General features: G+C 67.7%; 58 protein-coding genes and 1 riboswitch (2 of these 59 running past the window's edge). Of the genes, 27 read left to right on the top strand and 31 right to left on the bottom strand.

What is annotated here, in order from left to right; translation table 11 throughout:
* The 6 genes from cobN to EJO71_RS17440 form a co-directional block, all read right to left on the bottom strand.
* Positions 1-365: the 5' end (the start) of a cobaltochelatase subunit CobN gene (gene cobN / locus EJO71_RS17465; protein WP_125949818.1), read on the bottom strand. It extends 3,436 nt beyond the left edge of the window; the window shows 365 of its 3,801 coding nt (coding positions 1-365); it begins with the start codon at positions 363-365; the stop codon falls past the left edge of the window.
* 15 nt (positions 366-380) lie between these two features.
* Positions 381-1,445 (bottom strand): cobalamin biosynthesis protein CobW, encoded by a 1,065-nt coding sequence (gene cobW / locus EJO71_RS17460; protein ID WP_125949819.1) that lies wholly within the window; start codon positions 1,443-1,445, stop codon positions 381-383.
* A 135-nt stretch (positions 1,446-1,580) separates the two neighbouring features.
* Positions 1,581-2,258, bottom strand: coding sequence for an energy-coupling factor ABC transporter permease (locus EJO71_RS17455; protein WP_125949820.1), 678 nt, complete (start codon positions 2,256-2,258; stop codon positions 1,581-1,583).
* A gap of 73 nt (positions 2,259-2,331) precedes the next feature.
* Complete coding sequence (locus EJO71_RS17450; RefSeq protein ID WP_125949821.1) at positions 2,332-3,870, bottom strand: PepSY domain-containing protein; 1,539 nt, start codon at positions 3,868-3,870, stop codon at positions 2,332-2,334.
* A gap of 16 nt (positions 3,871-3,886) precedes the next feature.
* Positions 3,887-5,953, bottom strand: a complete 2,067-nt coding sequence (locus EJO71_RS17445; RefSeq protein ID WP_240651424.1) for a TonB-dependent siderophore receptor — start codon at positions 5,951-5,953, stop codon at positions 3,887-3,889.
* Positions 5,954-6,203: 250 nt separating this feature from the next.
* A riboswitch (cobalamin riboswitch) is annotated at positions 6,204-6,509 on the bottom strand.
* 78 nt (positions 6,510-6,587) lie between these two features.
* Positions 6,588-6,809 (bottom strand): hypothetical protein, encoded by a 222-nt coding sequence (locus EJO71_RS17440; RefSeq protein WP_125949823.1) that lies wholly within the window; start codon positions 6,807-6,809, stop codon positions 6,588-6,590.
* A 151-nt stretch (positions 6,810-6,960) separates the two neighbouring features.
* Here EJO71_RS17440 and EJO71_RS17435 point away from each other — a divergent pair, with 151 nt between their 5' ends.
* A complete protein-coding gene (locus EJO71_RS17435; protein WP_125949824.1) occupies positions 6,961-7,365 on the top strand; it encodes a hypothetical protein in 405 nt (134 codons plus the stop codon).
* A 35-nt stretch (positions 7,366-7,400) separates the two neighbouring features.
* Here the strand turns inward: EJO71_RS17435 and ybaL are convergent, their stop codons facing one another.
* The 3 genes from ybaL to phbB form a co-directional block, all read right to left on the bottom strand.
* On the bottom strand, positions 7,401-9,110 hold the full coding sequence (gene ybaL, locus EJO71_RS17430) for a YbaL family putative K(+) efflux transporter (RefSeq protein ID WP_125949825.1): 1,710 nt from the start codon (positions 9,108-9,110) through the stop codon (positions 7,401-7,403).
* Positions 9,111-9,173: 63 nt separating this feature from the next.
* Positions 9,174-10,517 (bottom strand): dicarboxylate/amino acid:cation symporter, encoded by a 1,344-nt coding sequence (locus tag EJO71_RS17425; protein WP_125949826.1) that lies wholly within the window; start codon positions 10,515-10,517, stop codon positions 9,174-9,176.
* 126 nt (positions 10,518-10,643) lie between these two features.
* Positions 10,644-11,381 carry an acetoacetyl-CoA reductase gene (phbB, locus tag EJO71_RS17420; protein WP_125949827.1) on the bottom strand — a complete coding sequence of 246 codons (738 nt, stop codon included), beginning with the start codon at positions 11,379-11,381 and terminating at the stop codon, positions 10,644-10,646.
* 205 nt (positions 11,382-11,586) lie between these two features.
* Here phbB and EJO71_RS17415 point away from each other — a divergent pair, with 205 nt between their 5' ends.
* The 4 genes from EJO71_RS17415 (at position 11,587) to EJO71_RS17400 (ending at position 14,045) form a co-directional block, all read left to right on the top strand.
* Positions 11,587-12,234, top strand: a complete 648-nt coding sequence (locus EJO71_RS17415) for a DJ-1/PfpI family protein (RefSeq protein WP_125949828.1) — start codon at positions 11,587-11,589, stop codon at positions 12,232-12,234.
* Entirely contained in the window at positions 12,231-12,743 is a 513-nt protein-coding gene (locus EJO71_RS17410) for a CinA family protein (RefSeq protein WP_125949829.1), read from the top strand. Before EJO71_RS17415 ends, EJO71_RS17410 begins: the two co-directional genes overlap by 4 nt.
* Before the next feature lie 276 nt (positions 12,744-13,019).
* Positions 13,020-13,619, top strand: a complete 600-nt coding sequence (locus EJO71_RS17405; protein ID WP_240651425.1) for a helix-turn-helix domain-containing protein — start codon at positions 13,020-13,022, stop codon at positions 13,617-13,619.
* Between the two features lie 72 nt (positions 13,620-13,691).
* A complete protein-coding gene (locus EJO71_RS17400) occupies positions 13,692-14,045 on the top strand; it encodes a VOC family protein (RefSeq protein ID WP_125949830.1) in 354 nt (117 codons plus the stop codon).
* A gap of 39 nt (positions 14,046-14,084) precedes the next feature.
* Here the strand turns inward: EJO71_RS17400 and EJO71_RS17395 are convergent, their stop codons facing one another.
* From EJO71_RS17395 to EJO71_RS17375, 5 genes are all read right to left on the bottom strand, one after another.
* Entirely contained in the window at positions 14,085-15,020 is a 936-nt protein-coding gene (locus tag EJO71_RS17395) for a tripartite tricarboxylate transporter substrate-binding protein (protein ID WP_240651445.1), read from the bottom strand.
* Between the two features lie 114 nt (positions 15,021-15,134).
* Positions 15,135-15,995, bottom strand: a complete 861-nt coding sequence (locus tag EJO71_RS17390; RefSeq protein WP_125949832.1) for a CoA ester lyase — start codon at positions 15,993-15,995, stop codon at positions 15,135-15,137.
* Entirely contained in the window at positions 15,992-17,173 is a 1,182-nt protein-coding gene (locus tag EJO71_RS17385) for a CaiB/BaiF CoA-transferase family protein (RefSeq protein ID WP_125949833.1), read from the bottom strand. The genes EJO71_RS17390 and EJO71_RS17385 overlap by 4 nt, the downstream gene beginning before the upstream one ends.
* Positions 17,174-17,190: 17 nt before the next feature.
* A complete protein-coding gene (locus tag EJO71_RS17380; RefSeq protein WP_125949834.1) occupies positions 17,191-18,078 on the bottom strand; it encodes a MaoC family dehydratase N-terminal domain-containing protein in 888 nt (295 codons plus the stop codon).
* An 18-nt stretch (positions 18,079-18,096) separates the two neighbouring features.
* On the bottom strand, positions 18,097-19,077 hold the full coding sequence (locus EJO71_RS17375) for a tripartite tricarboxylate transporter substrate binding protein (protein ID WP_125949835.1): 981 nt from the start codon (positions 19,075-19,077) through the stop codon (positions 18,097-18,099).
* A 120-nt stretch (positions 19,078-19,197) separates the two neighbouring features.
* On the opposite strand from EJO71_RS17375, the gene EJO71_RS17370 reads away from it, so the two are divergent.
* Positions 19,198-20,109, top strand: coding sequence for a LysR family transcriptional regulator (locus tag EJO71_RS17370; protein WP_125949836.1), 912 nt, complete (start codon positions 19,198-19,200; stop codon positions 20,107-20,109).
* A 458-nt stretch (positions 20,110-20,567) separates the two neighbouring features.
* Here EJO71_RS17370 and EJO71_RS17365 read toward each other — a convergent pair whose 3' ends face one another.
* Positions 20,568-21,158 (bottom strand): NAD(P)H-dependent oxidoreductase, encoded by a 591-nt coding sequence (locus tag EJO71_RS17365; RefSeq protein WP_125949837.1) that lies wholly within the window; start codon positions 21,156-21,158, stop codon positions 20,568-20,570.
* A gap of 6 nt (positions 21,159-21,164) precedes the next feature.
* Positions 21,165-22,040 carry a glutathione-dependent disulfide-bond oxidoreductase gene (yghU, locus tag EJO71_RS17360; protein WP_125949838.1) on the bottom strand — a complete coding sequence of 292 codons (876 nt, stop codon included), beginning with the start codon at positions 22,038-22,040 and terminating at the stop codon, positions 21,165-21,167.
* 28 nt (positions 22,041-22,068) lie between these two features.
* Here yghU and EJO71_RS17355 point away from each other — a divergent pair, with 28 nt between their 5' ends.
* Entirely contained in the window at positions 22,069-22,713 is a 645-nt protein-coding gene (locus EJO71_RS17355; RefSeq protein ID WP_125949839.1) for a glutathione S-transferase, read from the top strand.
* A 51-nt stretch (positions 22,714-22,764) separates the two neighbouring features.
* Here EJO71_RS17355 and EJO71_RS17350 read toward each other — a convergent pair whose 3' ends face one another.
* Together EJO71_RS17350 and phaC are read right to left on the bottom strand one after the other, a co-directional pair.
* Positions 22,765-23,943 carry an acetyl-CoA C-acetyltransferase gene (locus EJO71_RS17350; protein ID WP_093201945.1) on the bottom strand — a complete coding sequence of 393 codons (1,179 nt, stop codon included), beginning with the start codon at positions 23,941-23,943 and terminating at the stop codon, positions 22,765-22,767.
* 181 nt (positions 23,944-24,124) lie between these two features.
* Complete coding sequence (phaC, locus tag EJO71_RS17345; RefSeq protein WP_125950113.1) at positions 24,125-25,876, bottom strand: class I poly(R)-hydroxyalkanoic acid synthase; 1,752 nt, start codon at positions 25,874-25,876, stop codon at positions 24,125-24,127.
* A gap of 113 nt (positions 25,877-25,989) precedes the next feature.
* Here phaC and EJO71_RS17340 point away from each other — a divergent pair, with 113 nt between their 5' ends.
* Positions 25,990-26,298, top strand: coding sequence for a hypothetical protein (locus EJO71_RS17340; protein WP_125949840.1), 309 nt, complete (start codon positions 25,990-25,992; stop codon positions 26,296-26,298).
* On the opposite strand, the gene pgeF is transcribed toward EJO71_RS17340, so the two are convergent.
* The 3 genes from pgeF to EJO71_RS17325 are packed head-to-tail and all read right to left on the bottom strand — an operon-like array spanning position 26,230 to position 28,596.
* A complete protein-coding gene (gene pgeF / locus EJO71_RS17335; protein ID WP_125949841.1) occupies positions 26,230-26,988 on the bottom strand; it encodes a peptidoglycan editing factor PgeF in 759 nt (252 codons plus the stop codon). The two genes, EJO71_RS17340 and pgeF, sit on opposite strands and share 69 nt — an antisense overlap.
* A gap of 5 nt (positions 26,989-26,993) precedes the next feature.
* Complete coding sequence (gene maiA, locus EJO71_RS17330) at positions 26,994-27,632, bottom strand: maleylacetoacetate isomerase (protein ID WP_125949842.1); 639 nt, start codon at positions 27,630-27,632, stop codon at positions 26,994-26,996.
* A gap of 37 nt (positions 27,633-27,669) precedes the next feature.
* Positions 27,670-28,596: a tetratricopeptide repeat protein gene (locus EJO71_RS17325; protein WP_125949843.1), complete on the bottom strand. Its 927-nt coding sequence runs from the start codon at positions 28,594-28,596 to the stop codon at positions 27,670-27,672.
* A 119-nt stretch (positions 28,597-28,715) separates the two neighbouring features.
* On the opposite strand from EJO71_RS17325, the gene EJO71_RS17320 reads away from it, so the two are divergent.
* The 4 genes from EJO71_RS17320 (at position 28,716) to EJO71_RS17305 (ending at position 31,157) form a co-directional block, all read left to right on the top strand.
* Positions 28,716-29,417 (top strand): fumarylacetoacetate hydrolase family protein, encoded by a 702-nt coding sequence (locus tag EJO71_RS17320; protein ID WP_125949844.1) that lies wholly within the window; start codon positions 28,716-28,718, stop codon positions 29,415-29,417.
* Between the two features lie 21 nt (positions 29,418-29,438).
* Entirely contained in the window at positions 29,439-29,990 is a 552-nt protein-coding gene (locus EJO71_RS17315) for an NUDIX hydrolase (protein ID WP_125949845.1), read from the top strand.
* A gap of 8 nt (positions 29,991-29,998) precedes the next feature.
* On the top strand, positions 29,999-30,487 hold the full coding sequence (locus EJO71_RS17310) for a CreA family protein (RefSeq protein ID WP_125949846.1): 489 nt from the start codon (positions 29,999-30,001) through the stop codon (positions 30,485-30,487).
* Between the two features lie 160 nt (positions 30,488-30,647).
* Positions 30,648-31,157, top strand: coding sequence for a peptidoglycan DD-metalloendopeptidase family protein (locus tag EJO71_RS17305; RefSeq protein WP_125949847.1), 510 nt, complete (start codon positions 30,648-30,650; stop codon positions 31,155-31,157).
* A 113-nt stretch (positions 31,158-31,270) separates the two neighbouring features.
* Here EJO71_RS17305 and EJO71_RS17300 read toward each other — a convergent pair whose 3' ends face one another.
* The 3 genes from EJO71_RS17300 to EJO71_RS17290 form a co-directional block, all read right to left on the bottom strand.
* Positions 31,271-33,202 (bottom strand): hypothetical protein, encoded by a 1,932-nt coding sequence (locus EJO71_RS17300; protein ID WP_125949848.1) that lies wholly within the window; start codon positions 33,200-33,202, stop codon positions 31,271-31,273.
* Between the two features lie 120 nt (positions 33,203-33,322).
* Positions 33,323-34,951 carry a phospholipase D family protein gene (locus EJO71_RS17295; protein WP_125949849.1) on the bottom strand — a complete coding sequence of 543 codons (1,629 nt, stop codon included), beginning with the start codon at positions 34,949-34,951 and terminating at the stop codon, positions 33,323-33,325.
* A gap of 129 nt (positions 34,952-35,080) precedes the next feature.
* Positions 35,081-35,251, bottom strand: a complete 171-nt coding sequence (locus tag EJO71_RS17290) for a hypothetical protein (protein ID WP_240651426.1) — start codon at positions 35,249-35,251, stop codon at positions 35,081-35,083.
* A gap of 275 nt (positions 35,252-35,526) precedes the next feature.
* Between EJO71_RS17290 and alkB the strand changes: the two genes are divergently transcribed.
* The gene (alkB, locus tag EJO71_RS17285; RefSeq protein ID WP_125949851.1) at positions 35,527-36,216 is read left to right on the top strand and encodes a DNA oxidative demethylase AlkB; all 690 of its coding nucleotides are present in this window, start codon (positions 35,527-35,529) and stop codon (positions 36,214-36,216) included.
* Positions 36,217-36,373: 157 nt separating this feature from the next.
* Positions 36,374-36,580 (top strand): hypothetical protein, encoded by a 207-nt coding sequence (locus EJO71_RS17280; protein WP_125949852.1) that lies wholly within the window; start codon positions 36,374-36,376, stop codon positions 36,578-36,580.
* 37 nt (positions 36,581-36,617) lie between these two features.
* On the opposite strand, the gene EJO71_RS17275 is transcribed toward EJO71_RS17280, so the two are convergent.
* On the bottom strand, positions 36,618-36,884 hold the full coding sequence (locus EJO71_RS17275; protein WP_125949853.1) for a hypothetical protein: 267 nt from the start codon (positions 36,882-36,884) through the stop codon (positions 36,618-36,620).
* 221 nt (positions 36,885-37,105) lie between these two features.
* Here EJO71_RS17275 and EJO71_RS17270 point away from each other — a divergent pair, with 221 nt between their 5' ends.
* Positions 37,106-38,788 carry a hypothetical protein gene (locus EJO71_RS17270; protein WP_171022484.1) on the top strand — a complete coding sequence of 561 codons (1,683 nt, stop codon included), beginning with the start codon at positions 37,106-37,108 and terminating at the stop codon, positions 38,786-38,788.
* A gap of 4 nt (positions 38,789-38,792) precedes the next feature.
* On the opposite strand, the gene EJO71_RS17265 is transcribed toward EJO71_RS17270, so the two are convergent.
* A complete protein-coding gene (locus EJO71_RS17265; RefSeq protein WP_125949854.1) occupies positions 38,793-38,981 on the bottom strand; it encodes a hypothetical protein in 189 nt (62 codons plus the stop codon).
* Positions 38,982-39,161: 180 nt separating this feature from the next.
* Here EJO71_RS17265 and EJO71_RS17260 point away from each other — a divergent pair, with 180 nt between their 5' ends.
* The 4 genes from EJO71_RS17260 (at position 39,162) to EJO71_RS17245 (ending at position 43,688) form a co-directional block, all read left to right on the top strand.
* A complete protein-coding gene (locus tag EJO71_RS17260) occupies positions 39,162-40,121 on the top strand; it encodes a trypsin-like peptidase domain-containing protein (RefSeq protein ID WP_125949855.1) in 960 nt (319 codons plus the stop codon).
* Between the two features lie 59 nt (positions 40,122-40,180).
* Positions 40,181-41,026: a 3-deoxy-8-phosphooctulonate synthase gene (gene kdsA, locus EJO71_RS17255; RefSeq protein ID WP_125949856.1), complete on the top strand. Its 846-nt coding sequence runs from the start codon at positions 40,181-40,183 to the stop codon at positions 41,024-41,026.
* A gap of 127 nt (positions 41,027-41,153) precedes the next feature.
* Complete coding sequence (locus EJO71_RS17250; protein WP_125949857.1) at positions 41,154-42,770, top strand: methyl-accepting chemotaxis protein; 1,617 nt, start codon at positions 41,154-41,156, stop codon at positions 42,768-42,770.
* A gap of 81 nt (positions 42,771-42,851) precedes the next feature.
* Positions 42,852-43,688, top strand: a complete 837-nt coding sequence (locus EJO71_RS17245) for an alpha/beta hydrolase (RefSeq protein ID WP_125949858.1) — start codon at positions 42,852-42,854, stop codon at positions 43,686-43,688.
* Between the two features lie 18 nt (positions 43,689-43,706).
* Here EJO71_RS17245 and EJO71_RS17240 read toward each other — a convergent pair whose 3' ends face one another.
* The 3 genes from EJO71_RS17240 to EJO71_RS17230 all read right to left on the bottom strand — a co-directional run bounded on the left by EJO71_RS17240 (position 43,707) and on the right by EJO71_RS17230 (position 46,097).
* Positions 43,707-44,594, bottom strand: a complete 888-nt coding sequence (locus tag EJO71_RS17240; protein ID WP_125949859.1) for a LysR family transcriptional regulator — start codon at positions 44,592-44,594, stop codon at positions 43,707-43,709.
* 39 nt (positions 44,595-44,633) lie between these two features.
* Positions 44,634-45,317, bottom strand: a complete 684-nt coding sequence (locus EJO71_RS17235; protein ID WP_125950115.1) for an isochorismatase family protein — start codon at positions 45,315-45,317, stop codon at positions 44,634-44,636.
* Between the two features lie 159 nt (positions 45,318-45,476).
* Positions 45,477-46,097 (bottom strand): TetR/AcrR family transcriptional regulator, encoded by a 621-nt coding sequence (locus EJO71_RS17230; RefSeq protein ID WP_125949860.1) that lies wholly within the window; start codon positions 46,095-46,097, stop codon positions 45,477-45,479.
* Between the two features lie 75 nt (positions 46,098-46,172).
* Between EJO71_RS17230 and EJO71_RS17225 the strand changes: the two genes are divergently transcribed.
* The gene (locus tag EJO71_RS17225) at positions 46,173-46,721 is read left to right on the top strand and encodes a hypothetical protein (RefSeq protein WP_125949861.1); all 549 of its coding nucleotides are present in this window, start codon (positions 46,173-46,175) and stop codon (positions 46,719-46,721) included.
* On the opposite strand, the gene EJO71_RS17220 is transcribed toward EJO71_RS17225, so the two are convergent.
* Positions 46,615-47,583: a LysR family transcriptional regulator gene (locus tag EJO71_RS17220; RefSeq protein WP_125949862.1), complete on the bottom strand. Its 969-nt coding sequence runs from the start codon at positions 47,581-47,583 to the stop codon at positions 46,615-46,617. The genes EJO71_RS17225 and EJO71_RS17220 overlap by 107 nt on opposite strands.
* 146 nt (positions 47,584-47,729) lie before the next feature.
* Between EJO71_RS17220 and EJO71_RS17215 the strand changes: the two genes are divergently transcribed.
* From EJO71_RS17215 to EJO71_RS17190, 6 genes are read left to right on the top strand one after another with little or no spacing between them, the layout of a single operon-like run.
* Positions 47,730-48,137, top strand: coding sequence for a RidA family protein (locus EJO71_RS17215; RefSeq protein WP_125949863.1), 408 nt, complete (start codon positions 47,730-47,732; stop codon positions 48,135-48,137).
* A gap of 54 nt (positions 48,138-48,191) precedes the next feature.
* Positions 48,192-49,412 carry a helix-turn-helix domain-containing protein gene (locus EJO71_RS17210; protein ID WP_125949864.1) on the top strand — a complete coding sequence of 407 codons (1,221 nt, stop codon included), beginning with the start codon at positions 48,192-48,194 and terminating at the stop codon, positions 49,410-49,412.
* A 46-nt stretch (positions 49,413-49,458) separates the two neighbouring features.
* Positions 49,459-50,139: a hypothetical protein gene (locus tag EJO71_RS17205; RefSeq protein ID WP_125949865.1), complete on the top strand. Its 681-nt coding sequence runs from the start codon at positions 49,459-49,461 to the stop codon at positions 50,137-50,139.
* A gap of 1 nt (position 50,140) precedes the next feature.
* Complete coding sequence (locus EJO71_RS17200) at positions 50,141-50,599, top strand: SRPBCC domain-containing protein (RefSeq protein ID WP_125949866.1); 459 nt, start codon at positions 50,141-50,143, stop codon at positions 50,597-50,599.
* 9 nt (positions 50,600-50,608) lie between these two features.
* The gene (locus EJO71_RS17195; RefSeq protein ID WP_125949867.1) at positions 50,609-51,391 is read left to right on the top strand and encodes a thioredoxin family protein; all 783 of its coding nucleotides are present in this window, start codon (positions 50,609-50,611) and stop codon (positions 51,389-51,391) included.
* Between the two features lie 41 nt (positions 51,392-51,432).
* On the top strand, positions 51,433-51,993 hold the full coding sequence (locus tag EJO71_RS17190; protein WP_125949868.1) for a hypothetical protein: 561 nt from the start codon (positions 51,433-51,435) through the stop codon (positions 51,991-51,993).
* Here the strand turns inward: EJO71_RS17190 and EJO71_RS17185 are convergent.
* Complete coding sequence (locus EJO71_RS17185) at positions 51,972-53,264, bottom strand: LysR family transcriptional regulator (protein WP_125949869.1); 1,293 nt, start codon at positions 53,262-53,264, stop codon at positions 51,972-51,974. The two genes, EJO71_RS17190 and EJO71_RS17185, sit on opposite strands and share 22 nt — an antisense overlap.
* Positions 53,265-53,431: 167 nt before the next feature.
* On the opposite strand from EJO71_RS17185, the gene EJO71_RS17180 reads away from it, so the two are divergent.
* Positions 53,432-54,225: the 5' portion of an amidohydrolase family protein gene (locus EJO71_RS17180; RefSeq protein WP_125949870.1), read on the top strand. The gene runs 235 nt beyond the window's last position; the window shows 794 of its 1,029 coding nt (coding positions 1-794); it begins with the start codon at positions 53,432-53,434; its stop codon lies beyond the right edge, outside the window.

Below are 54,225 nucleotides of genomic sequence, written 5' to 3'. Positions count from 1 at the left end.
AGGTCGCCGGAGAACATCGCGAGCTGCTGGCCCTTGCGCTTCGCCAGCTTCTCGAGCTGCTGCAGCCCGTAGGCCCAGGCCGATTCGGCCCCCAGGTGGTCGACCACCACCACGCGCGCATGCTGCAGCACCTCGTCGACATACAGGTCGAGCGAGGCCGGCTGGCGCAGATGCATCAGGTTGGCCAGCCTGAGCGACGGATAGCCCGGGTCGGTGGCCGCCAGCGCGGTGCGCGCCGCCGCGAGCAGCGCGAGCGTGGTGTCGGCCGAGCTGAGCACCACGATGTCGCCCGGCGTCTGGTCGAGACGGGTGACGACGCTGTCGTCCTCGACGAAGCGTCCGGGCTGGGTGCTCAGCAGGTGCATGCGACCGGAGCAGCGTCAGGCGGCGACCGCGCTCGCCTCTTCGAGCGCCTTGCGCAGCGCCGCCTCGTCGAGGTCTTCGCCGATGAACACGAGCCGCGTGCGCTGCGCCTCGTCGTCGCGCCAGCGGCGGTCGAAGTGATGGTCGAAGCGGCGTCCCACGCCCTGCACCAGCAGGCGCATCGGCTTGCCCGGAACAGCGACGAAGCCCTTCACGCGGTAGATGGTGTGCTGCTCGACCAGCTTGCCGAGCACGGCGAGCAGGCCGTCGCGGTCCACTGGCGGCAGCTCGATCACGAGCGAGTCGAACTCGTCGTGGTCGTGGTCTTCCTCGTGGTCGTGGTGGCTCTCGCGCAGGTGGATGGTCGCCTCGGCCGCGCGACCCTGGCCCAGCAGCAGCGCGAGCGGCAGCTTGCCCTCGGTGGCGGAGACGATCTTCACTTCGGGCGGCAGCTCCTCGCGCACCAGCGCCTCGACCTTGGCGCGCGCGGCGTCGTCCATGAGGTCGGTCTTGTTGAGCACCACGAGGTCGGCGGCCGAGAGCTGGTCTTCGAACAGCTCGTGCAGCGGCGATTCGTGGTCGAGGTTGGGGTCGGCGCGGCGCGCCTCGTCGACGGCCTCGGGGTTCTCGGCGAACTGGCCCGAGGCGGCGGCGGGGCCGTCGACCACGGTGACGACCGAATCGACGGTGAAGATGTTGGCGATGTCCGGCCACTGGAAGGCCTGCACCAGCGGCTTGGGCAGTGCGAGGCCCGAGGTCTCGATGAGCACCGCATCGAGCTCGCCGCGCCGCTCGGCCAGCTGCAGCATCACCGGCAGGAACTCTTCCTGCACCGTGCAGCAGACACAGCCGTTGGCCAGTTCGTAGAGCGCGCCTTCGCGCTCGTTGCCCTCGTCGTCGCAGCCGATGCCGCAGCCGCGAAGGATCTCGCCGTCGATGCCCAGCTCGCCGAACTCGTTGACGATCACCGCGATGCGGCGGCCTTCGGCGTTGCCGAGGATGTGGCGCAGCAGCGTGGTCTTGCCGCTGCCTAGGAAGCCCGTGACGATGGTGACGGGGATCTTGGCGTTGCTTGGGGTCATGGGGTGGATTCTTTCAGGCGCCCGCGGCTGCCGCGCAGCCGGCAAGGCGAAAGTGGCGCCGAACGATTCCGGCGCCACCGATGGAAATGGACTAACTCCCCGAGGCGCGCCCGGGGAAGCGACGACAGGAAGCGATCAGACGCCGCCGTACAGGCGACGCTCGACGAACACCGTGCCCTGCAGCCGGCGCCAAGCCTTGGCTGCCGCCAGCACACCCAGGTCGACCAGTGGCTCCACAAGCACGACGGTCATGTAGGCGGCGCCGAAGCTGGCGATCTGGCTCATGTTCTCGACGCCGGTGCCGCGCCCGTAGAGCGCCCAGAAGCCGACCCACACCACGATGCCGCCCTGGTAGGCCACCGACAGCTTGAATGCCTGCTGGTAGCCGATGTCCACGTAGGCCAGCTTCTCGGGAATGATCCGGCGGGCCAGCGCGGCGGTCGCGAACAGCGGCACCAGCAGGGTGGTGACGTTCATGCCGTACTGCGGAATGTCCTGCGGCTCGAAGAACAGGCCCTGGATCAGCAGCCCGCCCGCCAGGCCGATGGCCGCGGGCGCCAGCCCGAACACCAGCAGCAGCGTGGTGCCGAGGATCAGGTGCACCTCGGACACGCCCACCGGGTGATGCGGGAACACCTCGAAGAAGCAGAACACCAGCGCCACGGCGATGGCCGAGCGCAGCGCCAGGGCAACGGGGCCGTCCTTCATGAAGGACTGGAACGCGACCTTGCCCGTATAGGCAAGAGCTGCTGCCGCCGTCGCGTAGCTGAGGAAAATCTTGGATCCGTCGACTAGACCTGGTTCGATGTGCATCGAGCACCTCCTGAAATGCACCGCAGTGCGAAAGTTGATTGTTGGTGGATGAGCCGGCTGGTGCAAGCCCCTGTCATGAGCGCTGGAGCGCGCTCTTCGCTCCCGGTACGGCCGGGGACCGCGGCTTGCGCCGCAACCGGCGCCAGCCGATCACGACGCCGCTGGCCGAGGCCACGGCGCCGACGATGGACAGCAGCCACACCACGAGATCCCAGGCCGGCCGGTACTGGATGAGCCAGGGAAAATCGAGGCTGTGCGCCGCGTTGAAGAGCCAGCGGCGCAGGCGCGAGTTGCTGTCGTTGCTGCCCACGACCTGGCCGCTGGCCGGGTCGATGTAGATCCAGCTGCGCGCCGGGTCGTCGAACTCCAGGCGCCACACGGGCACGATGCGCTCGCGGTGGTGGCCGTACCAGTGGAAGTCTTCGCGGGTCTGGAGCGTGGCCTGCATGACTTTCGCTCCGGGCCGCAGGCGCGGGGCGGCGCGCAGGATGTCTTCGCGGCTGATCGATGCGGTCGCACCGGTGGCGGCGTCGATCACCCGGACACGGGCTCTCGCATCGCGCAGCTGCAGCAGCGGCTTGCCGTCGAACCACAGCAGCACGGCCTCGCGCGGGGCGGCGTCGCCCTCCCCGGCCGGCAGCGCTGCCGGCGCCCACGGGAACGGCGAAGTACCGGCCCCCGTGTAACTCGCCATCGCCGCCGCATCGCCGGGCCCGCGCTGGAACCAGCCGTTGGGGTTCATCGACAGCCAGCCGCTGACGATCCACGTCAGTACGAAGAAGCCACCGATCAGCCCGGCGATGTGATGCCAGGCCATCCAGCCGGTGTACGGCGTGACCGAGCCGTTGCGGAACCTGCGCCGCAGGCGCAAGCGCAGGATGCCGATGACGATGCCCGTCACGGCCGAGACGATGCATGCCGCCGACAGCCACACCACCACGTCGTGCCACAGCGGCGGATCGGCGCGCAGCGGCGTGAAGTAGATCCAGTGCGGCACCGAGCCCAGCCAGTTCCAGAAGCGCTCGGAGCGTGTGGTGTCGCGCACCACCTCGCCGTTGACCTGCGACACGTAGAGCTCGGTGCCCGCCTCGTCGCGGACCTCGATGCGATGCAGCGGGCGCAGCGGGTTCAGGCCCTGCGGCACGGTCCACTGGTCGCGCTCCAGCGTCTCGGCCCAGCGGGCGCCCGCATGGCCCGAAAAGGCCCGCGCAATGGCCTCGGCTTGCGCGGCATCGACCGGGCCGGGCACGCGGCCGTCGCGCGCCGAGACCGTGTGCCGGCCGCCGCGCGCATCGGTGATGCGCCACACGGGGACCGGATCGGTGCCGCCCTGCATCTCCAGAACCATGCGCCGTGGCGGCTGCGCCCGGGCGGCCTGCGGCAGCGTGTCGAGCGCGGCCGCGGGCGACACTGCTGCCTGCCCGAAGCGCAGCGGTGCGAGCCCCGCCAGCCGCTCCTCGTCCGTGAGGTTGGGATACCCCACGTACATCATCACCACGCCCGAGACGAACCACATGACGAACAGCAGGCAGCCGCCGATGCCCAGCCACCGGTGCGTCCAGTAGAGCCAGTGCCGGATGCGCGGCCAGGCGCGGCGCCATGCGGAGGTCATTTGCCCGTTCCGCCGCTCAGAAGGTGACCAACGCCGACAGCTCGAAGGAGCGCGGGCGCCCCAGCAGCCACTGGTTGCCGCCGTTCGAGAAGGACACCGCGTACCGGCGGTCCGCCAGGTTGTAGGCACGCAGCGCGAGCTTGAGCGACGGATTCGCCTGCCAGCTCACGCCCGCATCGGCCACGGTGTACGAGCCGATCCTGCGCGAGTTGGCCGCATCGACCTGGCGCGGGCCGACGTAGCGAACGCCGAAGTCGGCCTCCCACTGCGGCAGGAAACGCCAGTTGAGCCAGAGGTTCGCGGCCTCTTCAGGCACGCCGGTGGGCGTGTTGCCCGCGCGCGAGACAAGCTTTCCGCCGACCACTTCGTTGAAGTCGTCATAGCGCGCGCGCAGCTTGGCCACGTTGGCCTCCAGCCGCAGCGTGGAGGTGAGCGCCAGGTCGAGAGTGGCCTCGATGCCTTCCGACGACTGCTTGCCGACCTGCTGCGTGACGGTCGGGTCGATGGCGTCGCGCGACAGCAGCTTGTTCTTGTCGATCCGGTAGGCGGCAACGGTCCAGGCGCCGCGGTTGTCCGCGAGTTGGCGCTTGTAGCCGACCTCGACCTGCCTGCCGGTGCTGAGGTCGAAGGCCGCCTGCGAGGCCGAGGTGGTCACCAGGGAACCCAGCGGATCGGCAGCGCGCGCCACCTGCGCATAGAAAGACTGCGAGGCGTCGGGCGCATACACCACGCCGAGACGGCCGGTGGCGTACTCGAAGGTCTTGCCGAAGCTGCTGGCCGCGTTCTGAAGATCGGTGCGCGCGATCTTCGCGTGATCCCAGCGCAGGCTGCCCACCACCGACCATTGCTCGTTGAAGGCCAGCTTGTCCTCGGTGAAGAAGGCATAGGTGCTGGTCTTCGTCTTGTAGCGCGGCGTGTAGGCCACGGGCGAGGCGTAGTAGCCCGGGTTGAAGACGAAGGGGTCGACCACCGAGCGGCCGCCGTAGGGCGAGTCGTTGGTGTGCGTGAAGTCGATGCGGTTCGCGTCGAAGCCCACCAACACCTGGTTGGCCAGCCCGAACAGGCTGTGCCTGAAGGTGGCGTCGGTGCGGTTGCCGATCTGCTCCTGGTCGTGGCCGATTTCCAGGTAGTCGCCGCGCGTCACGCGCCGGGTGGTGGCGTTGTAGGTGTAGGTCTCGCTGTTGCGCCAGTGGCGCTTGCTCTCCAGCCGGTAGAGCTGGTTGCGCACGGTGATGGCGTCGTTGGGCGTCCACTGGGCGTCGAGACGGGTCCACTTGTCGCGGTACTTGATCTCGGCGTCGTCCACGTTGTAGTTCTGGCGCAGCGTCTGGCTGCTCAGGCGGCCGTCGATCAGCGGCACGCCGTAGTAGCGCTGCGGCGACTGCCGGCCTTCGTCGTGCGACAGCGTGAACTGCAGCTGCGGCGACACGTCCAGCCGCACGGCCGCGCCCACGGCCAGGCTCTCGGCCTCGCCGCGCTGCATGAAGCCGTCGGTGTTGCGCTGGCTGATGTCGAAGCGGTAGGAGAGTGTGTCGTTGATCGCCCCGCCGCTGCCGAAGGCCACCTGCCGGGTGGCGTCGGAGCCCAGCGTGACCAGCGCCTCGTTGCGGATCGGGCCGCGTGTGGGCTTCTTGGGCACTACATTGATCGCGCCGCCGATGGCACCTTCGCCGTACATCACCGAGGCCGCGCCGCGCAGCACCTCGATGCGGTCGGCCGACCAGGTGTCGAAGGGGAAAGTGACGGTGCCCGCGCCCGCATAAAGGCGTGTACCGTCGAAGAGTTGCATCACCGAGCCATGGCCCAGGAAGCCGCGCGCCACCAGCGCGGTGCCGCCATTGCCGGGGCCGGGCGAGCCGGTGATGCCGGTGGCGCGGGTGACGGCATCGACCACCGAGACGTCGCCGCGCGCGCGGATGGTGTCGCCCGTCAGCACTTCGATGCTGGCCGGCGTTTCCAGCGGCGTGAGGCCGAGCCGGCTGCCGGTTTGCGTGGGCTCGTCGATGGCCAGCGGCGTGTGGCGGTCGGCCTCCACCTGGATCGGCTTGAGGCTCTGCCCGCCGCCGACGACTGCCTCGCCCATTGACTGCGCAAGGACCACGGAAGGCCCTAAAACCAGCCCCAACCCCAGTGAAAGACCCGAAAGACGTGTCCTGCGCAATGGCGGCACGCCCGTGCGATCGCGCTGCGGCGATGCATGACCCATTTGGTTTCTCCTCCGGCCTGCGTCCCCGCAGGCTCCTGACCGATGAAGGACGCGGCGGAAGAGGCGAAAGGGCTGCGGCGGCCCGCAGGGCGGGAAGCGGCTGGCCCGGACACGCACTCCCGCAGCGTCCGAAGGCGGTTGCGAGGGCCGGTATCCGGGCTTGCGGAGCGCCGCGGTGTGCTGTCGTGGATGCACACCGCGGCCGAAACCCTCGCCTTCCCACGCCGAAACGCAGTGGCTGCCCGTGCCGCCGAGGAGGCACGGGCGTGAGGTTTTCCAGATCCGCTGACCGTTGCGGGGGCAGCGCAGGAGTTGACGCGTCAGCCGGTCGATCGATTCATCGATCGACCGGGGATGAAGCGGCGCACCTGCTTCCCGTTTAACCCCGTGGCCATGAGATGGCGTTCGGGGCACCTTCGAACCGTGTTGCCCGGCGCAGTTAATGAAAATTACCGCACCGGAACGGCGGGATTATAGGTAGCGCCCCCATGCGAGGGCCCCGCCACGGGCTTCAGCCGGGCCGGCCGTCGGGCCCGAACAGCCGCCGCATCATGGCCACGCCGGCCACCAGCGCGTTCGAATAGGTGGCATACGGCTCGTGGGCGGCCTCCAGCGGCACGTAGACGTGGGAGGTCTCGCCGGGCGTGTCGTCCACGGCCTCCATCAGCACCCAATAGAACTCGCCGGCCTCGAGTTCATGGACGGTAAGTGCGATGTTTCTTGGAGGGGGCATGGGTGCAAGGATGAATGTGCTGCCTGACTACTGAATGAACTGGGCGCGGACACCCCCGGTTGACAGAGCTTTCGGGGTTCTCCTACAGAGCAAGCCCCCGGTGCGGCCTAATGTTGTATCCAGGGAGCAGCAACAAGAACCAGGAGGCAGCATGAAGCACTTCATTCTTGAACCCGGCATGCGATCGAGCATCGGCGGCGCCTTCTACCCGACCGGCTACTCGATGGTGATGTTCCCGAGCGCGACTGACGCCAACCGCATCGGCCACCGCCTGATCGAAAAAGGCGTGAGCGGCGACGAGATCTACCTGCTTCCGGCCGAGACGGTGCTGGCCGAGATCGCTTCGACCGTGAGGACGGAAGACAGCCCCCTGCCCTCCGCCGGCACCGACGCGGCCACGGTTCGCGCCTATGCAAAGCTGGCCCGCGAGGGCCATACGGGCCTGCTGGTCAGGACGAAGGACGGCGCGGCGGCCGAGTTGCTGATGGAGCTGGTGCGCACCGTGCCCTACTCCATTGCGCAGCGCTACCGCACGCTGGTGATCGAAGACCTCTGAGAAGAAGAAGCAAAAGAAGAAGGCCGGCGTCGTCTTCAAGCCGGCACGGCCATCGACACCGCGCGCTGGACCACGTCGCGGGCCATGGCCTGGGCCAGTTCGTGCTCGCCGAGGAACACGGTGGCGGAGGTTTCCTGCGTGAGCAGCCTGGCCTCCTGCTCGTTGTGGCTGCGGATCACGGTCTGGATGGTGGGGTTGAGCGTGCGCGCGGTTTCCATCATCTGGCGCACATTCATGGCGTCGGGCGTGGCCACCACAAGCACCCGGGCACGGGCGATGTGCGCCTGGATCAGCACGGCGGGGTCGGCCGCATCGCCCCACACTGCCGGCGTGCCCGCCTCGCGCAGCTTCTCGACCAGTTCGCGGTTCTGCTCGGCCACCACGTAGGGAATGTCGTTGGCGTCGAGCTCGGCCGCGATGCGGCGTCCGACCCGGCCATAGCCCACCAGCACAACCTGCCGCGAGAGGTATTTCGCCTCGGTGGTCGTGGGCAGCTCGGCCAGCGGGTCGTCGCGCATCTCGAGCCCGCGCGCGAAGGACGAATGGGCATGCAGCCATTTCTGCATCGGCGCGATCAGGCTGAACCACAGCGGGTTGGTGGCGATGGAAATGAGCGCCCCGGCCAGCACCAGGCTCTGCCCCTCCACCGGCAGCAGGCCCAGCGAAACGCCCAGCCCGGCCAGGATGAACGAGAACTCGCCGATCTGCGCCAGGCTGGCGCTGACCGTGAGCGCCGTACCCAGCGGGTAGCGGAACACCAGCACCAGCACACAGGCCGCGAGCGACTTGCCCAGCACGATGACCAGCACCACCGCCAGCACCTGCAGCGGCCGCTCGATCAGCACCGACGGGTCGAACAGCATGCCGACCGACACGAAGAAAAGCACCGCGAAGGCGTCGCGCAGCGGCAGCGACTCCTGGGCTGCCCGGTGGGCGAACTGCGACTCGCGCATCACCATGCCGGCGAAGAAGGCACCCAGCGCGAAGGAAACGCCGAAGAGCGCCGCCGACGCATAGGCGATGCTCACGGCCGCCGCCACCACGCACAGCGTGAACAGCTCGCGCGAGCCGGTGCGCGTGACCTGCCAGAGGATCCACGGGAACACGCGCCGCCCCACCACCAGCATCAGCGCGACGAAGCCGCCCACCTGCAGCAGCGTGAGTCCCAGCGTCTGCCACAGCGGATCGGCATTGCCGCCGGCCTGCGCGCCCTGCCCGCCGAGCGTGCCCGCCAGGGGCGGCATGAGCACCAGCACGAGCACCATCGCCAGGTCTTCGACCACGAGCCAGCCGACGGCAATGCGGCCGGTGAACGAATCGAGGATGCCCAGGCTCTCGAGCGCGCGCAGCAGCACCACCGTGCTGGCCACCGACAGCGCCAGCCCGAACACCAGCGCCGCGCCCGGGCTCCAGCCCCACCACATGGCCAGCCCGCCGCCGAGCAGCGTGGCCACCGCGATCTGCGCGAGCGCGCCGGGCAGCGCGATCTTGCGCACGGCCAGCAGGTCGTCGAGGGAAAAATGAAGGCCCACACCGAACATCAGCAGCATCACGCCGATTTCGGCGAGCTGGGCGGCAATGCCCGCATCGGCCACGAAGCCCGGCGTGAAGGGGCCGATGATCACGCCCGCCAGCAAATAGCCGACCAGCGCCGGCAATCGCAGCCTGGCCGCCAGGAAGCCAAGGATGAGCGCCAGCCCCAGGCCGGCGGCGATCGTGTTGATGAGGGAGACGCTGTGGGGCATCGCTCCATTCTGCAGGAACGATGCCCGGCCTTTTATTTCAAACGGCCTTCCGGGCCGGCCATTTCAGCCGGCCATCTTGCCGGCGCGGGCGGCGTCGAGCGCCTCGGGCTCCTGCGCTTCCACCCAGCTCTCGTTGTTGAGGCCGGCCTGCAGCCGGGTCTCGTCGAGCTCGTTGGTCCACTTGGCAACCACGATGGTGGCCACGCCGTTGCCGATCAGGTTGGTCAGCGCGCGGGCTTCAGACATGAAGCGGTCGATGCCCAGAATCAGCGCCAGCCCCGCAACCGGCACGTGCCCCACGGCCGACAGCGTGGCCGCCAGCACGATGAAGCCGCTGCCCGTGACGCCCGCCGCGCCCTTCGAGGTCAGCAGCAGCACCGCCAGCAGCGTGATCTCCTGCGTGAGCGTCATCGGCGTGTTGGTCGCCTGCGCGATGAACACGGCCGCCATCGTCAGGTAGATCGAAGTGCCGTCGAGGTTGAACGAGTAGCCCGTCGGGATCACGAGGCCCACGCAGGTCTTGTTCGCGCCCAGGTTCTCCATCTTCTCCATCATGCGCGGCAGCACCGATTCGCTCGACGAGGTGCCCAGCACGATCAGCAGCTCTTCCTTGATGTACTTGATGAACTTCCAGATGCTGAACCCGTGGAACCTCGCAATGAGCCCCAGCACCACGAAGATGAACAGCAGGCAGGTCAGGTAGAAGGTGCCCATCAGCTTGCCGAGCGAGAACAGGCTGCCCAGCCCGTACTTGCCGATGGTGAAGGCCATCGCGCCGAAGGCACCGATGGGCGCCAGCTTCATGATGTAGTTGACGATGCCGAAGAGCACGTGCGAGCCCTTCTCGATCACGTCGAACACCAGCGTGCCGCGGCCGCCGAAACGGTGCAGCGCGAAGCCGAACAGCACCGCGATCAGCAGCACCTGCAGGATCTCGCCCTTGGCGAAGGCATCGACCACCGTGTTGGGAATGATGTTCAGCAGGAAGTCGACCGTGCCGGTCATCTTGCCCGGGCCGGTGTACGAGGCGATCGACTTGGTGTCGAGCGTGCTCGGGTCGACGTTCATGCCCGCGCCGGGCTTGAGCACGTTGACCAGCACGAGGCCCACGATCAGCGCGATGCTGCTGACGATCTCGAAATACAGCAGAGCCAGGCCACCGGTCTTGCCGACCTTCTTCATGTCTTCCATGCCGGCGATGCCCACCACCACCGTGCAGAAGATGATCGGCGCGATGATCATCTTGATCAGCTTGATGAAGCCGTCGCCCAGCGGCTTCATCGCCTCGCCGGCCGCGGGATAGAAGTAGCCGAGCAGCACGCCGATGATCACCGCGGTGATCACCTGCACGTAGAGCGAGCGGTAGAGCGGGAGCTTTCTGGCGGATGTGCTTGTTGTGTTTTCCATGTTTGCCTCCGGAGGGTTGGAAACTGTAGGACGCGTGTTTTCTGCTTTCTATCCGTGGAACCCGCATCGATGAAATGAAAAAACCCGCCGAGGCGGGTTTTGTCGATCAGGTGTAAGTCAGCATGCTTAATGCATGTGGAGACCGCCGTTGACGGAGAAGTCGGCCCCGGTGCTGTAGCCGCCCTCGTCGGTGGCCAGCCACGAGATGATCGAGGCGATTTCGCTCGGCTCGCCGAGGCGCTTGACCGGGATGGTGGCCACGATCTTGTCGAGCACTTCCTGGCGGATGGCCTTGACCATGTCGGTGCCGATGTAGCCCGGGCTCACGGTGTTGACCGTCACGCCCTTGTTGGCCAGCTCCTGCGCCAGCGCCATGGTGAAGCCGTGCATGCCGGCCTTGGCCGCCGAATAGTTGGTCTGGCCCGCCTGGCCCTTGGCGCCGTTGACCGAGCTGATGTTGATGATGCGGCCCCAGCCCTTTTCGACCATGTCGCCCACCACCTGCTTGGTGACGTTGAACATGCTGTTGAGGTTGGTCTCGATCACCGCGCTCCAGTCCTCGGGGGTCATCTTGAGGAACATGCGGTCCCGCGTGATGCCGGCGTTGTTCACCAGCACGTCGATGGGACCGTGCGCCGCCTTGGCGGCGGAGAAGGCCTCGACGGTGGATTGCCAATCGCCGACATTGCCGACGGAGGCATGGAACTCGAAGCCTGCGGCTTTCTGTTCGGCCAGCCACTTGGCGTAGTCGCGCGTAGGGCCGCAACCTGCGACCACGGTGAACCCGTCCTTGTGCAGACGTTGGCAGATGGCTGTTCCGATGCCACCCATGCCCCCGGTGACATATGCAACTTTCTTGCTCATGAGATTTCCTTTGTGTACATAGCAAAAGCCTGAACGGCCGCCTTCACTCTAGCGAGTTTCAAGCCACGGTCCTCTGAGGAAAACACTGAGCCAGGCTTGCAACCAGCTGTCACGAAGAACTGTCACGAAGCGACCTTCGTGCCCAGCCTCTATCCTCGCACCTGTGCGCGCCCGCACAAGCCATAAACCCAAGGAGTTCCAAAGTATGAATTTCGGGATCATCGTCTTCCCCGACGTCGAGGAACTCGACTTCGTCGGCCCTTGGGAAATGCTCACCATGTGGAGCAAGCTGGCCGGTGGTCCCGAGCATTGCCTGATCGTGGCCGAGAAGCGCGAGCCGGTGGTCTGCGCCAAGGGGCTCTCGATCAATCCACATGTGTCCTTCGCCGACTGCCCGCAACTCGACTGCCTGCTCGTGCCCGGCGGCATGGGCACGCGCCGCGAAGTCGACAACCCCGCGATGACGCGCTTCCTCGCCGACCAGGCACCCGGCTGCACCACGCTGATGTCGGTATGCACCGGCGCCTTCGTGCTGCACGCGGCCGGGCTGCTCTCGGGCAGGACCGCCACCACGCACTGGGGATCGCTCGACCGCCTGCGCGCACTGGGCGACGTGAAGGTGGTCGAGCAGCGCTTCGTGCAGGACGGCAACGTCTGGACCTCGGCCGGGGTATCGGCCGGTACCGACCTGATGCTGGCCTTCATCGCCCACACCGCCGGCGAGGAAGCCGCGGCCAAGGTGCAGCTGCAGGCCGAGTATTACCCGGCGGACACCATCTACGGAGACACGGCAAGCCACGAGCGCGCGCCGGCCTACGTGAAGCGGCCCGGCGCCCGCTTCCACGCACCATGACCGATCACACGACGCTCTCCGAATCCCTGCCGGTGCTCGCGGCGCGCGTGGGCGAGATGCTGCGTGCACGGGGCCAGACGGTTTCAGTCGTCGAATCTTCGGCGGGCGGTCTTGTCTCGGCCGCGCTGCTTGCCATTCCAGGGGCATCGGCCTACTTCCGAGGTGGCGCCGTCGTCTATTCGCGGCGCGCGGGCCGGGCGCTGCTGGGCCTGACAGCCGACGACATGGCCGGCATGCGCGGAGAGACCGAGCCCTACGCCCTGCTCATCGCCGGCCGGATGCGCGACACCCACCACACGACCTGGGGCATCGCCGAAAGCGGCGCGGCCGGCCCTTCGCCCAGCCCGTATGGCGATGTGCCGGGGCGCGTGTGCCTCGCCATCGTCGGCGCGACCACGCTGAGCCGAACCATCGAGACCGGCGACGCCGACCGGCCGGCGAACATGGACCTGTTCGCGCGGCACCTTCTCACTCTGTTCGAACAGACCCTGCGCACCGGGAGCAGCTAGGAAGATGCCCAAGATCTCGAACACAGACGACACGGCATGTGCCGAAAAGACAAGAGTCCCTCATGTCTGCTCGTAGTGCTGCGCTCGACGCATCAGGCATTGGGGGCATCACAGGACAGTACCGGGAGAGTGTTCCCCAGCCCGGGTTGCAGGCCCATTTCCAATGCATCTGGACAAGCGTTCTGCCGGCTTCGCATGCCGGGGAGGTCGCCATCGTGCCGGACGGGTGCGTCGACCTGGTCTGGCGCGCCGGTCGACTGTGGGTCGCCGGACCCGATGTCGTCGCCGCCCGGCCCCGTCCTGCAACCCGGTGCGAGCGTGCTCGGCGCACGGTTCCAGCCCGGCGCGGCGCGCCATTGGCTGGGTCTGCCGCTATCGGAGATCGTTGGTCAGGCCGTCGAATTGGCTGACCTGTGGGGAATCCGGGCCAGAGACTTCGCCAGCCGAATGGAGGAGACGGAATCCATTGCTCGACAGGCACAGGTGTTTCAGGACCAGTTGATGGCAATGCCGCAGCCATTCAACGGGCCGGACAGGAATGCCTCGGCGATCTTCCATCTTGCGGCATCGCCGTCGCGAGACGAGGGCTCGGTCACAGCCAGCATGCGCGAGCGACTGGGCATCAGCGAACGCACGCTACTGCGTCACTGCCGCGATCACTTCGGCTACGGGCCGAAGACATTGGAGCGCATCCTGCGCTTCCAGCACTTTCTGTCCCTGGCCCGCGAGGTTCGAGACACCGGTCTGGCCATGCTGGCGATCGATGCAGGCTACGCGGACCAGTCCCATCTCGCCCGTGAAGTCAAAGCACTCTGCGGCATGACCGCTTCAGCCTTGTTGAACCACGTCCGTTGTCCAGCGGGCGCCACCGACTGACCGTTTTATTCAAGACCCCGGATTGCAGCCAGACAATCATGGTGGCCTTTCATCCAGCATCAGGACACACACATGGCAATCACGAGCCGCGATCGGCAAATCGACAACATCGAGTTCAACGTCGCCGACATCGCGCGCAGCAAGGCGTTCTACGGTTCGGCATTCGACTGGACTTTCACCGACTATGGACCGACGTACAGTGAGTTCACCGACGGCCGACTGACCGGTGGATTCACTACGGGTGAAGCCGTGCGCCCGGGCGGTCCATTGGTCATCCTTTATGCGGATGATCTCGCCAAGACACAGTTGCGCGTCGAAGCGGCGGGCGCCACGATCATTCGACCGGTCTTTGCCTTCCCGGGCGGGCGCCGCTTCCATTTTCTGGATCTGGACGGGTACGAGCTGGCAGTCTGGTCGGCGCAATAGAACACAACGGCGCAGACCGCCCCTCGCCCAGGGAGAGCCTCAATCCGCCTGCACGCCCGCCGCGCGGATCACCTTGCCCCACTTGCCGACCTCCGCCGCGAGGTGCGTGCGCAGGCTCTCCGGGGTCTGCTTCTCCAGCGGCACGATCTCGGAGCTGAGTTCGGCCAGGCGATGCTTGACCATGTCGTCCTGCAGCGCGGCGCGCAGGGCGACGTTCAGCTTCTCGATTACCGCGGGCGGCGTGCCCTTGGGCGCATAGATGCCGTGCCACACCCTCACGTCGAAGCCTTTCAGGCCCTGCTCGTCCAGCGTCGGGATGTTGGGCATGCTCGACAACCGCTGCGGCGTGGTCACGCCGAACACCTTCACCCGGTTACCGTCCTTGATGACCGGCGCGGTCTGCGTGGTCTGGTCGCACAGCAGGTCGACCTGCCCGCCCATCAGGTCGTTGAGCGCCGGGCCCGCGCCCTTGTACGGCACCGTGGTGAGCTGCACGCCGATCTGGTTCATGAACAGCAGGCCGCACAGCTGCGACACCGCCCCCACGCCCGCGTTGGCCAGCGAGACCTTGTCCTTGTTCGCCTTCACATAGGCCAGCAGCTCCTGGTAGTTGTTGGCCGGAAAGTCCTTGCGCGACAGCAGCGTCATCGGCACGTCCAGCACCTGGCCGACGTATTCGAAGTCCTTCAGCGGGTCGTAGTTGAGCTTCTTGTAGAGCGCGGGCGCGGTGGCCATGCCCATGTGGTGGATCAGGATGGTGTAGCCGTTGGGCGCCGCCTTGGCCACCCGCGTGGGCGCAATGGTGCCGCCCGCGCCGACGGTGTTCTCGACGATCACGGGCTGGCCCAGCGATTTGCCCATGGGAATCGCCAGCATGCGCGCCACCACGTCGGTCGGGCCGCCGGCGGAGTACGGCACCACCATGGTGACGGGCTTGTCGGGCCACGCGGCCTGCGCGGCTGCGGGCGATTGCATGGCGAACAGGCAGGCGCCGGCCGAGGCCGCCAGCAGGGTCTTGAATTTCCAGGTCTTCGTTTTCGTCGTCTTGGTTGCTGTCACTTCTTTGTCTCCTATGGTTATGGGTGTTCGTCAGGGTGCCGGCTGCGTCTCGAGCGCCAGCAGGCGCTCGGCCAGCCGCACCACGGGTGCATCGACCATCCGCCCGTCGAGGCTGACCACGCCGCCGCCCGATGCGCGGATGGCATCGACCACGCGGCGCGCCCAGGCCAGTTCGTCGGCGCTGGGGCCGAGCGCGGCATGCACCGGCACGACCTGGTCGGGGTGGATGCACAGCTTGGCGCCGAAGCCGCCGCGCCGGGCGCGCGCGGTGTCTGCAGCCAGCCGGGCCGCGTCGCGCCAGTCGGGCGTCACGCCGTCGATGGGCGCACTCAGGCCGGCGCGGCGCGAGGCCAGCACCAATGCGAGGCGCACCGGCACCAGCTCAGCTTCGTCGGCATCGCAGGCCATGCCGAGGTCGGCCTGGAAATCGAGATTGCCGAAGGCAAGTCGCAGCACCTGCGAAGCGGCAGCAAGTTCGTCGACCGCAGCCAGGCCCGCGGCTGATTCGATCAACGGCACCAGCACGCCCTGGGGACCGATGGCCTGCGCCAGCCGCGACAGATCGGCCGCACGCTCCGCCTTGGGCAGCACTACACCGGCGATCAGGCCCCGAGCGACCAGCGCAGCAGCCTGCGCGCAGTCGTCGTCGTGCCACGGCGTGCCAGCGGCATTGACTCGCACCAGCAGCCGTTGCCGGTCCATGTCCGGCAGCGCGGCGAACGATGCGGCGAGCGCCTCGCGCGCCGCCATCTTGCGCTCGGGCGCCACCGCATCCTCGAGATCGACGATCACGCCGCCCGCCCCCGTGGCCAGCGCACGCGCATGGCGTTCAGGCCGGTCGGCGGGCACGAACAGGAAGGCGCGCGCCAGGGCGAGCGGCAACGCGCTCACACCGCCCCCGCCTCGCGCAGTGCCGCGATGTCCGCTTCGCCGCGCCCGAGGCTGCGCAGGATCGCGTCGGTGTGTTCCCCAACCGCCGGAATCGGGTCCATGCGGTAGTCGAACGCGCTCTGCCGCCCTGCCGGCAGCAATGCCGGTATGTCGCCCGCCGGCGAACCCACCTGCCGCCAGCGCTCCCGCGCCTGAAGCTGCGGGTGGGCCCAGAGCCCGGCCATGTCGTTCATGCGGGCGTTGGCGATCTGCGCCGTGTCGAGCCGCTCCAGCACCTGCGCCGTGCTCAGTGCGCCGAAGGTTTCCAGAATGATGGCGCGCAGGGCCTCGCGGTTCTCGTTGCGCCGTGCGTTGCTGTCGAAGCGCGGGTCGGTGGCCAGCCCCGCCTGCAGCAGCACCTTCTCGCAGAAGGTGCGCCACTCGCGCTTGTTCTGCAGGCCCAGCATCACGGTGCCGCCGTCGCCCGCGGGAAACGGGCCGTACGGATAAATGGTCGCGTGCGACGCGGCGCTGCGCGGCGGCGGGGGCGCGCCGTCGTAGGCGTAGTACATCGGGTAGCCCATCCACTCGGCGAGCGATTCGAGCATCGACACGTCGATGTGCGAGCCCTTGCCCGTCTTGCCGCGCTGGAGCAGCGCCGCGAGGATGCCTGTGTACGCATACATGCCTGCCGCGATGTCGGCGATGGAGTTGCCCGACTTGCACGGCTCGTCGGGCGTGCCGGTCACCGAGAGAAAGCCCGCCTCGCTCTGGATCAGCAGGTCGTAGGCCTTCTTGTCGCGGTACGGGCCGTCCTCGCCGTAGCCCGAGATGTCGCAGACGATGAGCCTCGGGTGCTTCGCCTGCAGCACCTGCGCACCGAGCCCCATGCGCGCGGCGGCACCGGGCGCGAGGTTCTGCACCAGCACGTCGGCATCGGCCAGCAGTTCCTGCAGCACGGCGAGCGCGGCGGGCTGCTTCAGGTCGAGCGTGAGGCTTTCCTTCGAGCGGTTCACCCACACGAAATGCGAGGCCTCGCCGCCGACGCGGGCGTCGTAGGCGCGCGCGAAGTCGCCCACCTCGGGGCGCTCCACCTTGATGACGCGCGCGCCGAGATCGGCGAGCTGGCGGGTGCAGAACGGCGCGGCGATCGCGTGTTCGAGAGAGATGACGGTGATGCCGTCCAGGGGTCTTGTCATGTGTCTGTTCTCCCCGCTCAGGCCAGCACGGCCGTGGCCTGCATCGTGAGCCAGCCGTCGGCGTCCTCGCCCCAGAGCGCAAAGGTCTTTCCGTCGCCGAGCGGCTTGCCGTGCACGCGGAACGGCGCGATGTCGAAGGTCGGCCGCACCGCGCGGAACTCGAAGCGCGCGAGCTGCGCGCCCGGTACGTTGCGGCGCAGCAGGTCGACCAGCAGCGTTGCGATCAGCGGGCCGTGCACGATCAGGCCCGGGTAGCCCTCGACCTGCGTGACGTAGCGGCGGTCGTAGTGGATGCGGTGGCCGTTGAAGGTGAGCGCCGAGTAGCGGAAGAGCAGCACGTCGTCGGGGGCGATGTCGCGGCTGAAGGCTGCGTCCTTCGGCGCGGGCGTGGGCGGCGGACCCGCTTCGCCCGGTTGCGCCGCGGCGCGGTAGACGATGTCGTGCTCCTCGGTCAGCGCGAGGCCGCGCCCGTTGCGCACCTCGTGGCGCACCAGCACGAACACCAGCTCGCCGGTACGGCCCGCCTTGTGGGTGACCGATGCGATGGTCGAAGTGCGCTCGACCTTGTCGCCGACCTTCAGCGGATTGCCCTGCTCCCAGTTGAGCCGCCCGCCGGCCCACATGCGGCGCGGCAGCGGCACGGGCGGCAGAAAGCCGCCGCGCTTCGCGTGGCCGTCCTCGCCGATCTCGGACTGGCGGTGGTGCGGCAGGAAGTAGAGCCAGTGCCATAGCTCGGGCAGGCGCGTGCCACTTTCGGGCTGCGGATCTTCGCGGTCGAGCGTGGCGGAGAGCGCGCGCACGGGCGCGGCGGTGATGTCGTCGGCCAGCGTTTCGCTGCGGCCCTGCCAGGCTTGCAGCTTCGCCAGCGCGTCGCTGTCGATCATGGGAGGTGTGTCGTTGCTCATGGATTTCTTCGTCGTCGTTCAATCGACCGCGGCACCGGAGGCCTTGACGATCCGCGCCCACTTGGCGAGGTCGTCCTGCAGCAGCGCCGAGAACTGTTCGGGCGTGGTCGGCGGGGCAATCTCCACGCCTTGCTGGTCGAGCTTGTCGCGCAGATCCTTCGAAGCCAGCGCCTTGCGCGTGGCGTCCTGCAATGTCGCCAGCACGTCAGCCGGAACGCCTGCGGGCGCGAACAGGCCTATCCACAGCGTGCCGTTGTAGCCGGGCACGGCCTCGGCGATGGTGGGTACGTCGGGCAGCACGGGCGAGCGCTTCTCGCCGCTCACCGCCAGCGCGCGCAGCTTGCCGGCCTTGATGTGCGGCAGCGCCGAAGGCAGGCTCGCGAACACGATCGGCAACTGGCCGCCCAGCACGTCGTTGAGCGCGGGCGCCACGCCCTTGTACGGCACGTGCTGCATCGAGATGCCGGCCATGCTGTTGAGCATTTCACCGAGCAGGTGGTTGAGCGTGCCGTTGCCGGCCGAGGCGTACTGGTAGTTGGCGCCCTTCGCCCGCGCGAGCTTCAGGAATTCGGCGAAGTTCTTCGCCGGGAAGCTCGGGTTGACCAGCAGCACGTTGGGCACCGCACCGACGAGACCGACGGGCTTGAAGTCTTTCACTGGGTCGAAGCCCGGGTTCCTGTAGAGCGCCGGGTTGATGGCCTGGCTGCTGCTGATGGTCATGAGCAGCGTGTAGCCGTCCTTCGGGCCCTTGGCCACCAGCTGGGTGCCGATGTTGCCGCCGGCGCCGGGGCGGTTGTCGACCACCACGCTGGCGTTGTTCATCACCTCGCCGAGCTTCTGGCCCACGAGGCGGCCGACGATGTCGTTGGTGCCGCCCGCGGCCTGGGGCACCACGAGGGTGACGGGGCGCGAGGGATATGAATCGGCGCGGGCCGGGCCGGCCTGCATCAGGGTGGTTGCGGCGGCGAGGGCCAGCAGCGCGAATGCGCGGAATCTCATGCGTTGTGTCTCCATGGCCGCATGGTCGTGCGCCCCACCCTTGCGCGCAATCTGCGATTTCGGAACCCAGCCTTCCGCGTTTCCGAAGGCTCGGGGTCAGGGAAGGTCTAGCATCGCCCGATGCTCTTCGACCTCACCGACCTGCGCCTCTTCGTGGCCACGGCCGAACTCGGCAGCCTCACGCGGGCGGCCGAGCGCCAGCACATGTCGCTGGCCGCCGCCAGCGCGCGCATCAAGGCGCTGGAAACGCAAGCCGGCCTGCAACTGCTGCAGCGCGAGGCCCGCGGCGTGCGGCTGCTGCCGCCGGGCGAAGCCTTCCTGCATCACGCACGCCTCGTGCTGCACCAGACGGAGCAGCTGCGCGCCGACCTGCTCGAATACGGCGGCGGCCTGCGCGGCCACCTGCGCGTGTTCGCCAACACCACGGCGGTGACCGATTTCCTGCCCGAGATCCTGCCGGGCTTTCTCTCGCGCAACCCGCGCATCAACGTCGACCTTCAGGAAAAACCGAATGCTCAGATCCCGCGCGGCGTGCTCGACGGCCGCGCCGACATCGGCATCGTCGCCGGCCGCGTCGACACGCTGGGGCTGGAAGCCATTCACTTCAGCACCGACCGGCTGGTGCTCGCCACCTCGCGCAGGCACCGCTTCGCAAGGCGCAAGAAGATCTCTTTCGCCGAGACGCTGGACGAGGACGCCATCGGCATGCAGCAAGGCAGCACGCTGCAGACCTTCCTGGCGCAGATCACCGACAACCTCGGCAAGCGGCAGAAGCTGCGCATCCAGCTCGGCAGCTTCGACGCGATGTGCCGGATGATCGGCAACGGCGTGGGCATCGGCGTGGTGCCCGAGTCGGCGGCACGGCGCAACCAGGAAAGCATGCAGCTCGCGCTGATCGACCTCAGCGATGCGTGGTGCGTGCGGGAGCGGTATCTGCTGGTGCGGGACCGGGCCGCATTGCCGGTCTACGCACAGGCGCTGGTCGAAACCCTGTGCCGGCACTATGCCGGGCAGCAGGCTGAAGGAAGCTGAGCGCAGCGGCCAAAAACAGGGACTTGCGCGCGATTGCTGAACAACTCGCTCCCGTCCCCATTTTCCGTGGACAACTTTGGGGGTAACTCATGAGGAGCCTTGTAAAACGAATGCAAGTCGTTGTTTTACAAGGGTATTCCTTAGTTTGCTCAAAATTTGGGCGGTGAACAACTTTGGCCGCCAAAACCGCTTCGCAGAGCCTTCAAACAGCCTCAGGACCCAGTTTTTCACGGTTTTCCGTGAGCGAAAAACGCTATCGGATCAGCCACTTGCGGCTGGAATGTGGAAAAGCCGGCTTCTTCCCCATTTTCAGTGCACAACTTTGGGGATAACTCATGAGGAGCCTTGTAAAAGGAATGCAAGTCGTTGTTTTATAAGGGCATTCCACACTTTGCCCAAAATTTGAGCGGTGAACAAGCTGGCCCGCGACGCCTTGCCGCGAGCCCCCGGGCCATCCATCAGTAAGGCGGCGCCTTGTGCGCCCGCTGCGCTCGCGCCGCCTCGGTCCACCAGGCCAGATCGTCCGCAAACCGACCGAACGAACGCTGCAGCGATTCGCCCGCAGGCCCCGTCGGCTTGCCTGCCGCATCCAGCGTCTGCGAGATCGGCCCGACGGCGAGCGTGCTCGACACGACGACCATGCCCATCTCCGACAGGATCGAATGCCACACCGTGCCCGAGCGCACGCCCGAGAAGCGTCCCGCCGAATAGCTCGCGATGGCCGCGGGGCGCCAGAACCACTCCTCGAGGAAGTGGTCAGTGAGGTTCTTCAGGCCCGGCTGCGGGCCCCAGTTGTATTCGCCGGTGACGAAGACGAAGGCGTCGGCCGTGCGGATCTTCTCGGCCAGGGCCTCCATCGCCGCCGGCGCCGTGCCTTTCGGATATTCCTTGTACATGCGGTCGAGCATGGGCAGGTCGACCGCCTTCGCGTCGATCAACTCGGCGTCGTCGCCGCGTGCCCGAAGCCCCGAGACGATGAAATCCGCCAGGCGCACACCCATGCGGTCGGAACGATAGGAGCCGTAGAAGACCAGGATCTTGTCGCTCATGGTTGTCTATTTCGCTTCGAGCTTGTCCAGGGTCCGGGTGTCGAAGTCGCCGGCATCGTGCCGCTCGTGCAGCTGGCTCGACGGCTGCCCCCAGGTGCGGTTGACCATGCGGCCGCGCTGCACCGCCGGGCGCCTGGCGATCTCGTCGGTCCAGCGCAGCACGTTGCTGTATTCGCTCACCGAGAGGAACTCGCCCGACTCGTACAGCTGGCCCTTGGCGAGGGTGCCGTACCAGGGCCAGACGGCCATGTCGGCGACGGTGTATTCATCGCCCGCCAGGTAGCGGCTCTCGGCCAGGCGGCGGTCGAGCACGTCGAGCTGGCGCTTGGTTTCCATGGCGAAGCGGTCGATCGCGTATTCGATCTTCGTCGGCGCGTAGGCATAGAAGTGCCCGAAGCCACCGCCCAGGTAAGGCGCGCTGCCCATCTGCCAGAACAGCCACGACAGGCATTCGGCGCGCGCCGGCTGGTGCGTCGGCAGGAAGGCGTTGCCGAACTTCTCGGCCAGGTACTGCAGGATCGCGGCCGACTCGAACACGCGGATGGGCGTGTCGCCGCTGCGGTCCATCAGCGCGGGGATCTTGGAGTTCGGGTTCACCGCCACGAAGCCGCTGCCGAACTGGTCGCCTTCATTGATGCGGATCAGCCAGGCGTCGTACTCGGCGCCCGCGTGGCCCAGCGCCAGCAGTTCCTCTAGCATCACCGTCACCTTCACGCCGTTGGGCGTTGCCAGCGAATAGAGTTGCAGCGGATGCTTGCCTACCGGCAGGTCCTTCTCGTGCGTCGCCCCAGCGATCGGGCGATTGATGTTCGCGAAGCGCCCGCCGTTTTCCTTGTTCCATGACCAGACGGTGGGCGGCGTGTAGGCTGTCGTGCCATTCATGCGATGAGTTCCAGGAGTTGAACGGACGATGATCATTCTCTACGACTGCGCCACCGCACCCAGCCCGCGGCGCGCGCGCATCCTGCTTGCCGAGAAGGGCATTTCGCACGAGACCGTGCAGGTCGACCTCGCTCGTGGTGAGCAGATGGGCGATGCCTACCGCGCGATCAATCCGCAATGCACCGTGCCGGCACTGCGCACGGACGAAGAAGACGGCCTGCTGCTGACCGACAACGCCGCCATCGCGGCATGGGTGGAGGCCCGATGCCCGCAGCCGCCGCTGATGGGCGTCACGCCGCGCGAAAAGGCCGAGATCGCCAGCTGGAACTGGCGCATCGAGTTCGAAGGCCTGCTGGCCATCGCCGAGACGCTGCGCAACAGTTCACCTGCCATGGCAAACCGGGCGCTGCCCGGTCCGGTGAACTACGCGCAGATCCCCGAGCTGGCCCAGCGCGGGCTGGCGCGAATCCAGCATTTCTTCGAGACGCTGAACGAACGGCTGGCCGGCCGCGATTTCATCGCCACCGACCAGTTCAGCATTGCCGACATCACTGCCGTGGTGGCGGTGGACTTCGCCCGCGTGGTGCGGGTCAAGCCCGGGGAGCAACACCCCGAGCTGCTGCGCTGGCGCGCGGCGATGGCGCAGCGGCCGTCGATGGCGATGGCGCGCTGAGCCGGCGGTGACGGCGCGCCGGGCGCCGTCATCGGAACGACGGGACGACGATCAGCGCTCGATCGTCAGCGCAACGCCCATGCCCCCGCCGATGCACAGCGAGGCGATGCCCTTCTTGGCGTTCTGGCGCTGCATTTCGTGCAGCAGCGTTACCAGGATGCGGCAGCCCGACGCGCCGATGGGGTGGCCGATGGCGATGGCGCCGCCGTTGACGTTCACCTTGTTGATGTCCCAGCCCATTTCCTTGTTCACGGCGCAGGCCTGCGCGGCGAAGGCTTCGTTGATCTCGAGCAGGTCGAGGTCGGCGGCCTTCCAGCCGGCGCGCTGCAGCGCCTTGGTCGAGGCGGGCACGGGGCCCATGCCCATGATGGCGGGGTCGAGGCCGGCGGTGGCGTAGCTGGCGATGCGGCCCAGCGGCTTCAGGCCGAGGGCTGCGGCCTTCTTGGCGGTCATCACCATCACGGCGGCGGCGCCGTCGTTCAGGCCCGAGGCATTGCCTGCCGTCACGCCGCCGGCCTTGTCGAAGGCGGGGCGCAGGCCGGCCAGGCCTTCGGCGCTGGTCTTGCGGTTGATGAATTCGTCGGTGTTGAAGACGACCGGGTCGCCCTTCTTCTGCGGAATGCTCACGCCGACGATCTCGTCCTTGAACTTGCCGGCGTCCTGCGCGGCGGCGGCCTTGGTCTGGCTGCCCAGCGCCAGCTCGTCCTGCGCGGAGCGGTCGATGCCGTACTTCTTTGCCACGTTCTCGGCGGTGATGCCCATGTGGTACTGGTTGTAGACGTCCCACAGGCCGTCGACGATCATGGTGTCGACCAGCTTCCAGTCGCCCATGCGCTGGCCGTTGCGCGAATTGGGCAGCACGTGCGGCGCTGCGCTCATGTTTTCCTGGCCGCCGGCAATGACGATCTCGCTGTCGCCCGTGGCCACGGCCTGCGCCGCCAGCATCACGGCCTTCAGGCCCGAGCCGCACACGGCGTTGATGGTGAGCGCCGGGGTTTCCTTGGTGCCGCCGCTCTTGAGCCACGCCTGGCGCGCGGGGTTCTGGCCCGCGCCGGCTGCCAGCACCTGGCCCATGATGGCCTCGCCGACCTGCTCGGCCGTGAGGTTGGCGCGTGCAATCACTTCCTTGATCACGATCGCACCCAGCTCCGTGGCCGGGATGCCGGCGAGCGAGCCGCCGAACTTGCCGACCGCCGTGCGTGCTGCCGAAACGATGACGATGTCTTCCATGAGGTTCTCCGTTGAAGTGATTAAAGAATCTGCGTATCAAAACTGCAGGCGCGACTTGCGCCAAGCCACGGCCCACCCCAGGAACACCGCGGAACCGGCTTTGCCGGGCCGCTGGTGTTGCCCCCTGCAAGGGGGTTGGCGGCCACACGCAGTGGGCAAGCCTGGGGGTGTGCCATGTTCTTCAAGCCTTGGCCTTGACGTAGCGTCCGGGCGCCGGCTCGATGGCCTTGTAAGCCTTGCCGTTGCCGTACGCCTTGGGCGCGGGAACCTGTTTGCCCGCGTGCCCCTTGAGCCATTGTGCCCAGTCGGTCCACCAGCTGCCGGGATGCTCCTGCGCACCGGTCAGCCATTCGGCCTGCGTCTTCGGGAACTTGCCGTCGTCGCGAATCCAGTGGCTGCGCTTTTTCTTGGCGGGCGGGTTGATCACGCCTGCGATGTGGCCCGAGGCACCCATCACGAAGCGCTTCCTGCCGGGCAGCAGCTGCGTGGAGGCATACGCGCCGCCGATCGGCACGATGTGGTCTTCGCGCGAGCCGTAGATGTAGGCCGGGATGTCGATGCTGCCCAGGTCGATCTTCTCGCCGCAGACGGTGAGCGCGTTCGGCTTGGCCAGCTTGTTCTCGTGGTACGTGTTGCGCAGGTACCAGGCGTAGAACGGGCCCGGCAGGTTGGTGGCGTCGCTGTTCCAGTACAGCAGGTCGAAGGGCGGCGGGGTCTCGCCCTTCAGGTAGTTGCCGACCACGTAGTTCCACACCAGGTCGTTGGGCCGCAGGAAGCTGAAGGTCGAGGCCAGGTCGCCGCCGGGCAGCAGGCCGCCCTTGCCGAGCTGCATTTCGCGGTACGCCACCATGGTCTCGTCCACGAAGATGTCGAGGATGCCGGTGTCGCTGAAGTCGAGGAAGGTGGTCAGCAGCGTGACCGAGGCGGCAGGCTTCTCGCCGCGCGCCGCGAGCACGGCGAGCGCGGTGCTCAGGATGGTGCCGCCCACGCAGAAGCCGAGCGTGTTGATCTGCTTGCTGCCGCTGATCTCCTGCACCGTGTGGATCGCCTTGATGGCGGCGTTCTCGATGTAGTCGTCCCAGGTGGCCTTGGCCATCGACTCGTCGGGATTGCGCCAGCTCACCACGAACACCCGGTGGCCCTGCTCGTTCGCATAGCGGATCAGCGAGTTCTCGGGCTGCAGGTCGAGGATGTAGAACTTGTTGATGCAGGGCGGCACCAGCAGGAAGGGTCGCTCGTGCACCTTGGCCGTGAGCGGCTTGTATTCGAGCAGCTGGAAGAACTCGTTCTCGAACACCACGGCGCCCTCGGTGGTGGCCACGTTGCGCCCCACTTCGAAGGCGCTCTCGTCGGTCATGCTGAGGTGGCCCTGCCTGACGTCGTGCAGCAGGTTCTGGATGCCCCTGGCGATGCTCTCGCCCTGCGTGTCGATGGCCTTCTTCTGCGCTTCGGCGTTGAAGGCCAGCGAGTTGCTGGGCGCCGAGGCTGCCATCCATTGCTCGACCGCGAAACGCAGGCGCGCCTTGGTCTTTTCATCGGCATCGATGGCCTCGGCCATGCCGAGCATGGTGCGGCCGTTGAGCAGGTACACGGCCGCCGAGAAAGCCGACAGCGGGTTGCTGCCCCAGGCATCGCCGGCGAAGCGCTTGTCGCCTTCCGGCTTCGCGCCGAAGCCCTGGCGCCAGAGTTCGGTCGCTTCGGCAACGTATTGCTGCTGGATGGACTGGAGTTTTTCGGGATCGATGGAGAACCTGGGCAGCTCGGGCATCTTCACGCCCGGCGGCAGTTCCCATAGCGGCGTGCCGCCGACGTTGAAGGCCGAAGCCCCTTGCGCGGCGGACTGCTGGAACGATTCCAGCGCCTTGCTCCATCCCTCTGAAAGTGCCTGCTGGAAGGGCGCGAACGCATCGGCCCCCGTGGCTTGTTGCTTCATCATGTCTCCTGGTCCTCGCCTGAAACGGTACGGATGGCTTGCGTGTTTTGAGTATGCTGCATTCACAGGGCCCTCACAACGCCGCCCCCCTTGCTTACCAACTGAAACTTCCCGTGTTTATCCATCTGATCGTCATCGGTTGGTTGTATGTCGCCCTGATGATGGCCGTGGCCGAGGCCACCAACACCACAGGCACCGTGCTGGGCGCCATCTTCACATTTCTTTTGTACGGTTTGGCGCCGGTGGCACTGGTGGTTTACCTGATGGGCACTCCCGCACGACGCCGAGCGATCAAGCAGCGCGAACTCGAGGCACAGGAAGCCGCGAGGCGCGCGGCGGCCGAAGCTGCAAGCTCAGACCTTCCAGACCAGGGCGGCGAAACGGCCGCTGACGCCGTCGCGCCGGTGCGAAAAGAACCTTGAAGCGTCGGTGACGGTGCACCACAGGTCGCTGCCGTCGTTGCCGTACACCGCCCCGATGCCCGCCGCTTGCAGCCGCTGGCGCGCCAGCGCGGGCAGGTCGGCCAGCCATTTGCCCGGTGCCGGCGCGGGCCTGAAGCACGATGCGGCTTCGGGCGCATGCGCCTCGAAGGCGGCCTTGACCTCCGGCCCCACCTCGAAGGCCTTGGGGCCGATGCACGGCCCAAGCCAGGCGATGACACGCGAAGCGCCCTCAGCCTCGAAAGCCTTTACGGTCTGCTCGAGCACTCCGCCCGCCAGCCCCCGCCAGCCGGCATGCGCCGCGGCCACGCGGTGACCGGATTCATCGGTGAAGAGCACAGGCAGGCAGTCGGCCACCATGATGGTGCAGGCCAGGCCGGTGGCGGTGGCCGTGCAGGCATCGGCGGCGGTCCCGTCGCGTACCGCGTCCTGCGGGGCGTCGAGCGCAACCACGCCCGTGCCGTGAACCTGTTGCAGGAAGACCGGTCGCGCGCCGACGGCTGCGCGCAGGCGGCTCCTGTTTTCTGCCACATGCGCGGGCTCGTCGCCCACGTGGTCGCCGAGATTCAGGCTTTCATAACGTCCGGCAGAAACCCCACCCTCGCGCGTGGTGCACACGGCCCTCACGTTCGACGGCGCGGGCCACTCGGGCACGAGCCAGCGTGCATCCATCGGCTTCAGGCTTCCGCGTCGGGTGCCTGCGAGGGCTGGGCGCGCTGGAAGGCGTCGAGCTCCATGCAGGCCTCGAAGGCCGCCATGGTGCGCGGCAGGCCGCTGAAGTCGCAGTCGAAGCGGCGGCCGTTGAAGATCTGCGGCACCAGGCAGCAATCGGCCATGGTGGGCGTGTTGCCCCAGCAGTAGATGCCGGCGGGGTACTGCGCGAGCTGGCGTTCGAAGGCCTGCAGGCCGTCGCGCACCCAGTGGCGGTACCAGGCGTTCTTGGCGTCTTCGTCGAGCTTCAGGTCCTGCACGAGGTACTTGAGCACGCGCAGGTTGTTGAGCGGGTGGATCTCGCAGGCGATCGACTGCGCCAGCGCGCGCACATGGGCGCGGCCCACCGGGTCGTGCGGCAGCAGCGCCGGCTCGGGATGCACTTCGTCGAGGTACTCGATGATGGCCATCGATTGCGAGAAGCGCTCGCCCTCGTCCTCGAGCAGCGGCACCAGCCGGTCGGCTGAGATGGAGGCGAAGGGGCCGGTGCGGTGGTCGCCGCGCGCGATGTGCACGGGAACATAGTCGAAATCAAGGCCCTTCAGGTTGAGGGCGATGCGAACGCGGAACGAGGCGGAGGAACGGAAGTAGTTGTGCAGCTTCATGATTTCGCAAGCATAGCGCTCACCCGTGAGCGGAGTGTCAGGAGCGGGCCATAGCCACCAGCACGCAGCGGAAGTCCACCAGCGCGACCTTCGGCGATGTGGTGGCGATGGCATCCCGCCACTCGCCGAGGATGCGGCGCGCGGCTTCTTCCTGGCGGGCGGCGATACCGATGCGCCACGGCCCCAGCGCGCCGGGCTCCTCGCCTTCGCCATGGTTGTGCTGGCCTTCGCCGTAAGGGCGGCCCTCGGAGCAGGCGCGGCACAGTATCTGCATGCTGGTGGTCCAGTTCTCGGCGCTGGCGTCGGCGGCCTCGAAGCGCCGGACCAGCGCGTCGATGTCTTCCTTCGTCGCATCCTCGATGCCGACCTCGTAGGTCGAGTAGTCCGAGGGCGCGATCAGCTCGAGCGCGTCGAACACCGGCACCTCGCGCTCGCCGCGCAGGCGGTAGCCGTTGGCCGCGCCGTCGTGCAGCACGAGGTCGCCGTAGCGATGGCCGCTGTCCGGCGTGGGCACGTTGCGCAGGATGGCGCGCGCCGGATCGATGCGGTCGGCCCACACCACTTCGCTGGCCTCGTCGCCATGCACGCGGATGGGCGTGAGCCCGATGAAGAGATCGACCGGCCCATCGCCGTCCGGCACCTTGATGCCGTACTGCCGCCAGGCATTGCGGGCCGCGTCCCAATCGCCCAGCGCCGTGGCGGCGATGCCGAGGTTCCAGATGGCGCCCTGGTTGCCCGGGTCGCATTGCACGGCCCTGGCATTGGCCTGCAGCGAGGCGGCCCAGTCGCCGCGGTACTTGTGGATGAGGCCGATGTTGTACCAGGGGGCCGACCAGTTCGGCAGCACCGCGCCGGCCTGCGCGTAGGCTTGCAGTGCGCCGTCCTGGTCGCCCTCCTCGTCGAGCCGGCGGCCTAGTTCGTTGAGCGCGTTGGCCTTGCCGGCCTTGCCGATTCGGATGGGCATGGTGGGAAATGAGGGGAATGGAGAAGGAATACGCCGGGCGGGCTGTCTATTGTGAGCCCCCTGCCTCTGGCACACTGCCGGTTTCCCGCCCAGGTTTCGTTGAAAAAGGACACGTCTCAATGGCTTCCGAGTTCGTCTTCGCCCCGCCCGCCGCCGTCTCGGTGCCCGTGGCCGGCCAGCCCGCCCGCTTTCCGGTGCACCGCATCTACTGCGTGGGCCGCAACTACGAAGATCACGCCAAGGAAATGGGCTTCACCGGCCGCGAGCCGCCCTTCTTCTTCATGAAGCCCGCCGACGCGCTGGTGGTGGTCGATGCGGGCCAGACCGGCACCATGGCCTACCCCTCGCTCACGAAGAACCTGCACCACGAGATCGAACTCGTGGTCGCCATCGGCACCGGCGGCAAGAACATTGCCGCCGCCGACGCCCACAAGCACATCTACGGCTACGCGGTCGGCCTCGACATGACGCGCCGCGACCTGCAGAACGACATGAAGAAGCAGGGCCGCCCCTGGGACATCGGCAAGGGCTTCGAGCAGAGCGCGCCCATCGGCCCGATCGTGCCGGTGGCGCAGGCCGGCGACGCCGAAAAGGCAGAAATCTCGCTGCAGGTGAACGGCACCGACCGCCAGCGCAGCAACGTGGGCAAGCTGATCTGGAACGTGGCCGAGACCATCGAGCACCTGTCGGCAGCCTGGGAGCTGCAGCCCGGCGACCTGATCTACACCGGCACACCAGAAGGCGTGGCCGCCGTGGTGGCCGGCGACACGCTCGTGGGCGAGGTCGCAGGCCTGCCGAAGCTGACCGTCAAGATCGTCTGAAGACGGCGGCCGGATTCATTCATGCTCCTGCGCGTACCCATCAAGCATTGCAAGAACTGTGGCACCGCGGTGGTCTACCGCGTGCCGGACGACGGCGACACCAAGCAGCGCGCCGTCTGCCCGGCCTGCCACACCATCCACTACGAGAACCCGCTGAACGTGGTCGGCACCATTCCGGTCCTGGGCGACAAGGTGTTGCTGTGCAAGCGCAACATCGAGCCGCGCTGGGGCAAGTGGACGCTGCCGGCCGGCTTCATGGAACTCGAGGAAACCACCGCGCAGGGCGCGGCCCGCGAGACCGACGAGGAGGCCGGTGCCAACTTCGAGCTCGAAGGTCTTTTCTCGGTGATCAGCGTGGTGCGCGTGGGCCAGGTGCACCTGTTCTACCGCGCCCGGCTGCTCGACGACAAGTTCGACCCGGGCCACGAGACCATCGAGGCGAAGCTCTTCGCCGAAGAGGAAATTCCCTGGGACGAGATCGCCTTCCGCACCGTGCGCGAAACGCTCGAGCACTACTTCGCCGACCGGCGGCGCGGCAGTTTCGACCGCGTGCACGAACTCAGCATCGTTTGACGAAATCCATGAACAAGACACTGCGCGCCACCCTCCTCTACGGCGCCAGCCTCGGCTTTGCGCTGGCGGCAGCGGCGGCCAAGGCGGAAACCGTGGGCGACGTCGACACCGCCTTCAAGCTCATCGGTCCTGACCACAAGATCGTGATCGAGGCCTACGACGACCCCAAGGTCAACGGCGTGACCTGCTACGTCTCGCGCGCCAAGACCGGCGGGCTGGCCGGCGCCTTCGGCGTGGCCGAGGACAAGTCCGAAGCCTCCATCGCCTGCCGCCAGGTCGGCCCGGTGAGCATCACGCAACCGCTGCCCAAGCGCGAGGAGGTCTACAGCGAGCGGCTGTCGGTGCTCTTCAAGCGCCTGCGCGTGGTGCGCATGGTGGATGCCAAGCGCAACACGCTGGTCTACCTGACCTACTCCGACCTGCTGATCGACGGCTCGCCCAAGAACAGCGTGACGGCGGTGCCCATCGACCGCGGCACGCCCATTCCACTCAAGTAACGCCGCCCCCGGGGCAGCCGATGCCCCGAATGCCCTCCTCACAGCCGGTTGCTCTTTCGCACGGCGCCGGCGCGGCGGTTTGCTAGCATCGCCCGCGTGGCGCGCACGGCGTGCCGGATTGCAGGAACCCTCCGCAACGAATCCGTTCGAACAGAGCCCCATGCACCTTCAGACTTTTGTTTTACGTACCGGCGCCGCGGCGCTGCTTGCCGCAGGCCTCGCCGGCTGCGCCTCGGTCGACCTCAACACCCCGTGGCCGGCCCCGGCGGTCAAGCCACCGGTGCAGCAGCGCCCGGCGGCGCTGTTCATCCGGCCCGCCAACGGCGCGACCATCGCCCGCTTCGACGGCGACCGCGTCAAGGGCATCGACATCGCCGGCAACCTCGGCGACCCGGTCGTCGCCTCGGCCGATGGCCGCGTGGTGTACGTAGGCGGCGAACTGCCGGCCTACGGCAACATGGTCATCGTCAAGCACAACGAGACCTTCCTCACGGCCTACGCGCACGTGCAGACCATCCTCGTGAAAGAGAACGCGGTGGTCCGCCAGGGCGACAAGATCGCCGAAATGGGCCGCAGCAATGCCGACCGCGTGAAGCTGCGCTTCGAGATCCGCAAGAACGGCAACCCGGTCGATCCGGAGCCGTATCTCAACGGCCGCCTGCAGCAGTAGCGGCAGCGACGACGGCAGCGCCCGCCGCCCAAGAAGAAAGCCCCCTTTCGGGGGCTTTCGGCTTTCAGGGCGCCTGAAGAAAAACGGGCGCCAATCCTCCCTGCCTCAGTCGGTCATTCGGCCGTCGTGTTGTCGCGAAGCACGATCTCGCGCCAGCTGCTGTCGTAGGTGCTGACGAACATGTTCCGGTAGGCCACCGAGCCCTGCGCCGGCAGGTTGAAGGTCTTCGATGCCGTGCCCGTGGCCGACGACGCCACGTCGGCCAGATCCTGCGCGCCGCCCGAGGGGCCCGCCATCAGGTTCAGGAAGAACTGCGCGGCGAAGCCCGGGTTCAGGCCGGTGGCGCTGATCGAGAAGTCGCTGCCGCCCGAGTAGGACGACAGGGCCGGCGTGGTCGAGAAGCCCGGGTAGCTCGTGGCGACGGCTTCCGCCAGCGTCATCGGCCGACCGTGGAAGCGGTGCTTGTAGATGATGTCGAAGCCGTTGAACTTGGCCACCGTCGTGCCGTCGCTCTCGTAGGCCGTGAAGGTGTACTCGGGCGTGGCGGGAAGCGCCGCGATCGCGCTGTCGCTCAGGCCGGCGTTCGGCAGGCCGGGGCAGTTCGACGTCAGGTAGTAATAGTTGTAGGTCGAGCCGCCATCGATCGGCCACGGGCCGCCGCTCGAGGGACGCGAGTGGCGCAGGCCGCCGGCGGGCAGCCCCGGGCCGGTGACGACCACCGACGCGACGTTGCCGCTGTTGGAGGTGTTCGTGTCCTGGATCTCGAACTGCAGCGAGCTGCTCACGCAACCAGACGCCTTTTCCTTGGTGGCGTGGACGTGCGGATTGATGTCCAGCACGCGCCCGTCGCCGCGCAGGCGCCACGCGCCGTCCGTGCCCTTGACGATCTGCATGCCCTGGTTGTTGCTGAAGGCAACGCCGTTCTTGTCCTTGTGCGTGAACTCGACATACGCGCGCGGGCTCGTGTTGTTCGCGTCGATGGTGTAGTTGATGCGCTTGATGACCACGTCGGTGAAGCTGGCGCCCACGAGATTGGTGTCGGTCGCCGTTTCGTTCGCGAACTGCGCGGCGTTGAGGTCGGAGGACCTGAAGCCGTAGGTGCCGGTGACCGGGTTGGTACCGTCGGTCATCAGCGACAGCAGCTCCGACGGCGCGGGCAGCCCGGTCGCGAACTTGCCCACGAAGTCGGACAGCACCTTGCGGATCAGCACGATGTCGTTGGCCGCCGTGTCCATGCCGGAGCCGCTCATCGGCGTGGTCGAAGTCTCGGCCGCCGCCTTCACGGCCAGGTCGTCCGAGATCTGCTGCTGCGTGACGACGTTGGTGATGGTCGCCACGTTGGTGGCCGGGTCGACGCTCACGCGCAGCACGTCGAGCGCCTTGTCCAGCGCGCTCGACAGCGGCGTGAAGGCCGTGCGCAGCAGGTCGATGCTGGCGTCGACGCCCATGGCCTGCAGCACCGGCAGCAGCTTGGCCTTCAGGCCGTCGGACTCCGCCTTGAGCTGCTCGGGGGTGAGCGAGGCGAACTCGCCACCGTCGAAATACTGCGAGGCCAGCCGGCCGGCGATGTTGGCCACCACCAGGTCGGTCAGCGGCGTGATGTTGATGGTGCCGTTGACGTCGGCGGCTGTCGCAGCCGAATGGATCACCACGCGCTCGCCGGCCACCGTGCCCTCGGCACGGAAGACGAAGGGCGCGGTCATGCCGCTCACGTCGATCTTGTAGTTGCCGTTGACCAGCGGTTCGGTCTTGGTCGCGCCCTTGGCGTCCTTGACGGTGACGGTACCCACCAGCGGCAGACCGGAGGCTGCCGTGCCCGAAAACGTAACCGGCGCCGATGCGGCCGGCGGATCGCTGGCTGGCGGATTGCTGGCCGGCGGGTTGCCGCTGCCCGAGGCCGGGAAGCCGGCGAACCCGCCGCCACCGCCGCCCCCACCTCCGCCACAGGCACCGAGCGAGATCAGGAGCGCCACTGCGCATGCGCAGCGCGTCGTCTTGAAGAAGGACCGGCCGGAGGCCGCGGAGATCGCAAAGTTTGTTTTCATGGATGGTCTGGTGAGTGAAGGAGCAAACAAAAGAATCAACTCGTAACACGAGCGTTGCGATTCTTCTGGAGCCCCCTCCTCCCGACCATCCTCTGTTTTGAGGATGCGGACCGACCCCGCCTAAAGCAGGCTCTCGGGTACCAGCGGCGCGAGCAGTTCGAGCTTCCAGCGCGACCAGAAGTCCGTCTCGGGCTCCCGGTGCAGGATGGTGTCGGCCGCGTCGCCCGAGGCCGGGCTCACCCACTCGATGGCGCCCGTCGGGCCCAGCTGGAGCTGGTAGGCGCCGTCCAGCCGGATGAAGCCGATCAGGCTGGTGAGCTGCTGAGCGATCTGCGGGCTGAAGATGAAGATGCCGACCTCGGTGTTGTGCAGCATCGAGCGCGGGTCGAAGTTCATCGAGCCGATGAAGACGATCTTGCGGTCGATCACCGCCGACTTGCCGTGCAGCCTGCCGCTTGCAGAGCCGTACATGCCGAAGCGCTTCGTCTGCTCCACCCGCTTGGGACTCAGCTCGTACAGCTCCACGCCCAGGCGCAGCATCTGGGAGCGATAGCGGCGGTAGCCGATGTGCACCAGCGACTCGTCGGTGGCCGCCAGCGAATTGGTGACGATGGTGTAGCCCACGCCGTTGCCGCGCACGATGCGGATCGTCTCCATGCCGCCGCGCCCCGGAATCAGGTAGGGCGTGGTCTGCATGATCTCGTTCTCGGCGCCGCGCAGGTAGCGCTGCACGTTGTAGAGCACGCTGTCCTTCGACTCGTCGGCGGGCAGGCCGCGCGCCTCGTCGGTCGGGCCGAGCGCCTTGGCGGGCGGGTCGGCGTACGCCTCGGCACGGGCCCAGACCAGCTTCAGCGCGCCGGCGTCCAGGTCCTTGGCCAGGGGGTTGTTGCCCAGCAGGTCGGTGGACCCGGGCTCCTCGGGGTGCAGCTGCTCCGGGCCGGTGGTGAGGCGGTCGAATCGCTCGCGCAGTTGCTGCGGCGTTTCGCCGGTGGGCGGCACCAGCGACTCGATGGGATAGACGTACGGACTGTTCCAGTACATGTCGAACAGCGAGGACAGCCTGGGCACCACGGCGCCGGCCACCAGCGTGTCGATGTCGATGAAGTTCGAGCCCCCGTCGCGCAGGAAGTACTCGTTGGCCATGTTGCGCCCGCCCATCACGCCGATGGTGTTGTCCACCACGTACAGCTTGTTGTGCATGCGGCGGTGCACGCGGTCGAAGTCGAGGATCGACCAGGCCCACCGGGTGCCGAAGCGGTCGCGCCCCGCGGGAAACGGATTGAAGAACCGCACCTCCACGTTCGGGTGCGAGGCGAAGCTCGCGAAGAGCGGATCGGCGCCGGCGGTGTAGAGGTCGTCCGCCAGCAGCCGCACGCGCACGCCCCGGTCGGCCGCGTCGCGCAGGGCACGCAGCAGGTAGCGGCCGGTCTCGTCGTTCTGTACAAGGTAGTACTGCACGTCGATGGAGCGTTGGGCCCGGCGCGCAAGCTCGATGCGCGCATGCAGCGAGAACTGCGGCATCGGCAGCAGCCGGAAACCGCTCAGCGGCTCGCCGGGCGGCGCGGCCGCCTTCACGAGTCGGCCCAGGTTGGTGTCGGCGCCGTCCGCGATGGCGACCGAAGGCTTGCGCTGAACCTCCGACGGCAGGCCGGCGCAGCCCGCCAGGCACAAGGCCGCGATGCCCAGCAACAGCCAGGCCAGCCATCGGACATGCGGGTTGTCGGCAGTCCGGCGGGGGAAGTGAGGCATGGAGGGGCGGTGCGAGGATTGGAGCGTGGGTCGGGCGTGGCCCGGGTATGGCCCAGAAAAGGCTCGCGGTTTCTACCACGAGCCCGCGCCATCTGCTGCGTGCGCCGCCGCAGGAAGTTCAAGCCCCTCTCAGGAGCGCCCCGCCGGCCCCCATTGCCTGACGAAATGATCGGCCCGCAGCGTGGCCCGTTCGACCGCCGCGTCCCACGACAGCTGCTGCGTGATGACGAGCGCGCAGCGCGGAATGCCGCTGAAGCTCAGCTCGGCGATACCGGCGTAGGTACCGCTCGGCGTACGCATGAGCTCGACCCAACCCGTCCAGCCTTCTGGAACGCTTAGAGCGAGTCGAGCGCCGTCCATGGTGGATTCACCGTCATCCATTGAATACGTATTTTTTGGAATTTAAACCCTAAGCACTACTTATGGCCAGAGGGGTGACGAGGGTACGGGCTGCGCCGCCAAACGGCATCGCGCGAACATGGGAGGTGCGGGCGCATTCGCCGGACCGCCCGTCATCGAACAGGGCCCACGGGACGGATCCGGCTTTTCGGCAAAGATCGGGGGCAATGAACAAGATGACGACGAACTCCAGGAACATCGGCAACGGGCCAGCGGCAGCCACCCTCGCCCTGTTCGACGACCCGCCCCGCGAAGCGCGCGAACCGCTGGGCATCGGTGCCTTCGTGCTGCCCGGCTTCGCCCTTCCCTTCGTCGACGAGCTTCTGCCCGCGATCCGCGCCGTGGAAGCGCAGGCGCCGTTCCGCCATCTCGTCACGCCGGGCGGCTTCACCATGTCCGTCGCGCTGACCAACTGTGGCGCACTGGGCTGGACCAGCGACCGGCGCGGCTACCGCTACAGCGCCACCGATCCCGACAGCGGCAAGCCCTGGCCCGCCATGCCCGAACCCTTGACCCGACTGGCGCGCGAAGCGGCCACGACGGCTGGCTTCGACGGCTTCGCGCCCGATGCCTGCCTGGTGAACCGCTATGCGCCCGGCGCACGGCTCTCGCTGCACCAGGACAAGGACGAACGCGACTACGGCGCGCCCATCGTCTCGGTGTCGCTCGGCATGCCTGCCGTGTTCCTGTTCGGCGGACATGCGCGCGGCGACAAGGCTGCGCGGGTGCCGCTGATGCATGGCGATGTCGTCGTCTGGGGCGGCGAGGACCGGCTGCGCTATCACGGCGTACTGCCGTTGAAGGACGAACCGCACCCGCTGCTGGGTGCCGTCCGCATCAACCTCACGTTCCGAAAGGCGGGCTGATACCCGAGCGGCAAAGAAAGCCGCTCCCGCAGCGCGAAGAGCTCGACACCTGGCAAGGCAGCCTTTGTCGAGGCGGATGACCGCGCCAGCTGGCGCCCAAGCCTGAAAGTCGCCCGGACCTACAGACAAGACGCCCGCTCGGCGCCATGGTGAAGCCATGACACACCCCATCGAACTGATCATCCAGGAGCCGCTGCCGGGCGCCTTCGTCTGGCAGCTGCTCGAAACCGACGACAAGGGCGCCCACCCGCGCGTTCTGCGCAAGGCCTACGACGCCTCCGAGAGCTATGAACTGGCTCTCTCGGCCGGCCAGCGCGCACTGCAAAGCGAGATCCGCCACCGCGCGCCTGCCGGGCACGGTTGAATCGATCGCATGCAGCGCTTCGAGCCTTGCCGGCTCTTCAGGCGTGCAGTGCGAAGTCGTCGATCGTGAGCGTGATGGACCGATGCGGTCCCGCCTGGTAGCGGGCAACGGCCACGGGCTCGATGACGTGAAAGTGCTGCCTGCATGCCTCCAGCAGGCGGTCTCCGACTTCGCGTGCGCCGAATTCGTCGTGCAGGGTTTCCTCGGAAATCTGCGCGATGACTCGCGGGCCGCCAGGGCCTTCGGGGTAGAAGGCAAATCGCACGCTCGCGGTGTCGAAGCAATAGATGCCTTCGAAGTTCATGACTCTCTTGTCTCCTTGTGAAGCGGCGGCGATTGGACGCGCATGCCGGGGCAGCGAGGAGTGGAAAAAAGCGCATGCGCGTGCAGGACGCGTCCTACAGCCGACAAGGAACGTACTTGCATCCAGAAACGGTTCTGGCTGCCACATTGAGGAACGCTGATGCGGCGAAGATCAGGGACTCCAATTTCGCCTTCCTCCTTTCTTCCGGAACACCCGATTCCATGCTGACCGAAACGACCATGCGCCCTGCCGGGCTCCATCGCTGCATGACAGCATCCGGCATCGCCGCCGTGCTCCTGCTGGGCGCATGCTCCGGCCCCACCGAAGCCCAGCGCGAGGCCGCGGCCAGCACGCCGCCGCCCACCGACTGCACCGCCTGGGTCGGCACCGACCGCAACGCGATGATGAGCGGCTACCTCCTGCCGCAGGATCCGAAGAACAGCAAGGGAGCCAAGGTCTGCGTGCCGGTGCTGATGACGGCCAACCGTCCGCCGGCGGGTTACGCCGGCGGCAACTACTACATCGGCGAATTCACCGACGACAAGCTCAAGTCCCGCTGGCGCGCCTGCAAGGAAGACCCGGCCTGCTTCAAGCGCATCGACGCGCAGATGCAGCGCTGGCTGCCGCCCAACAAGGAACGCGCCACGCGCTCGACCGGGGTGGTCGACCCTTCCGGCAGGATCGACCCCGACGGCAGCAACGTCGACCTGAAGCAGATCCGCCGCCCCGCCTTCTTCGCCAGGGCGCCGTACCGCGAGGGCATCGCCGAGGCCGACGCGCGCACCTACGTGGTGGAGTTCACCGCGCCGCGCGACACCTTCGAGCGCATCGACCTGAAGATGACCGGCGACATCAAGCTGCGCGGCTGGTACATCGAAGGCGCGGGCATCGACGACGGCAAGGGCAGGAAGACGCGCGCGCTGGTCATCATGGCGCCGGGCGGCGGCGGGCAGCTCACGGCCATCCAGCATCCCGACGAGGCCTCCTACCGCGTCGACGAGAAGACCGGCAAGACCGTGCCGGTCAATTTCCCCAACGCAACCACCGAGACCATGGGCCAGCGCTGGTGGCGCGAGAACCTGTACGCGCTCAACAAGGCCGGCTTCGACGTGCTGGCCTACGACCGGCGCGGCGAGGGGCTGTCGGGCGGCTTCAGCGACACCAACACGCTGGAGCAAGGCGAGGACGTGTTCCGCGCGCTCACGGCACTGGAAACCGGGCGCGGCCTGCGCATCCTCACGCCGAAGGGCGAAGTGCTCGAAGGCGAGGCCACGCGGGGCCGGCTGCTGGCGGGCATGCCGGCCAGCGAAATTCCGCTGGTGCTCGGCGGCTATTCGCGCGGCTCGATGTCCACCGCCTGGGCCATGACGAAGAACTACGTGGCCCAGTGCAGCTTCGACATGCCCCAGCCCAACTGCACGCCGGCCAAGGGCCTGCGGAACATACGAGGCGCGCTGCTGCTGTCGTCGTTCGCCAGCGGCGCGGGCTACGTGGGCGATTCGCCCGACCTGGCCGACCGCAACCTGTTCCTGGGCGGCATGGCGGCCGAGCATCACATCGTCTTCTATCCCAACTCGTCGACGCTCGCGGGCATGGACCGCTGGCCGGCCGCCTTCTTCGGCAAGGGCCTGTGGGACCGCGCGGAAACGCTCGAAGGCACCGTGGCCGCCTACAACCGCATCCGCGGCCTGAAGGAGATCGTGCTCGCGCGCGGGCCGCATTCCATCGAGACCTGGCCCGAGTCCGACCGGACCTACCTGCGCGAGCGCATGGTGGTGTTCGCCAAGGGGCTGATCGTCGGCGGGCGCACCATTCCGGGCGCGCGGCCGTGGAAGGACTTCAAGTCGCTGGTGGCGACCACGCCCGACTCGTGGGAGCCGTCGTCGCGCCCCAAGGGCCCCTGATCGGTCAGTACCTGCGCGGATCGTTCGGGCGGCGGTCGTAGCGGTCGGGCACGCCGTCGCCATCGCTGTCGCGGTTGCGTTCGTAGCGGTCGGGAATGCCGTTGTGGTCGCGGTCCCTGTCATGGCGATGGCGGTCGTGGCCGCAGCCCGCCGCGAGGGTGGCGACGGCGATCAGGAGAATGAAGTGCTTCAAGCTGGTGTCCCGTGGATATGGGTGTAGTTCTTGGGAGCGCTCAGTGTCCGGAAACCTGCTGAAGGCCCGCTGAGCCTTCGCTGAAGGCTTCATGAAGCTCCGGCCCTCCCGGCCGGGTTGAAAACCTGCCGCACACCGCCATTTCCTTCTGGTTCCGCCGACCGAAAGAAGAGGTGCCCCATGGGTGCGCGCGACGAATTCATTCTTGACTCCTACTCGGCCACCGTCACGCAGGTGGCTCACACCGCCAGCGCGGCGGTCGCCCACATCAAGGTCCGCAAGGCCGCGCAGCGCGGCAACGGGCCCGGCGCCCAGGGCAGCGGCTCGGGCTTTCTCTTCACCCCCGACGGCTTCACGATCACCAATGCCCACGTGGTCGAGGGCGCGACCGAACTGCGCGCGGCCTTCGCCGACGGCACCGAGAGCACGGCGCGGCTGGTCGGCATCGACGCCTCCACCGACATCGCCGTGCTGCGCATCGAATCGCACCCCAGTGCCTTCCTGCCGCTGGGCAGTTCGGCCGCGCTGCAGCCGGGCCAGCTGGCGGTGGCGGTCGGCAACCCGCTGGGCTTCGACTTCACCGTGACCGCCGGCATCGTGAGCGCGCTGGGCCGCAGCCTGCCCGCGCGCGGCGGGCGGATGATCGAGGACGTGATCCAGACCGACGTGGCCCTCAACCCCGGCAATTCGGGCGGCCCGTTGCTGGACAGCGCGGCGCAGGTCATCGGCGTGAATACGGCGGTGATTCCGTCGGCGCAGGGCCTGAGCTTCGCGGTGGCCATCGACACCGCCCGCTGGGTGGCCGGCGAGCTGATGCGCCACGGCGCCGTACGTCGCGGCAAGCTGGGCGTGCAGTGCGCGGCGGTCGCTCTGCCCCGGCGCTGGGTGCGCGAGAACGAATGGCCGGTGGCCACCGGCGTGCGCGTGGTCGAGGTGGTGGCCGGCTCGGCCGCCGCGCGCGACGGCCTGCGCAACGGCGACATCCTCATCGGCTGCGACGGCGTGCCGCTGGCCCAGCTGTCCGACCTGCTCAAGCGGCTGGCGGGCGAGGGTTACGGAAAGCCGCTGCTGCTCAAGCTGCTGCGGCCGGTGGCGGGCACGCTGACGCCCTTTTACCTGACGGTGGCGCCCGGAGGCTGAACCCCGGCCGGCGGAACGACAATAGCCCCCTGCACCGAAGCACCCGTCAGGAGAAAAACTTGTCCACCGTCACCATCACCCCCAAAGTCGCCGCCAGCAACGAAGCGCCCTTCGTCCTCTTCGGCGGCGTCAACGTCCTCGAGTCGAAGGACCTCGCCCTGCGCAGCGCCGAGGAATACGTGCGCGTCACGCAGAAGCTGGGCATTCCCTACGTGTTCAAGGGCAGCTTCGACAAGGCCAACCGCTCTTCCATCCACTCCTACCGCGGCCCCGGCCTCGAAGAGGGCCTGAAGATCCTGCAGGCCGTGAAGGACAGCTTCGGCGTTCCCGTGCTGACCGACGTTCATGAAGTCGCCCAGGCCGCCCCGGTGGCCGAAGTGGTCGACGTGCTCCAGCTGCCCGCCTTCCTGGCACGGCAGACCGACCTGGTGGTGGCGCTGGCAAAGACCGGGCGGGTCATCAACATCAAGAAGCCGCAGTTCCTGAGCCCCTCGCAGATGCTCAACATCGTCGAGAAGTTCAAGGAAGCCGGCAACGACAAGCTCATCCTGTGCGACCGGGGCACCTGCTTCGGCTACGACAACCTCGTGGTCGACATGCTGGGCTTCGGCGTCATGAAGAAGGTCACGCAGAACCTGCCCATCATCTTCGACGTGACCCACGCGCTGCAGCAGCGCGAGGCCGGCGCCGCCGCATCGGGCGGCCGCCGCGAGCAGGTGGCCGACCTGGCGCGCGCCGGCATGGCGGTCGGCCTTGCCGGCCTGTTCCTCGAGGCCCACCCCGACCCGGCCCAGGCCAAATGCGACGGCCCGAGCGCCCTGCCGCTGGACAAGCTGGAGCCCTTCCTGACCCAGATCAAGGCACTGGACGATCTGGTCAAGTCGTTCCCGCCGCTGAAGATCTGAACCAGGGCCCCGGCGGCCGACGCCCGGAGTTTTCTAAAGTTTTCAATTGAACTACCGATAACCAGCGATGGAGGACGGCCCTGCGGTCGCCCTCCTCCTTCTCTTTCCTGGTTTCCGGAGTTCGATCATGTTCCTGAGCAACGTCTCAATCGGCAAGCGCCTGGCCATCGTGCTGGGCATCATCCTGGCGCTCTTTCTCGCCACCAGCGCCGCCGCGGTGTGGAAGCTGCAGCAGCTCAGCCGCGAGATAGACGCCATGATCGAGGACAACGTGAAGACCGAGCGCGCCGGCTCCGACTGGCTGCGCCACACCACCGCAGGCGTGCAGCGGGCGGCCGCCATCGCCAAGAGCAGCGATGCCAGCCTGATCGACTACTTCGCGCCGGCCACGGCGGCGTCGATCAAGAACACCAACGAGCTGCAGAAATTCATCGAGGAAAAGCTCGTCAAGCCCGACGAACGCGCGCTGCTCGAAAAAGTCGCGGGCCTGCGCAAGGCCTACCTCGCCGCGCGCGAGGAAGTGAGCAAGCTCAAGCTCGCCGGCGACCTCGAAGGCGCCAACCGCATCTTCGACTCGCAGTTCCAGCCCACCTCGGTGAGCTACATCGCGGGCGTGCAGCAGGTGGTGGACCTGCAGCGCGAGCAGCTCGACGCCGCCGCCGTCCGCGCCAACAACCTGCGCGCGCAGACCAGCACGCTGCTCATCGTGTGCTCCGCCGTGAGCCTTGCGCTGGGCGCCCTGCTGGCCTGGCAGCTGGCCCGCAGCATCACCCGCCCGCTGCGCAGCGCCGAGACCATCGCGCAGTCGATCGCCGAAATGGACCTGACGGGCACGCCCCAGGCCAGCTACGCCCGCGACGAAACCGGTCACCTGCTGCGCGCCCTCGACCTGATGCGCGACGCCCTGCAAGCCTCGCTGGCGCAGGTGCATGGCGTGGTGACGAATGTGTCGACCGCCAGCACGCAGATCGCCGTGGGCAACCAGGACCTGTCTTCGCGCACCGAAGAGCAGGCCAGCTCGCTGGAGCAGACCGCCGCCTCGCTCGAAGAGCTGACCTCGACCGTCAAGCAGAACGCGGACAACGCGCGCCAGGCCAACCAGCTGGCCGCGTCCGCCTCGGAAGTGGCCGTCAGGGGCGGCGGCGTGGTGTTCCAGGTGGTGGAGACGATGGGCTCGATCAATGCGTCTTCCAAGAAGATCGTGGACATCATCAGCGTGATCGACGGCATCGCCTTCCAGACCAACATCCTCGCGCTGAACGCGGCCGTCGAGGCGGCGCGCGCGGGCGACCAGGGGCGCGGCTTCGCGGTGGTGGCATCGGAAGTGCGCAGCCTGGCCCAGCGATCGGCTGCTGCCGCCAAGGAAATCAAGACGCTGATCGGCGACTCGGTCGAGAAGGTCGAGGAAGGCAGCCGGCAGGTGGCCGACGCGGGCCGCACCATGGAAGAGATCGTCGGCAGCGTGAAGCGGGTGACGGACATCATGGGCGAGATCAGCGCGGCGAGCCAGGAGCAGACCTCGGGCATCGAGCAGATCAACCAGGCCGTCACGCAGATGGACCAGGCGACGCAGCAGAACGCCGCGCTGGTCGAAGAGGCCTCGGCCGCGGCCCAGTCGCTGCAGGAACAGGCCGGAAGCCTTTCGCAGATCGTCGGCAGGTTCAGGCTGGAGCAGCAGCACCAGGCTGCCGAAGCGGCCACTGGCATCGCCTTCAGCCGCATGCAGCTGATCGCGGCCCGCTAGAAAAAGACCGAAAAGACCGGAAAGGGGCCCTGCTGGAGAAAGAGGCGAAACTAGGCGCCAGCCTTTCTCCCGGAGCCCAATTTGCCATCCAACAAAGCAGCCCGCATTGCCCTGTCCGCTTCGGCCGCCGCGATCGGAAGCATCGCCGCGTACTGGACGCTTCTCGCCACGCGCCAGGGGCACATCCTGTTCAACGCCCGAAAGCTGCCGGTCGTTCCGCTGTCCGACGATTTCTCGACCTACTCCCACACCGTGCCGGGCGGCATGGTCCGCGGCTACGTCTACCACCCGCAGGGCGAGGAGGCGCTGCAGGACCTGTTCATCTACTTCGCCGGACGGGGCGAAGACGTTCGCGCCACGGCCCGGACGCTGCACTGGCTGCCCGAGGGCTTCGGCTTCGCGGCGGTCAACTACCGCGGCGTGGCCGATTCGCAGGGACACCCCTCCGAGATCGCTTCCGTGCAGGACGCCAGCCAGTTCGCCAGGCACCTGCGCAAGGCCTTTCCGCACGCGCGCCTGCACGTGGTCGGGCGCAGCCTGGGCACGGGCGTGGCCATCCAGCTCGCGGCGCGGCAGGACTTCGCGAGCCTGCAGCTGGTGACGCCCTACGACTCGATGCTGGAAGTGGCGAAGAAGCGCTTTCCGCTCGTGCCGCTGGCGCTGCTGCTGCGGCACCAGTTCAATTCGCTGGAGCACTGCAAGGAGGTCGCCGCGAAGACCCAGGTGCTGCTGGCCGAGAGCGACGACGTCGTGCTGCCCGAGCGCTCGCAGAAGCTCATCGCGGCGTGGCCCACGCCGGTCAGCGTGCAGACCGTTCCCGCCTCCGACCATCACAGCATCATGGACCTGGAAGCGACCTGGCTGCACCTCGTCGACTTCGCGCTGACCTCGGTTCTTTCCGAGCCGAAGGTGGCGTAGCCGACGCTGGAACTCCGGCTACCGGTAGTGGCCCGCCATGAAATCGATGAAGGCGCGCACCGCCGGACGGACGTGCCGCGTGCGGGGGTAAAGCGCGGCGTAGGTGCGCTGCCCGAGCGTGACATCCGGCAGCACGCGGACCAGGGCGCCCGACTGCAGATCGGCGCGGACCGTGTGCCACGTGAGCGCGGCAATGCCCAGCCCGCACTTCGCGGCCGAGTACAGCGCCGTGACCGTGTCGCATGAGAAGCGAGCCTGGGGCCTGAACGCCTGCTGCCGGCCATCGGACATGTGCAGCGTCCAGTGCGAGGGGCTTTCCGGCCCGTTGTGAAGCAGGCACTCGTGCGCGGCCAGCTCTTCCGGCGACAGCGGCATGCCCTGCTCGACAAGGTAGCGCGGCGCCGCGACCAGCACCATGTCGGAGACCGCCAGCGTCCTCGCCATCATCGAGGCGTCCTCGAGGCCGGCGCTGATGCGCAGGGCGACATCGATGCCCTCGGCAACCAGCTTCGTGAAGCGGTCGGTGCAGACCGCCTCCAGCCGGATACCCGGATGACGCGACTGGAACGCCGGCAGCCATTGCGGCAGGTCGAGCGTGGCGATCGCCAGCGGCATGCTCACCTTCAGCGTGCCGGAGGGCGCCTTGCCGTCTGCCGCCGCATCCGCGTGGGCCGCATCGAGCCGTGAAAGGATGTCCGCGCATGCGGCGTGGTAGCGCTCGCCCGCCTCGGTCAGCGTGATGCCGCGCGTGTCACGCCGCACAAGCTGCGTGCCGAGCGATTTCTCCAGCGCCTGCAACTGTCGTGACAGGCTGGAGTGCGTGGTGTCCAGCGACTGCGCCGCGGACGTAAGACTCTTCGCCTGCGCGATACGTTGAAAGGCGCGCATCGCCTTCACCTGATCCATGCGCCGCCCTCCTGCGGGAACCTCAGATCGTTCGCATTTTCAGGCAAGCGGCAAGGCCAGGATCTGCGAGGTGGTCAGCACGTCGCCGAAGGTGTCTTCGACCTCGGCCAGTGCCGCACGGTGAAGGCTGTCGTGCGAAACGGTGTCGCCGTTCTCGCGGCGGATCGAGCGGGTTGCCGTGGCATCGGACGACACCACCACCTCGAAGCCCTGCGCCGCACCGTCGCGGGCCGCCCCGGCCACGCATGCGTGCGTCATGAGGCCGGCGATCACGAGCGTCTGGACGCGGGCCGCTCTCAGTTGCTGCGCGATGTCGGTGCTTGCGAAGACGCTGACGGTGCTCTTCTGCACGACCTTGTCCCGTGCCCTGGGTCGCATGTCCGGATGGAACTTCACGCTCTCGCCGTCCTGCGCGAAAGTCGCGGAGCCTGCTGGCGCCACGTGCTGTATCTGGAACACGGGAACGGCGTGTTCGTCCGCCCAGGCCAGGAGGCGCTTCGTCTGGGACGCGGCGCGCGATCCATCGGCGATCGGCATGCGGCCGGTGAAATACTCGTTCTGGAAATCGATCACCAGCAAGGCCGTGGCGCTGCGGCTCAGCTGCCGCCTCGGCTGCGCGCCCGACATGGCGCGGATGGTTGGCGTCGGCGCGGTCGGCGATGCAGCAGCAGCCGGTGAGGCGCCGACGATGCCTGCGGCGCAAGGCAGGGCCAATGCGCTCATGAGTCCGCGGCGAGAAAGTCCTTGTGACATAGACATGTGTGCTGTTCCTTGAGATCCATCGAAAGTGATGGGGAAAGTCTAGGAACAGCCCCGCCCTGCGCCTAGGCTGGAGCTGCGACAAGTGCTGTGCAAGCTGTGCACAGCGCGTGCGTTGCGCCCTCAGCGCGGCGCGACCGTTGCAGCCATGCCGTCGAGCAGAACATCCAGTGCCTGCTCTGCGCTGAGATGCAAGGCCTCCAGCTCGGCCGTCGGGGTTCGCAACACGCCGACGCCCAGCAATGCGGAAAGGCCATGCACCATGGCCCAGCATGTGTGTGACAGCTGCCTCGCATCGCCCGTGCGGAACGTGCCGTCCGCCTGGCCCGCGGCGACCAGCCCGAGCAGGAGATCGAAGAGCCGGGCCCCGGCCCGCACCAATTCCTCGTTCGACTGCGACTGCGAGACCGCGCCGAACATGTGGGCCAGCAGCCGGGGCGATTTCAGCCCGAAGCCGACATAGGCGCGGCCGCATGCCTTGAGCCTCGAGCGCGATTCGGCGGGAGCAACGGCTTCTATCGCCGATTCGCAGCCAGCCAACATCTCCTCGAAACCCTGCAGCGCCACGGCCTCCATCAGCGCGCGCTTGTCCTGGAAATGGCGGTACGCCGCCGTATGCGAAACCCCGACGGCCTTGGCCATCTCGCGCATCGACAGGCCGTCGAGGCTGTCGCGCTCCATCTGCTCGCGTGCGTATGCCAGAAGAACGGCTTTCAGGTCGCCGTGGTGATATGAAGTGCTCATGGGCAATGGCTTTATGTTGACAGTGGAAACAATTCAATCCAATAATGTTTCCACCGCAAACATAGCACACGCATCATGAGCTTTCTCCTTTTCATCTGTTCCTTCGGTGCGGTTGCCTGGGCGGTCTCGCGCCTGCTGAAGCGCCCGCTCGACCTGCGCGGGGCGATGCGCTGGGGCATGGGCCTCGGCTTCCTGTTCACCGGCGTCGACCATTTCGTGAGCGCATCGACGCGCTATGCGCCGATGATTCCCGACGCCCTCGCCGACCACGCACTGGCATGGGTCTACCTGACCGGTGCGGCCGAGCTTTCCGGGGGGCTGGGACTGCTCATTTCCGTTTCGGTCTACAAGCGCCTGGGCCTGCCGAACCTGCAGAGGCAGGCCGGCATATGGCTGTCGGTGATGCTGGTCTGCGTGGTGGCAGCGAACATCAACGTCGCGCTCAAGGGGCAGACGGTGCAAGGCCTGGACTTCGGCGCCTGGTACTTCTGGATCCGCCCGTTGTTCCAGCCCGTGTTCATCGCATGGGCGCTCTACTGCTCGGGCGTGTGGCCGAAGCCGAAACAGGCGGCCGGGTGGCAACCGGCGCATGCAGCGCCATCAATCCGGCAACCCAGTCGATGAACACGCGCAGCTTGGCGCTGACGTGCCGGTTCGGCGGGAAGGCGAGGTACAGCGGCATCGGGTCGAGCCGCCAGTCCTCGAACAGCGGCACCAGTTCGCCGCTTGCGACGTGCGCGCCGGACATGTAGTCCGGCAGCCAGAGAACGCCAAGGCCGGCGAGGCCAGCCGCCAGATAGGCATTGCCGTCATCCACCGACAGCACATGGCGCCCATGTACGACCACGCTCTCTGCGTCACGGTGCATCGCGTACGGAAGGCTCCTTCCGGTGCGCGACCACAGGAACCCCACGATGCGGTGATGCGTGTCCTCCAGCTCCTTCGGGTGCAAGGGCATGCCGGCGCGCTCCAGATAGTCCGGCGCCGCATAGACCCCGAGCTGCAGGTCGCCCACGTGGCGCGCCACCAGCGACTGGTCGGTGAGTTCGCCGCCGCGCACGACGCAATCCACGTTCTCGCCGATCAGGTCCACCACGCGGTCGCTCACGCCCATGTCGAGCTGGATGTCGGGATGCCGCGCATGGAACGCTGGCAATGCCGGCACCAGGATCATCCGGGCCAGCGGGCTGGGCACATCGACCCGCAGTCGCCCCCTCGGTGAAGCCGATGCGGCCGACAGGCTGGTCTCGGCGTCGTCCATGTCGGCCAGCAGGCGCACCACGCGCTCGTAGTAGGCCGCGCCGTCGGCCGTGACGTTGACCTTGCGCGTGGTGCGGTTGAGCAGCTTCACGCGCAGCCTCGCCTCCAGCTGCTGCACCAGCTGCGTCACGGTGGTCTTGCTCATGTGCAGCGTCTGTGCCGCCTTGGTGAAGCTCCCCGCCTCCACCACACGGGCGAACGCCTGCATTGCATCGAAACGGTCCATGTCTGCTCCGATTGTTTGGATTCCTCAAACAGTGATTGTTGGCCTTGCCCGTTTATCCGCGCGTCGCGGCTGCCTAAAGTCCCTGCATCGTCATCACCGGGTCGGCTTCGACCCATTCGAGAAGCAAGGAAAAAGGCAATCCATCCATGACTCCACGCGACGTCGTCTTTCCCGCCGGGCGCCAGGCGCTCTATGAAAAGAACCGCTATTCGCCGGCCATTCGGTCCAACGGCTTCCTGTTCGTCTCGGGGCAGGTAGGCAGCCGCCCCGACGGCTCGCCCGAGCCCGACCTTGAAGCACAGGTCCGCCTCGCCTTCGAGAACCTCAACGCCATCCTGTCGGCCGCTGGCTGCACCTTCGACGACGTGATCGACGCGACCGTCTTCATCGTCGACCCCGAATCGAAGTTCGAAACGATCTGGAAGGTGGTGGCGGAATACTGGGGCGGCCCGCCGCACCCGACGCTGACCGGCATCGGCGTGACATGGCTCTACGGCTTCCAGTTCGAGGTCAAGGTGATTGCGAAGCTGCCCGAAGGCGACGCCGGCACCTGAGCGGCCCACGGCCTCCGCCGCGAAGGAGGCACGGCGCCAAGGTAACCTGTCGCCATGGATTCCCTGATCGCCGCCTCCGCCCGCGCCCTCGCCGCCGGCGATGCACTCGGTGCCCTCAAGCGGGTCGCCCTGCGCGACGACCCGCCGGCGCTGGCGCTGCGCGGCATCGCGATGGCGCAGCTCGGCGAGCATCCGCGCGCCCGCGAACTGCTGCGGCGAGCCGCGCGCGGCTTCGGCACGCACGAGGAGCATTCACGCGCCCGCTGCATCGTCGCAGAGGCCGAGGTGGCGCTGGCCATGCGCGATCTCGGCGGCTCACCGCGTTCGCTGACGGCTGCCGCTGCCGCGCTGGAAGCACACGACGACCACGCCAACGCGTTGCAAGCCCGATTGATCGCCGCGCGCCGGCTCCTGTTGCTCGGCCGCCTCGGCGAGGCGGAAGCCGCGCTCGCGCAGCTCGATGCGCGCGGCCTGCCGCCGTCGCTGATGGCCGTGGCCGAGCTGGCCACGGCCGAACTGGCGCTTCGCTCGCTGCGCATCGTTCCCGCACGGGCCGCGCTGTCCCGCGCACACGATGCGGCAGCTCGCGCGCGCGTGCCTGCCTTGCTCGCCGAAGTGGCCGAGGCGCTGGCGGCATTCGATCGCCCGGCCGCCCGGCGACTCGACGCGAACGGCGAACAAGCGTTGCGCCTCGATGAAGTCGCCGCCCTCCTCGCCTCCGACACGCTGGTGATCGACGCCTGCCGCCGCGGCCTGGGTGCCGGCGATGCGTGGCTGCCGCTGGCGCGACGGCCGGTGCTGTTCGCCCTGGCGCGCTCGCTGGCGCAGGCCTGGCCCGGCGACGTGGATCGCGAAGCGCTGATCGAAAGCGCATTCCGCACCCGCCACCCCGACGAGACGCACCGCGCACGCCTGCGCGTCGAGATCGGCCGGCTGCGCGCGCTCGTCGCCGGCCTCGCGGGCATCGAGGCCACGCCGCGAGGCTTCGTGCTCAAGCCGCACGACGGGCGCGGCGTTGCCGTGCTGGCACCGCCCATCGACGGCGACCAGGCTTCGCTGGTGGCGCTGCTGTCCGATGGCGCGGCCTGGTCCACCTCGGCCCTTGCGCTGGCGCTGGGGGCCAGCCAGCGCACGGTGCAGCGCGCGCTCGTCGAGCTGGAGGCGGAAGAGCGGGTTCGCTCCATCGGCAAGGCACGCGCGCAGAAGTGGCTGGCACCACCGCTGGCGGGATTCACGACGATCTTGTTACTCCCCGCCGCGCTGCCGATTGAATAGAGTTGGCTCCAGGCGCCGATCCGAGGCGTTTCACAAGGAGCCATCGATGAGCAGCGACAACAAGACGGGCAAGAAAAGGCCCACCGTGCGGGCAGCCGAGATCGTGCGCGAGTACGGCCCTTTCCCCGACGCCACCCAGGTAGCCGGCGTGACCTACGACGGCCGGCGCGTCTGGGCCGCCACCGGCGCCAGGCTGGTCGCCTTCAACCCGGCCAGCGGCGAGACCGAGCAAACGCTGGACACCCCCTGCGACGCCGGCACGGCCTACGACGGCAAGTACCTCTACCAGATCGCCGAATCGCGCATCGACAAGATCGACCCGGCCACGGGCAAGGTGCTGTCGTCGATTCCCTCGCCCGGCCACGGCGGCGACTCGGGGCTCACATGGGCCGAGGGCAGCCTTTGGGTGGGACAGCACCGTGACCGCCGGATCCACCAGATCAACCCCGAGACCGGCGCGGTCGTGCGCACCATCGAGTCGAACCGTTTCGTCACCGGCGTGACCTGGGTCGACGGCGAGCTGTGGCACGGCACCTGGGAGGCCGAGGAAAGCGACATCCGCCGGATCGATCCGCAGAGCGGCGCGGTGCTCGAGCGGCTCGAGATGCCGCATGGCGTCGGCGTCAGCGGACTCGAGTCCGACGGGGCCGGTCTTTTCTATGCCGGCGGCGGCAAGAGCGGCAAGGTCCGCGTCGTTCGCCGTCCCCACAACTCCACGGAGCATTGACATGATCGACATCATTCACAGGGTCGGAATCAAGGCCCCCATCTCGAAGGTCTACGCCGCATTGGCAACGCGCGAAGGCGTGGCAGGCTGGTGGACCAAGGAGACCACCGGGGCCTCCGAAGTCGGCGGCAATCTCGAGCTCAACTTCAGCACCCCGAGCGGGGAAACCATCGGCGGCATGGGCATGCAGGTGGTGGCGCTCGACCCCGACAGGCAGGTGCACTGGCGCTTCACCTCGGGGCCGGAGGAATGGATCGGCACCGACGCGAAGTTCAGGCTGAACCAGGACGGCGAATTCACCATCGTCCACTTCAGCCACGAGAACTGGCGCGAGGCGGTCGAGTTCACCGCCCACTGCAGCACCAAGTGGGCGATCTTCATGATGAGCCTCAAGCGCCTCGTGGAGACGGGCAAGGGCGAGCCCGCACCCAATGACGTCCTGATCGGCGACTGGCACTAGGAGCGCACCATGAACACAGCAACCATCACCGAAGCGGGCCTTGCGAATCACGCCATCGTCTCCAGCGAGCAATGGCTCGCCGAGCGCAAGGCGCTGCTGGCGCGCGAAAAGGAGCTGATGCGCCTGCACGACGAAGTCGCCCGCGAGCGCCGAGCGCTGTCGTGGGAGCGTGTCGGGAAGAACTACGTCTTCGACACGCCCGACGGCAAGCGCACTCTGGCCGAGTTGTTCGAGGGCCGGCGCCAGCTGCTGGTGCAGCACTTCATGCTCGCCCCGGGCTGGGAGCAAGGCTGCCCGAGCTGCTCGTACATGGCCGACCACACCGACGGCATGAACGTGCACCTGGCGGCTCGCGACATCACGATGGTGGCCGTCTCGCGCGCGCCGCTGGCCGAGATCGCGCGCTTCCGCGAGCGCATGGGCTGGCGGTTCAGGTGGGTGTCGTCCGGCGGCAGCGACTTCAACTACGACTTCCGCGTCAGCTTCACGCCCGAGGAACAGGCGAGCGGCAAGGTCTACTACAACTACGCGATGCAGCCCTTTCCCCAGGCCGAGGCGCCCGGCGTCAGCGTGTTCTGCAAGGACGACGCGGGCGAGGTGTTCCACACCTATTCGACCTTCGGCCGCGGCGTGGAAGTGATGATGGGCGCGTACAGCCTGATGGACCTCGTGCCCAAGGGCCGCAGCGAGCGCGACGTGCCCCACAAGATGGAGTGGGTCCGCCACCACGACCGCTACGAGTCGCAGCAGGCGAAGCCGGCAGCCGGTTCGTGCTGCGCGTCGCACGCCTGAAGCGAGGCGCGAGCAGCCGCCGAGCGCATGGAGACGACATCGTGGCAAGCCTCTGGCCATGGCTGGCCGTCGCGGGGGTCGGCGCCCTTCACGGGCTGAACCCCGCCACCGGCTGGATGTTCGCCGCCGCCTCGGGCGTGCGCTCGGGCGACAGGTCGCGGGCGTTGCGAGCACTGGCGCCCATCGCGGCCGGCCACGTCGCTTCGGTGGCGCTGGTCGCCGCGGCGGTGGCACTCGGGTTGTCGATGGACCGCGTGGCGTTGCAGGTGCTGGCGGGCGGATTGCTCGTCGCCATCGTGGCCTGCCATCTGTGCGGCCATGGGGTCGGGAAGGCCGGACATGCCGGCCTGGCGCTCTGGTCCTTCATGATGTCCACCGCGCACGGTGCGGGGTTGATGCTGGTCCCGGCGCTGATCCCCTTGTGCATGGGCGATGCGCCTGCGGCCCGCGAGATCACGGTGTCCGGCTCGCTGCTGCTGGCGCTCGCGGCTGTCGGTGTTCACACGGCGGCGATGCTTGCCGTCACCGGTGCGGTTGCCTTCGGCGCATGCCGGGCCTTCGACGCAATCGCCGCGCTGTTTCACTTCCGCCTTCCCGGCTGATGGAAATCGGGTGACCCGGTCACTACCTTGCGGATCTCGTCCATCAGCGCTCGCGCGCCCGGTGAAGGAAAAGCGCCCAGCCGCTGAGTCAGGCCGATCTCGCGCCGGGTTTCTTCCAGCGGAAAGTCGAGCACCACGAGGCTGCCGTCGCGGATCTCGTAGCGAAGCTGGTGCGCCGAGATCGCGGTCAGCATGTCGCTTTCGAGCAGCAGGCCGCGAAGCACGGCAAGGTCGCCCGTCTCGACGGCAGGCAGCGGCGGCGCCTGCCGTGCGTCGGAGAAGAAGCGCTCCAGCAGTTCGCGCGAAGGCGAGCCCTGGCGCGAGAGCGTCCACCTCGCCTCGCGCAGCATCCTGAAGTCGATGCGCTTCGCGCGCGCGAGCGGATGGCCGGCGCGGGCGATCACCGAGATGCGGTCTTCGAAGAGCGGCTCCTGCTGCAGGTCCCTCGCTTCACCGGCCGTGCGCAACGCACCGAGGATGAAGTCGATGTCGCCGCTGCGCAGCGACGCGGCCAGCGCGTCGTACGGGCTCTCGACCGTGGCGACGTGCAGGCCCGGATGCCTCGCGAGCAGCGAAGCGATCGCCAGCGGCAGGATCTGCGTGCGCCCCAGCGGCAGCGCTCCCACGTTCACGCTGCCCTGCAGCGTGCCTTCGCTGGCCGCGATGTCGGGGCCGATGTGCCGCAGCTCCGACAGCACGCGCCTGAAGTAGAAGGCCACGATCTCGCCCGCCGGCGTGGCCGAGAGCCCGCGTGCATTGCGGTTGAAGAGCGTCACGCCGAGCCCGCTTTCCAGGTCCTTCAGCGCGCTGCTGATGGCCGGCTGCGTGATGCCGAACTCGCGCGCGACGGCGGGCATGTTTCGCTTTTCCGCAAGGCTCGCGACCACCGCGAGCCGGCGCCCGTTCAGGATCGAGGCGAAGAGCGAATGCACGTCGGCGGCAGCATCGATGCCGCCGCGCGCCGCCAGCTGCGTTCGCGCCGCCTCGAACTCGCGCTCGATGCGCAGCGCGCGCGCCAGCACCAACTCGCCATATGCATTGAGCGCCACCCCGCGCGAGCGCCGGTCGAACAGCGGCCTGCCGAGCATCGACTCCAGGTCGAGGATCGAGCGCGTCACCGCCGACGCCACCCTGAACAGCGCCTCGGCCGCCGCCGCGATGCTGCCGGCCGCCGCCACGGCCGAGAACGCACGCAGGTGGCGCAGGTTGATGCCAAGCGCCACGCTGTCGGTGCGATCGATAACTTTGTGATGCGCAGGTTTGCGGTTCATGGGTGATGCGTCACTGGCGATCATGCATTTCCGGCAGCAAGGGTAAACCCTTGTCGATAAAAAAGAGTGATGGCAGCGCAACGCTAACTCACGCCACGCGAGGCCGTCGCCGCGCAGACTCCTTCCATGCTTGAAGCACCCCCTGCACATCTTCCGGAGCGTTGCGAATGATCATCGACTGTCACGGCCACTACACGACCGCGCCCAAGGCCCTGGAGGCATGGCGCAACCGGCAGATCGCCGGCATCCAGGACCCGTCGGCGAAACCCAGGGTCTCGGAACTGAAGATCAGCGACGACGAACTGCGCGAGTCCATCGAAGGCAACCAGTTGCGGCTGATGAAGGAACGCGGCAGCGACCTGACCATCTTCAGCCCGCGCGCCAGCTTCATGGCGCACCACGTCGGCGACTTCGAGGTTTCCTCCACCTGGGCGGCCATCTGCAACGAGCTGTGCTTTCGCGTGAGCCGGCTCTTTCCCGATCACTTCATCGGCGCGGCCATGCTGCCGCAGTCGCCGGGCGTCGACCCGGCCAGCTGCATTCCCGAGCTGGAGCGCTGCGTGAACGAATACGGCTTCGTGGGCATCAACCTCAACCCCGACCCCTCGGGCGGCCACTGGACCAGCCCTCCGCTGTCAGACCGGCACTGGTATCCGCTCTACGAAAAGATGGTGGAGCTCGACATTCCCGCCATGGTGCACGTGAGCACGAGCTGCAACGCCTGCTTCCACACCACCGGCGCGCACTACCTGAACGCCGACACCACGGCCTTCATGCAGTGCCTCACCTCCGACCTGTTCAGTGACTTCCCGACGCTGCGCTTCGTCATCCCGCACGGCGGCGGCGCGGTGCCCTATCACTGGGGGCGCTTTCGCGGCCTCGCGCAGGAGCTGAAGAAGCCGCTGCTGAAGGACCACCTGCTGAACAACATCTTCTTCGACACCTGCGTGTACCACCAGCC

Origin of the sequence: Variovorax sp. 679, from assembly GCF_003952185.1 — a bacterium.
Lineage (GTDB): Bacteria > Pseudomonadota > Gammaproteobacteria > Burkholderiales > Burkholderiaceae_C > Variovorax.
The sequence above is the reverse complement of the archived record's forward strand: the minus strand, read 5'-3'. Positions and strand labels throughout refer to the sequence as shown.

Coding starts and splice junctions, on each gene's coding strand:
- EJO71_RS17395 (WP_240651445.1), bottom strand. CDS start 15,020: ATGCAATCGCCCGCAGCCGCGCAGGCCGCGTGGCCCGACAAGCCCGTC.
- EJO71_RS17270 (WP_171022484.1), top strand. CDS start 37,106: ATGCTGACCGAAACGACCATGCGCCCTGCCGGGCTCCATCGCTGCATG.
- EJO71_RS17400 (WP_125949830.1), top strand. CDS start 13,692: ATGGCAATCACGAGCCGCGATCGGCAAATCGACAACATCGAGTTCAAC.
- EJO71_RS17425 (WP_125949826.1), bottom strand. CDS start 10,517: ATGGAAAACACAACAAGCACATCCGCCAGAAAGCTCCCGCTCTACCGC.
- phaC (WP_125950113.1), bottom strand. CDS start 25,876: ATGAAGCAACAAGCCACGGGGGCCGATGCGTTCGCGCCCTTCCAGCAG.
- EJO71_RS17385 (WP_125949833.1), bottom strand. CDS start 17,173: ATGACAAGACCCCTGGACGGCATCACCGTCATCTCTCTCGAACACGCG.
- phbB (WP_125949827.1), bottom strand. CDS start 11,381: ATGAGCAAGAAAGTTGCATATGTCACCGGGGGCATGGGTGGCATCGGA.
- EJO71_RS17275 (WP_125949853.1), bottom strand. CDS start 36,884: ATGAACTTCGAAGGCATCTATTGCTTCGACACCGCGAGCGTGCGATTT.
- EJO71_RS17355 (WP_125949839.1), top strand. CDS start 22,069: ATGATCATTCTCTACGACTGCGCCACCGCACCCAGCCCGCGGCGCGCG.
- EJO71_RS17205 (WP_125949865.1), top strand. CDS start 49,459: ATGAGCAGCGACAACAAGACGGGCAAGAAAAGGCCCACCGTGCGGGCA.
- EJO71_RS17445 (WP_240651424.1), bottom strand. CDS start 5,953: ATGGGCGAGGCAGTCGTCGGCGGCGGGCAGAGCCTCAAGCCGATCCAG.
- EJO71_RS17300 (WP_125949848.1), bottom strand. CDS start 33,202: ATGAAAACAAACTTTGCGATCTCCGCGGCCTCCGGCCGGTCCTTCTTC.
- EJO71_RS17250 (WP_125949857.1), top strand. CDS start 41,154: ATGTTCCTGAGCAACGTCTCAATCGGCAAGCGCCTGGCCATCGTGCTG.
- EJO71_RS17240 (WP_125949859.1), bottom strand. CDS start 44,594: ATGGATCAGGTGAAGGCGATGCGCGCCTTTCAACGTATCGCGCAGGCG.
- EJO71_RS17320 (WP_125949844.1), top strand. CDS start 28,716: ATGGCTTCCGAGTTCGTCTTCGCCCCGCCCGCCGCCGTCTCGGTGCCC.
- EJO71_RS17455 (WP_125949820.1), bottom strand. CDS start 2,258: ATGCACATCGAACCAGGTCTAGTCGACGGATCCAAGATTTTCCTCAGC.
- EJO71_RS17280 (WP_125949852.1), top strand. CDS start 36,374: ATGACACACCCCATCGAACTGATCATCCAGGAGCCGCTGCCGGGCGCC.
- EJO71_RS17410 (WP_125949829.1), top strand. CDS start 12,231: ATGACCGATCACACGACGCTCTCCGAATCCCTGCCGGTGCTCGCGGCG.
- EJO71_RS17350 (WP_093201945.1), bottom strand. CDS start 23,943: ATGGAAGACATCGTCATCGTTTCGGCAGCACGCACGGCGGTCGGCAAG.
- EJO71_RS17415 (WP_125949828.1), top strand. CDS start 11,587: ATGAATTTCGGGATCATCGTCTTCCCCGACGTCGAGGAACTCGACTTC.
- EJO71_RS17315 (WP_125949845.1), top strand. CDS start 29,439: ATGCTCCTGCGCGTACCCATCAAGCATTGCAAGAACTGTGGCACCGCG.
- EJO71_RS17325 (WP_125949843.1), bottom strand. CDS start 28,596: ATGCCCATCCGAATCGGCAAGGCCGGCAAGGCCAACGCGCTCAACGAA.
- EJO71_RS17440 (WP_125949823.1), bottom strand. CDS start 6,809: ATGCCCCCTCCAAGAAACATCGCACTTACCGTCCATGAACTCGAGGCC.
- EJO71_RS17365 (WP_125949837.1), bottom strand. CDS start 21,158: ATGAGCGACAAGATCCTGGTCTTCTACGGCTCCTATCGTTCCGACCGC.
- EJO71_RS17220 (WP_125949862.1), bottom strand. CDS start 47,583: ATGGACCGTTTCGATGCAATGCAGGCGTTCGCCCGTGTGGTGGAGGCG.
- EJO71_RS17215 (WP_125949863.1), top strand. CDS start 47,730: ATGACTCCACGCGACGTCGTCTTTCCCGCCGGGCGCCAGGCGCTCTAT.
- EJO71_RS17405 (WP_240651425.1), top strand. CDS start 13,020: ATGTCGTCGCCGCCCGGCCCCGTCCTGCAACCCGGTGCGAGCGTGCTC.
- EJO71_RS17305 (WP_125949847.1), top strand. CDS start 30,648: ATGCACCTTCAGACTTTTGTTTTACGTACCGGCGCCGCGGCGCTGCTT.
- cobW (WP_125949819.1), bottom strand. CDS start 1,445: ATGACCCCAAGCAACGCCAAGATCCCCGTCACCATCGTCACGGGCTTC.
- EJO71_RS17290 (WP_240651426.1), bottom strand. CDS start 35,251: ATGCGTACGCCGAGCGGTACCTACGCCGGTATCGCCGAGCTGAGCTTC.
- EJO71_RS17210 (WP_125949864.1), top strand. CDS start 48,192: ATGGATTCCCTGATCGCCGCCTCCGCCCGCGCCCTCGCCGCCGGCGAT.
- EJO71_RS17260 (WP_125949855.1), top strand. CDS start 39,162: ATGGGTGCGCGCGACGAATTCATTCTTGACTCCTACTCGGCCACCGTC.
- maiA (WP_125949842.1), bottom strand. CDS start 27,632: ATGAAGCTGCACAACTACTTCCGTTCCTCCGCCTCGTTCCGCGTTCGC.
- EJO71_RS17195 (WP_125949867.1), top strand. CDS start 50,609: ATGAACACAGCAACCATCACCGAAGCGGGCCTTGCGAATCACGCCATC.
- EJO71_RS17375 (WP_125949835.1), bottom strand. CDS start 19,077: ATGAGATTCCGCGCATTCGCGCTGCTGGCCCTCGCCGCCGCAACCACC.
- EJO71_RS17200 (WP_125949866.1), top strand. CDS start 50,141: ATGATCGACATCATTCACAGGGTCGGAATCAAGGCCCCCATCTCGAAG.
- EJO71_RS17380 (WP_125949834.1), bottom strand. CDS start 18,078: ATGAGCAACGACACACCTCCCATGATCGACAGCGACGCGCTGGCGAAG.
- EJO71_RS17450 (WP_125949821.1), bottom strand. CDS start 3,870: ATGACCTCCGCATGGCGCCGCGCCTGGCCGCGCATCCGGCACTGGCTC.
- EJO71_RS17235 (WP_125950115.1), bottom strand. CDS start 45,317: ATGAGCGCATTGGCCCTGCCTTGCGCCGCAGGCATCGTCGGCGCCTCA.
- alkB (WP_125949851.1), top strand. CDS start 35,527: ATGACGACGAACTCCAGGAACATCGGCAACGGGCCAGCGGCAGCCACC.
- EJO71_RS17230 (WP_125949860.1), bottom strand. CDS start 46,097: ATGAGCACTTCATATCACCACGGCGACCTGAAAGCCGTTCTTCTGGCA.
- EJO71_RS17370 (WP_125949836.1), top strand. CDS start 19,198: ATGCTCTTCGACCTCACCGACCTGCGCCTCTTCGTGGCCACGGCCGAA.
- EJO71_RS17185 (WP_125949869.1), bottom strand. CDS start 53,264: ATGAACCGCAAACCTGCGCATCACAAAGTTATCGATCGCACCGACAGC.
- EJO71_RS17295 (WP_125949849.1), bottom strand. CDS start 34,951: ATGCCTCACTTCCCCCGCCGGACTGCCGACAACCCGCATGTCCGATGG.
- ybaL (WP_125949825.1), bottom strand. CDS start 9,110: ATGCCCCACAGCGTCTCCCTCATCAACACGATCGCCGCCGGCCTGGGG.
- EJO71_RS17310 (WP_125949846.1), top strand. CDS start 29,999: ATGAACAAGACACTGCGCGCCACCCTCCTCTACGGCGCCAGCCTCGGC.
- EJO71_RS17435 (WP_125949824.1), top strand. CDS start 6,961: ATGAAGCACTTCATTCTTGAACCCGGCATGCGATCGAGCATCGGCGGC.
- pgeF (WP_125949841.1), bottom strand. CDS start 26,988: ATGGATGCACGCTGGCTCGTGCCCGAGTGGCCCGCGCCGTCGAACGTG.
- EJO71_RS17225 (WP_125949861.1), top strand. CDS start 46,173: ATGAGCTTTCTCCTTTTCATCTGTTCCTTCGGTGCGGTTGCCTGGGCG.
- yghU (WP_125949838.1), bottom strand. CDS start 22,040: ATGAATGGCACGACAGCCTACACGCCGCCCACCGTCTGGTCATGGAAC.